This is a genomic window from Bacillus sp. P4_E1, assembly GCF_056401715.1.
In genome coordinates, this window is sequence record NZ_JBFUIV010000027.1 from 1 (window position 1) to 48857 (window position 48857).

Genomic DNA, 48857 nt, shown 5'->3' on the forward strand with positions numbered 1-48857 from the left:
TCAATTTCGAACTATGCAGTTCAAAATATTATCCGGTATTAGCCCCGGTTTCCCGGAGTTATCCCAGTCTTATGGGTAGGTTACCCACGTGTTACTCACCCGTCCGCCGCTAACTTCATAAGAGCAAGCTCTTAATCCATTCGCTCGACTTGCATGTATTAGGCACGCCGCCAGCGTTCATCCTGAGCCAGGATCAAACTCTCCAATAAAGTTAGTTTGTCTAGCATCTAAAAATAAAAATTGACGTTTACGTTGTTTGTTTCGTTCAGTTTTCAAAGAACTACTTAGTCGCTCATTTGCGACTTCCTTATGTTAACATCTTCATTTTTCGATGTCAACTAAGTTTTTCAATTTCTTTTTTGTCGTTTTCTGCGTTTCCGCATCAGCGACGGTTATTAATATATCATGTAGAAAAACGAAATGCAATAGTTTTTCTAATAAAATTTTTAACTTAGTAAAAAAGCATAAAAACAGCAACTTTCTTCTATATAAGTATAGTTTTTTAATCTGGCATCCACTTAACGAGCAATAATCTCGCTTTCCTTTTAATAGAAGGTTTCTCTCCCCTCAAATAAAGAAATAAAAAAAGCTTTGGAGAAATCTCCAAAGCTTAGTCTTGTTTATGGCGCATAGCTGGGAATAATAGTACGTCACGAATGGATGGTGCGTTTGTTAATAACATAACAAGACGATCAATACCGATTCCTAACCCACCCGTAGGAGGCATACCGTACTCAAGAGCTTCGATATAATCATCATCCATCATGTGAGCTTCGTCATTACCTTGCTCGCGCTCTTTTAGTTGAGCTTCAAAACGTTCTTTTTGATCGATTGGATCATTTAACTCAGTGAATGCATTTGCATGTTCACGCGCAACGATAAATAACTCGAAACGATCTGTGAATCGTGGATCTTCGTCATTCTTTTTCGCAAGTGGCGAAATTTCTACCGGATGACCGTAAATAAATGTTGGTTGGATTAATTTATCTTCTACTTTTTGTTCGAAGAACTCATTAATAATATGACCAACTTCCATTGTATTCTTAATTTCCACATTATGTTCTTTTGCAAGTTCACGCGCTTCTTCTACACTCATTGGATTCCAGAAATCTGCTCCAGAGTGTTGCTTAATTGCATCTACCATATGAAGACGTGTCCATTCTGGCTCTAGATTAATTTCATAATCACCATATTGGATTGTTGTTGTACCCAATACTTTTTTCGCGATATGAGCAACCATATTTTCTGTTAGTTTCATAATATCATTATAATCAGCGTACGCTTCATATAATTCAATCATCGTAAACTCAGGGTTATGACGAGTTGATACACCCTCATTACGGAATACACGGCCGATCTCATAAACCTTTTCTAATCCACCCACAATAAGACGTTTTAAATGAAGTTCAATTGCGATACGCATATATAATTCCATATCTAACGCATTATGGTGTGTAGTGAAAGGACGAGCAGACGCTCCACCTGCAATCGCGTGCATCATAGGCGTTTCCACTTCAAGATAACCGTTGTCATCTAAATATCTTCTCATTTCACGAATAATTTTACTACGGGTAACGAACGTTTCACGGCTTTCCATACTTGTAATTAAGTCCAAGTAACGTTGACGATAGCGTTGTTCAACATCTTTTAATCCATGGTATTTATCCGGTAATGGACGAAGGGATTTCGTTAAAAGTGTAAATCCTATTGCTTTTACTGAAAGTTCTCCAACGTTTGTTTTGAACACTTTACCTTCAATACCTACTAAGTCACCTAAATCTGCTGTCGTAAATAACTCGTACTCTTCATCTCCAACAGTATCTTTACGCACATAAATTTGAACTTGCCCCTGTAAATCTTGAATATGCGCAAATCCCGCTTTTCCTTTACCGCGTTTTGTCATAATACGACCAGCGATAGAAACAGTGATTTCTTTCTCTTCTAATTCTTCTTTAGAGAATTCTCCATATAGACTTACTAAGTCAGTTGTTGAATTTGTGCGTTCAAATCGTTTACCGAACGGATCGATTCCTTGCTCACGTAAATTATGTAGCTTTTCACGACGAACAAGCAATTGGTCGTTTAATTCTTCGTGGTTCATGTTATCCATGATATTAATATCACTCCAGCTCTATTAATTTTTACAATATATACAGTATAGCATTTTCTACTCAACTAGAAAAACTGCCAGCAACTAACTGGCAGTTCTTCTTTCTTTCACGTAATTATAGGAAGTGTATAGAAGAATGTCAATCTCCTATGCCCCCTTATTAACCAACATAAATTGTTTGTTGTTTCGCTTCTACTTCTTCTACAAATGCACCTAATACATTCGCAAGGTCCTCACGTGTGTCGCAAGTATTGATACCATTACGCACACTCGCATTACCACGAACACCTTTTAAATACCAAGCTGCATGCTTTCTCATCTCTCTTACGGCAACATTTTCGTTCTTTAAATCGATAAGACGATCTAGATGCAACATACATACATCAATTTTCTCACGCACTGTTGGTTCCGGCATTAACTCACCTGTCTCTAAATACTTTACCGTACGATAAATCATCCACGGATCTCCAAGAGCAGCGCGACCAATCATAACACCATCTACACCAATTTCATCAAGCATACGCTTTGCATCTTGTGGTGTTTCGACATCACCATTTCCGATAACCGGAATATTTACAGCCTGCTTTACTTGTTTAATAATATTCCAATCCGCTTTACCTTCATACATTTGCACTCGTGTACGCCCATGAACCGCTATCGCTTGTCCACCAGCACGCTCAACAGCTCTAGCATTTTCTATTGCGAAAATATGTTCTTCATCCCAACCAATACGCATTTTAACTGTAACTGGCTTTTCAACAGCATCTACAACCGCCGCTACCATCTCATATATTTTATTTGGGTCTAAAAGCCACTTTGCTCCTGCATCACACTTAGTGATTTTCGGTACTGGGCACCCCATATTAATATCAATAATGTCTGCTGTCGTATATTTATCTACGTATTTCGCAGCATCTACAAGAGTTTCTTTCTCTCCACCAAAAATTTGTAAACTTAATGGCTTTTCTCTCTCATCGATATATAACATATCTAATGTTCTTTTGTTATTAAGTAATATTGCCTTATCGCTTACCATTTCAGCACAAACTAAACCTGCACCAAATTCTTTTACCGTCAAACGGAATGCAGAGTTACACACTCCCGCCATCGGTGCTAGTACAACTGGATTTTTCATCTCAATATTTGCAATCTTTAACACCCGACTTACTCCTTCCTTTACGGTCACTTTGGCATCAATTCGTCTATTGAAACGTTTAATGTTTTAGCGACTTCTACTACAAAATCTTGGGAAGGTGATCTATTGCCCCTCTCAACTTCACCTAAAACCGATACAGATACCCCTAATTCTTTCGCAAAACCTTCTTGCGTATAGCCTTTTAGCTTTCGAAAAGCACGAATGCGTCTTCCCCATTTTTCTGCTTCCATACCGTTACTCCCTCTCGCCTTTTCATTTCTTCTACTTGTGAACGTGAAATGTCTTGTTTTATATCTTGATTGATTTCTAACAACGGAACGATAACAAAAGCTCTTTCGAACATCCGCGGATGCGGAACAATAAGATTCTCTGCTTCAATATTTTCTTGATTATATAGTAAAATGTCAAGGTCGATGGTCCTCGGGCCCCATCTAATTTCCCTTTTTCTTCCTAGGTCATTCTCTACCCTTTGTGTTACTTTCAATAATTCTTGCGGTGATAAATTGGTAGAAATTTTTATAACTAAATTTAAAAAGCAATTTTGGTCAGTATAGCCAACCGGATCAGTTTCATATACAGACGAAACATCATCAACTTGGATATGCTGGTTTTTATTTAAAAACTGAATTGCTTCAGTTAAATAAGTATAACGCTCCCCAATATTGGAACCTAATGCAATGTACGCTATATTATTCATGGACGCTCTCTCGTAATTTCTACAGCTACAGCACGATAATGTCCTGGTATCGGCGGATCCGGTTTAATTACCTTAATTGTACACCGTGAAATACTCTCATATTGTTTCAATATATCTGTAGCGATATTTTCAGCGATACTCTCTACAAGCTTATACGTTCTATCTTCAACAACTTTTCTACACAGCTCAAAAAGTTCCCCGTAATTGACAGAATGCTTTAAGTCGTCACTTTCTCCTGCGCGTTTTAAATCCAACTCCACCGTTAAATCTACTTTAAATCTCTGACCTAATTTATTCTCTTCTGGGAATACACCATGATAACCGTAAAACTCCATATCATGGATATAAATTTTATCCAATTACTTTACCCCCTTACCAATCATCGCGTCCATCATCTTAGCCATACGCGCCATTTCTTTCACATCATGAACACGGATAAACTCACAGCCCTTTTCAATACCAAGACAAACGGTAGCTCCCGTTCCTTCAAGACGTTCCTCCACTGGTAAATCTAACACATGGCCAATAAAGGACTTTCTTGAAGTACCTAAGAGAACTGGGTAACCCAGTACATTTAACTGTTCTAAATTGCGCATCGCTTCTAAATTTTGCTCAGGTGTTTTCGCAAAACCGATACCTGGGTCTAAAATAATATTCTCATCTCGCACACCAGCATCTTTAGCAATTTTAATACTTTCATACAAATCAGCAATCATATCGGCCATTAAATTGCGGTAATTCATATTATCTCGGTTATGCATTAAGATAATGGGCACATCATAATAGGCTGCAACTTCAGCAATCCCCGGTTCCGCCTTTGCTCCCCAAATATCATTAATAATATGAGCACCAGCTTCAATCGCTTGTTTCGCAACCTCAGCTTTATACGTATCAATAGAAATAGGTAGCTTTACTTCTTTTGACACTGCCTGAATCATTGGAACAACTCGCTTTATTTCCTCTTCTACTGAAACTTTAGCGAAACCCGGACGGGTAGATTCGCCGCCAATATCAATAATATGGACACCTTCACTTTTCATTTCTTTCGCATGTCGCACCGCAGCATCTACTTCGTTGTAACTCCCACCATCAGAAAATGAATCTGGCGTTACATTTAATATCCCCATAATTAATGTCTTTTCATTTAAGTTCAATGTATATTCGCCGCAGCGCAAATCATAATCCCACTTCAAACTACACATCTCCTCTTCGCAATTCATTTCTGCTCCACAATTTCTCTCTCTGCACTCCATAAAGATCCATAAGTCTTTTTGTAACCACTCCCACTTTACCCGGGAAATCTTTCTCCTCTATACGATAAAGGGGGACAATCTCTTGAATAGAGTTCGTTACGAACACTTCATCCGCTGAAAGCAATTCATCTTTTGTAAAGAAACCTTCCTTTACTTCTATATCTAGCTCTTCAGCAGCCTTTATAATAAACGCACGAGTGATTCCGTTTAAAATCCCTGTTTCTAATGAAGGAGTATATAAAATATCTCCTTTAACAAAAAAGAGATTCGAAACAATACCCTCTGCAACATAACCTGTTTCGGTAAGAAAAATACCTTCCTTATTCACAACATTTCCAATTTCGCGTTTCCCTAAAATATTATTTAAATAATGATGGGACTTCAAGCGAAATGCACCCTCTGGTGTATTTCTCACTTGCTTTAAAATAACTCCTTCTTTTTCCACTACATTCCCTGGAGCTGCTAAAGGTTTTATAAAAACAATAACAGACGGTTCTTCATATACTTCCGTTTGTAATCCTATTTCATCTATACCCGCCGATACATTTAAGCGCACATATGCATGCTTTAACCCATTCTTAACAAGTAGATTCTTTAAAATAAGCATCACTTCATCTTTTGTCATTGTCCATTTGATTTGCAATATATCGAGCGCATCCATTAAGCGTTCATAATGATCATCCAATAAAAAGAGATGACCATTATAAATACGAAATGTCTCAAAAACCCCAAGTCCATATAGGTAACCGTGGTCATAAGGAGAAATTTTCGCTTCACTCGCTTCTACATACGCGCCATTTACGTAAATTAACACGATGTCACACTTGGGCTATATTTGCGAATGAAATTCTGTAGCAATTCTTTCCCGTGAGAAGTCATAATAGATTCCGGATGGAATTGCACCCCTTCAATCGGCAACGTTTTATGACGAAGCGCCATAATTTCACCTTCTTCAGTCCAAGATGTTATCTCTAAACAATTCGGTAACGTCTCTTTTTTAACGATAAGAGAGTGATAACGTGTCGCGGTAAATGGATTTGGGATATCAGAAAAAATCGTCTGCCCATCATGATGCATTAAAGATGTTTTTCCATGCATCAAACGCTCTGCCCTGACAACATCCCCTCCAAATACTTGTGCAATTGATTGATGTCCAAGACAGACCCCAAAAATCGGGAGCTTACCTGCAAAATATTTAATAACATCCATACTGATTCCCGCCTCATTAGGACTACATGGACCTGGCGAAATCATTAAAAAATCCGGTTTCATATTCTCAATATCCGAAATAGTCACTTCATCATTACGCCTAACAACAAGCTCTTGTCCAAGTTCTCCAAGAAACTGCACTAAATTAAATGTAAAAGAATCATAATTATCAATCATTAATATCATTTCTCTCACCTAACCGTTTCTTCGCTACTTTCTTTTGCACGCCATAAAGCGATTGCTTTTTTTAACGACTCTTTATATTCATTTTTTGGATTTGAATCAATTACAATACCCGCTCCAGCTTGCACATGCGCTTGTCCATCTTTAGCAAGTAGTGTTCGGATTACAATATTCAATTCCGTATCTCCAGAATAACCAATCCAACCAATTGACCCTGTATAAATTCCTCGGCGAACAGGTTCTAATTCTTCAATAATTTCCATCGTACGTATTTTCGGGGCACCGGTAATTGTCCCACCAGGAAATACAGCCTTCACCAAATCGAAAGCATCTTTATCTGCTTCCACCTCACCACGCACATTAGAAACAATATGCATAACGTGTGAGTATTTTTCAATCACCATAAATTCATCTACTTCAACAGTGCCATATTTACAAACCCGGCCCAAGTCATTTCGTTCTAAATCCACAAGCATTACATGCTCTGCTCTTTCCTTTTCATTTTCAATTAATTCTTTCGCTAATTCTTCATCCTCTTGCTCACTTGCTCCTCGAGAGCGCGTACCAGCAATCGGTCTTGTACTCACTTCTTTTCCTTGCTTTTTAATTAGCAATTCAGGCGAAGCACTAACAATTTGAAAATCTCCAAACTCCAAGTAACCCATATATGGAGATGGATTAATTTCACGAAGACTTGTATATATTTCTAATGGATGTGTTTGTAATGTTTTTTCTTGTCTTGTCGACAAGTTTACTTGAAACACATCACCCGCTCCAATATATTCTTGAATACGTTCAACGGCCTTCATAAAGCCCTCTTCCGTAAAAGCGACTGCTTCATTTTTCTTTTCAGGACATTCAAACGGCATAGTCACTTCGGGGGCTTCTTTCATCCAAAGACCCTTCCATTCATTTAATCGTTCTTCTGCCTCTTCACACTCATCTACATAATGCGTAATAATCCATAATACTTTCTCCTGTTGATCATACACAAACACGTCATCAAATAACAAAAAGAATATGTCAGGTATATTAATATCATCCTCCGCAAGAGAAGAAAGTTTTTCAATATAACGGATACAATCATAACTAAAGTATCCAATTGCCCCACCTTGAAAAGGTGGGTACTCCGGATTATAATCCGTTTTCCATTTCTCCATATACGCTTGCATTAAATCTAATGGATTCCCTCGCTCTATTGTTTCCTTACCACTTTCACTTATATGTAACGTCTCATTCTTACCCTGAATTACCGCTACTGGATCCAGCCCAACAATGTTATAACGACCACCACGTCCACTTTCTAACAAAATATGTTGCGGCTTATCCTGAGAAAGAAATTTATATTGCTTAAAGAAATCTAACTGATATGGAATAGAAAGCGCTAAAGATTTTCTTCGTTGCATATCAACACCCCGTCTTCTGTTATCCCACCCTCTTAAGCCAATCAACTCAAACTACATAAAATTATTTATATAGAGAATGATTATACTTGAGGGCTAGTGAAAATAAATTAATTATACTACTTCTTATTTTACATGAAGTTTTCTAGTCATTCACTCTTTTCCTTTTTCCAATCGAAAAAGAAAAAGCATCCTTTTTTAAGGATGCTTTTCAAATCACATTCAATTATGACTCAAATTGATAAAGTGGTGTACTTAAATAACGTTCACCGTTACTTGGGATAATAACAAGTACCTTTTTCCCTTTACCTAATTTCTTCGCAACTTCTGTCGCTGCATAAACGACTGCTCCCGAAGAGATACCAACTAAAATACCTTCTTCTTTAGCCACTCTTCTCGCATATTCGAACGCTTGCTCCGTTTTCACTTGAATAATTTCATCATATACCTCTACATCCAATGTCTCCGGAACAAACCCCGCTCCAATTCCTTGGATCTTATGTGGTCCTGGCTTTCCACCAGATAATACTGGTGAATCCGCAGGTTCTACCGCGTAAATTTTGATATCTTTATAAGCCTCTTTCAGCACTTCACCGGCACCTGTAATTGTTCCACCTGTACCAATACCTGCGATAAACGCATCTAATTGATCCCCCATCTGTTCAACAATTTCTGGACCTGTTGTTATACGATGGATTTCTGGATTCGCTTGATTTTGGAACTGTTGTGGTATAAAGTACCCATGTTCTTCTGCTAATTCAGTTGCCTTTCGAATTGCTCCGCCCATTCCTTCAGGTCCTGGAGTCAATACTAATTCAGCACCGTAAGCGCGTAATAAATTACGACGCTCAATACTCATTGTTTCTGGCATTACTAAAATTGCCTTATATCCTTTAGCAGCTGCTACCATCGCTAAGCCAATACCTGTGTTACCACTTGTCGGCTCAATGATTGTATCGCCCTCTTTTAATAATCCTTTATTTTCAGCATCTTCAATCATAGCTAACGCGATACGATCTTTAACACTGCTCCCCGGATTCATAAATTCTAATTTTAAGTATACATCTGCGCTGTCTGATTCTACGATGCGGTTCAACTTAACGATCGGCGTTTTCCCGATTAATTCTGAAACTGATTGTGCCACTCGCATTCCTGTCACTCCTAACACCGAGTATTTTTATTGGTTTTATCTATATTTAGATTTTGTCAGAAAATTCCCTGTTTGTCAATCTATTTGGGCGGCTGATTCTCCACCTAAACTTCTTTATTACAGCTTCTCAATTAGACTTGTAATATCTTCTTTAGCGAATTTATGTCGTTCATTACAGAAGTGACAGTGAACTTCCGTCTCTTCTTCTTCTGCACGAATTTGTTCTAACTCCGCTTTACCTAAACTAATTAGCACACTTTCAATACGCTCACGTGAACATGTACAATTAAATTGAACATCCATTGTTTCTAGCACTTTCACTTTATCTTCTCCAAGCACTTCATACAGTAATTCTTCTGGAGAAAGACCTTGTTCGATTAATTGTGATACCGGCGGGATTTGTTGAAGACGCTCTTCAATAAATGAAATTGTTTCTTCCTGCGCACCTGGCATAATTTGAAGAATGAATCCACCCGCCGCTAATACGCTATCATCTCCATTTACAAGAACACCAACACCTACAGAAGAAGGTGTCTGCTCAGAAACCGCGAAATAATATGTGAAATCTTCCCCTAGTTCTCCTGAAACAATGGGAGATTGACCAATAAACGGTTCACGCATACCGATATCTTTAATTACCGTTACAAACCCTTCTGTACCTACCGCTTGATATACACGTAATTTCCCTTGTTCCGTTCCTTCAAAATCAACATGCGGATTCGTTACATAACCACGTACATCCCCATTTGCATGAGCATCGACTAAAATAGGACCAATCGGGCCGTTACCCTCTACTTTAATCGTTAACTTCTGCTCGCCTTTTAACATAGCACCCATCATTGTACCCGCAGTTAAAGAACGACCAAGTGCCGCTGAAGCTGTTCTCCATGTATCATGACGCTTTTGCGCCTCACTTACTGTATTTGTTGTACGTACACTATAAGCACGAACCTCTCCATTAAACGCTAACGCTTTTACTAAATAATCTTTCATACTTATTTATTCACCCTTCTCATGTTGTAAATTTGCATTACGCTCATATAACATATACAAACCTTTTAACGTTAAAAACGGATCTACAATATCAATTACATTTGATTCTTCTGAAATTAATTTTGCTAATCCACCTGTTGCAATAACTTTCGGTTCTTGCTTAGCTTCTTCCTTCATACGCTTAACAATACCTTCCACTTGTCCAACGTATCCATAAAGAATACCTGATTGCATTGCACTTACTGTATTCTTCCCGATAACACTACCCGGTTTTGTAATTTCAATACGAGGAAGCTTTGCTGCCCTGCTATATAAAGCCTCTGCCGAAATCATAATTCCTGGCGTAATGACGCCACCCATATAATGCTTCTCTTCGTTAATATAACAATATGTAGTAGCCGTACCAAAATCAACAATAATAAGCGGACTTCCATATAAGTGGATTCCTGCTACTGCATTTACAATTCGGTCCGCGCCTACTTCACGTGGATTTTCATATTTAATATTCAAGCCAGTTTTTATCCCAGGCCCCACTACAAGCGGTTTAATTTTAAAATACTTTTCACACATACGCTCTAAAGCGAACATAATTGGCGGTACGACTGAAGACACAATAATACCTTTCACATCTTCAAAAGAAAGACCTTCATGCTCAAGTAACTGCTTTACAAGCATCCCATACTCATCTTCTGTTTTATGACGATCTGTTTCCATGCGCCAATGCTGACGAAGTTCTCCCTCTTCAAACACACCTAGTACCGCATTTGTGTTCCCTACATCCAATACAAAAATCATATTCTCACCACTTATCTTATTTAATCTATATTTGCGCAGTATGTATAAAACTTATAAAAACATCATATCACACATACTTATATAATCATTTTTTCTATACTCATCATTGTACAAAAAGATTACTCTCTATTTCAATTTTTTTTGCCACTTAAATTCATTCCACAAAAAAAAGGAGTGACTATTGTCACTCCTTTTTTCTTACTTATCTTCTGTATCTTCATCGTCTTTCTTCATATTGATGTTTACTTTCACATCATCTGAAGATGTTGGACGCTCAGGTAATCTGCCATAATCATATAAATGATTAATTTGCTCTGCATCTAATGTTTCTACTTCAAGTAACGTTTTCGCGATAATATCAAGCTTATCTCGTTTTTCAGTAAGAATTTGTTTCGCACGAGCATAACAGTCTTTAATAATTATTTGCATTTCCACATCAATTTCATGCGCGATTGCATCACTGTAGTTTTGTTCTGAATGGAAGTCTCTTCCTAAGAATACCTGACCACCTTGTGAGCTACCAAATTGCATCGGTCCAAGCTTATCACTCATCCCGAATTCTGTAACCATACGTCTTGCAATACCAGTCGCACGTTGGAAGTCGTTGTGAGCACCTGTACTTGCTTCACCAAATACAATCTCCTCAGCTACTCGGCCACCAAGTAAACCAGTGATTTTATCAAGTAACTCTGGTTTTGTCATGAAGTAACGATCTTCCTTCGGAAGCATTACCGCATATCCACCAGCTTGACCACGAGGGACAATTGTTACTTTATGAACGATATCTGCTTCATCAAGGACAACACCAATTACAGTATGGCCAGCCTCATGGAATGCAACGATATTACGTTCTTTTTCAGAGATAACGCGACTTTTCTTAGCTGGACCTGCAATAACACGATCCGTCGCTTCATCGATGTCACTCATATCAATTTTCTTCTTATCTTGACGCGCAGCTACTAAAGCAGCTTCGTTTAATAAGTTTTCAAGATCGGCACCAGAGAATCCTGGTGTACGAGTTGCAATTGCTCTTAAGTTGACATTCTCATCAAGCGGTTTATTACGAGCGTGTACCTTAAGTACAGCTTCACGACCATTTACATCTGGACGATCTACTGTAATTTGACGGTCAAAACGACCTGGACGTAATAACGCTGGATCAAGAATATCAGGACGGTTTGTCGCAGCGATGATAATAATACCTTCATTTGCACCGAATCCATCCATTTCAACAAGCAATTGGTTCAACGTTTGTTCACGCTCATCATGACCACCGCCAAGACCCGCGCCACGTTGACGTCCTACTGCATCAATTTCATCAATGAAAATGATACAAGGAGCATTTTTCTTTGCATTTTCAAATAAATCACGTACACGGGATGCACCGACACCGACGAACATCTCTACGAAGTCAGAACCACTAATAGAGAAGAACGGAACGCCTGCTTCACCTGCAACAGCACGTGCTAGTAAAGTTTTACCTGTACCTGGAGGTCCCACTAATAGAACACCCTTCGGAATACGGGCACCAACTTCAGCGAACTTACGAGGGTCTTTCAAGAATTCAACTACCTCAACAAGTTCTTGTTTCTCTTCATCCGCTCCAGCAACATCTCTGAAACGAATTTTTTTCTTTTCATCATTGTATAGCTTCGCCTTACTTTTCCCGAAGTTCATAACACGGCTACCGCCGCCCTGAGCTTGGTTTAATAAGAAGAAGAATAAAATGAAGATAATGACAAACGGAATGATAGAAGTAAAGAACGTTACCCAAGCACTTGTTTCTTCTGCTGGTTGATACTTAACTTCAGCCCCTTGCGCTTTATCATTAATTTTCTTTTGTAATTCCTCAGTATTTGGTGCATAAGTAACAAATTGTTCTCCTTGGCTAGAAGTCTTGAATTGTCCCTTTACCTCAAACACACCATTTTTCGGTTGAAGCTGCACATTACGCACTTCACCTTTTTCAAGTTGAGTAATGAATTTATCGTAGCTAACTGATGTCGTTTTTTGCGTCGAACCATTAAAATAGCTCACGATTCCAATTACTACTAAGAATATCAGTAAATAAAAGATGGTATTACGGAAGATACGATTCATTCCTAACCTCCTCTCACGGCATAAACACTATAGTAAATCGTAACATAAAAAAAATTTCCTATACAATTGTAACGCCTATATTTAATTAATTTGAGTAAACACTTGGTTTTAATACTCCTACATAAGGAAGATTACGGTACTGCTCTTTATAATCTAATCCATATCCTACAACAAATTCATGAGGAACAGTAAATCCAACATAATCTGCTTTCAGATCAACCTTACGGCCTGTTGGCTTATCTAATAAAGTAACAATTTTTACAGATTTCGCTTTACGATATTTAAACAGATCCACTAAATAGCTTAGTGTAAGACCGCTATCAATAATATCTTCAACGATTAAAATATCGCGACCTTCTACCGAAGTATCAAGATCTTTTAAGATTTTTACTTCGCCTGTCGAAACTGTAGAGTGACCGTAGCTAGATACAGCCATAAAATCCATTTCAAGATATGTATCTGTTCTCTTTAATAAATCTGCCATAAATGGCATTGCACCCTTTAGTACACCAATCGCAAGAGGTACTGTATTTTTGTAATCCTCTGCAATTACTGCACCTAGTTCGTGCACCTTTTCTTGTATTTGTTCTTCAGAAATTAATACTTTTTCGATATCTTGATTCATCATTTCATTATCCTCCCGGAAGACTCCTTGCTTTTGTAGTGAATAATCATGTATTTACCCTTCTTTGCTAGCTCTTTCGAAGTAGCAAACGCAGATCGTTTCAACAAGGGTACCCAAATAATATTTCCACTTGCGTCACAAACGATCGGCCATTCTTCTCTTTTTTCTTTTGGTACTTTTGCTTCGATAAAAACAGCTTTTATCTTTTTTGTACCATCCATACCTTGCATTGACATGCGATCTCCATTTTCCCTAGACCGAATACGAAGTGGATACGATATATCATTATACTTAGCAACAAATACTGTTTCATTCATGTTACTCGGTATATCTTCGCTCACCTCTGTTACAAGTTTATCCCCATTCGGCAATATAATTGTCCCAGGTACTGATAAATCTTGCGAAAAAGGAGAAACAATTTCTTGTTTAAATCCAAAACCACATTCTTCGTATGTGCGAACAATTTTCAAACCACCTGGAAAATCTAGTGAACCTGAAGGTTGTGCCCGCTTAAAAAATTCAATCACCTTGTCAATATGTATAGAAGAAAGCGAAGATGGAATCTTATATTCATAAAGATAGTTTAATATTAGTTGAATCCCTCTTCTTTGTAAAGGCATAGACATGGATTCAAAGGCAGGAATTGATAAGCTAATTTGTTTATCGCTTTTTTTTGTAATTACTTTATTCATTTTCTCAAAAGCTAATTCCTGCAAATAAGCCTCATCCTCTTGCATCTGCACGCTAAATTTTTGAAATTTCTCATGCATTTGTGGATTTTCTTCTTTCAAATAAGGAAGGACATATTTACGTAATCGATTCCTTGTATATACTTCTTTTTTATTACTCGGATCTATACGCGGAATAACTTTTAATTTATTACAGTAATCAACAATTTCTTCCTTAGTTACCCCAAGTAACGGCCTAATTAAATATCCATTATGAAAAGATCGCTTCACTGCAATTCCTGCGTATCCTTTCGGAGTACTCCCTCGTACAAGGCGCATTAAAATCGTCTCTACTTGATCATCTCCATGGTGACCAAGAGCTACATATCTCGCATCATATTTCTTCATTATTCTTTCCAAAAATGCATATCTGCATTCTCTAGCTGCAACTTGTGCATTCATTCCATATTGCTGTTGATATTGCGACACATTAATCCTTAGCGTTTCACAAATAACTCCTAGCTCTTTGCAAAGACCCTGTACAAACTGTAAATCCTCATAAGATTCATTACCTCTAAACATATGGTCTACATGTGCTACTACAATTTCTAGCTGTTTTTCTGCCCTTTTTTCTAACAAATAATATAAAAGAGCCAAAGAGTCAGGACCACCAGAAACCCCTACAACAATTGTTGAATGTTTCTTTAATACATCATGCTGCTTTACAAAGTCATCTACTTTTTCAACAAATGCATCTTTCAACTTCGCAATCACCTTTCATTAAACAAGAACAACAACATTAGTTACCTTGTATATAATGGTACAACTTTTACAAACATTGTGCAAAAAAAAGATGTACAAAATCCATATTTTTATCTTACATCCCTCCTGTATATTTAACAAAGTAATCACATTACCTTTTTAATCAAAAAAACCTAGGCATCTACCTAGGTTTTTTGATTATTTTATTGCGCCTGCATTCCTACTATTGGAATCGTAGCCCACTTCGGCATATTTTTCTTTACTTTCGCCACCACAATAGTCATATCATCATTTATATAACCATCACCAGAGCGAATTACTTCTTCCATAATAATATCAGCGATTTCCTGTGGGTCCTCTGTTTGTAGTTCTTTAATTTTACGTTTTATCCATAATTCGTGATTCTCCACATGTTGCGCTCCCTCAAAGATGCCGTCACTCATCATGATAAGAAGATCACCCGTTTTTAATTGCTCACCAACCACATCAACTTCAACATCTTCAATGATTCCCATCGGTAAATTACTTGCCTCAATTTTCAAAATATTATTTCCGCGTTTAACAAAACTCGGCGTCGATCCAATCTTTAAAAACTTCGCACTCGCATCTCTTAAATCTACCATAGCCAAGTCAAGCGTTGTATACATCTCCTCTGTCGTCCTTAAAGAAAGAATCGAATTGATGGACTTAATCGCTATTTCTTCATCAATACCTGATTGAAGTATCTTTTGTAATAATTTTACCGTTTCCCTACTCTCCATATGAGCCCTTTGTCCATTTCCCATACCATCACTAATCGCAAGTGCATATTTACCAACGCTCAAATCCATCATCGCGTAGGAATCACCTGAAATAAACCCACCACCTTTTGCAGCTGTGGCCAATCCTGTATCAAGAGAATACGTCTTCGCTGAACCAAATGATATTAAACTGTGCCCATTTGGATATGAGGATTTCTCTTCATGCTTAACGACGATATTCTCTTTTAAAATATCTGAAAGCATTGGAGCAACCAACTTCTCACATTCCCCATGTTCATTAGATGCAGCCGGAATCAACATTTCAATATCAATACTTCCTCTATCTAAACAATAAATATCAACATGCTCCACTTCGACACCAAAATCACGAAACGCTTGTAAAATTTGCTCCTCCTGCGCTTGATGGTTCTCTCTTTCTCGTTGTATCTCCTTAGCGAAATCCTCCATCACTTTTGATACACCCAGTAATTGCTCCGCTACAATTCTACGATTTTCCTTCATTTGTTTTCTTAATTTCTGCCCCTCATAGAAGTGATCTAATTCACCTGCTACTAAATCCGTTACTTTCTTCCCTCTCACACAATGCTTGTCCCATTCACGAACTAACTTCCGATTATGCTGCAGCGTTCCTTCTTCTGTTTCACTCATTATTTGTTTCATATAATCGTATGTTTTATCAAAATTAACTACCCAACATTGATCCTTCTTAAAGCATGTTTGACATGTTTTTGCAGTAATTGTACTTAAAAATAAATCAGCTTCTGTTTCTTTATCTTCCTCCTCCACATACCCGTATACAGAAAAGCTATTAGACAAAGCAGCAAATACATTAGCAAATTGATTGATTTTGTTTGCTGTAACATCGCGCACTCTTCTTAAATATTGTTGTTGATCCTGTGAATGTTCCTGTGTACCCGGCATAAATTTAGCAATACGATCCATAACAAGCTTCGGTGTTAATAAGAAGAAAACAATCGCTACACCAGATTCAATTAAAGTTGTTACAATACTTGTTTGCTTGTCTACATATAATGTAATTAAGCTTGTACCAATTAATAAACCTAAACTAACTCCTATACGCTTCCCTTCTTTTAACAATCCCCCAAGCAATCCTGAAAAGGCAAGGAGACTAAGTTGAGACAAGCTCGCCACATTTGCTAAACTTAATATTAACCCAGTGACAACTCCTACCGTGGACCCTGTAGCTGCCCCTGCAATAAAGGCAAATACTAATACTAAATATCTAGTGAAAATATGTTGAATAGAAGCATCATAAACAAACCAATCTGTTGTGCCCGTTAAAACAGATGCTAGTAATATAATTAAACAAACAATTTCTTCTGTTTCTAACGCTTGTTGCTTCCCTTTCCTTTCCACTAAAAGCGGAACACTTTGTAAAAATATCATCGTTAATACGAAGCTAAGCCCCGCTTCGATCGTACTGACGAGCAGATCATACATGGTGACGGTTTGCTGTGCAAAATATACAACAACTAAATGTGCGGTTAATGCGGAGATAAATACTTGGAATGGTACAAGTCCAACAGTTTTACGTGTAAACCGACTAAAGAAGATATTATAAATAAAGAAGGTAAAGATAGATGCAAAAGTAAAAAATAAATTATCTATTGAAACTGAAAGTGCTCCCCCCATTAGGGCTAAGAACGCGAGCGGCATTTTATCTCGCTTCATAACATAAACAGCAGCAAAAAACGGCAATGCAAACGGTAAAATGTTTGTTAATATATATGCTCGTCCCAAAAGAAAACCAATAACAGCAATAATGAATCCCCATCTAAAGAAAACCTTTTCAAACTTCATTCGCAACTTACTCGTCCACTTTATTGTTCCAAGCTGACTTTCATTCATCGCCAATGCACTTGTATTCATAGTATTCCTTCCTGCTTTAGGCATATTTTTAACACCACCTGCATAGTTTAATTACTGTTATTATAAAAGATGATTATTGGTTTTTTTGTCAAAACAACAGTTTTGACTTTTATAATCGTTCGACTTTTTATTCGAAATAAATCTACATATATACATAGTATTTGATTTATTTAAAGTGAGTTGAAAGAATGTTCAGAAAATATAGGGTGATTTTGTAGAAGTATTGTACGTCTTAATTTATATTCAACAAAAAAAGACCATGCAAATTTGCATGATCTTTTTAGATGACCCGTACGGGATTCGAACCCGTGTTACCGCCGTGAAAGGGCGGTGTCTTAACCACTTGACCAACGGGCCGTTAAATTAAATATAGCGGCGGAGGGGATCGAACCCCCGACCTCACGGGTATGAACCGTACGCTCTAGCCAGCTGAGCTACACCGCCATGTCGTCGTATTTAACGGACAATTAGTATATTACATCAGATATATTTTAAAGTCAATACATCTCAAAAATTTTTTTAAAAATATATTCTCTCACATAAAAAAGTACCCGAGTAATTACTCTGGGTACCTCTCTATATGTTAAGAATTAAACGGACTTATTATCCGCGACGTGCGCCACGGCCACCACGTTTAGATTCTGTGTTACGCTTTAAAGAAGTTAAACGATCTTCACTATCTTTTAAAAAGCGTGCCATCTTTTGCTCAAATGTTTCTTTTGGAGCTCGTTCGTTACCGCCACCGCGGTTATCTCTGTTGGAAGAACGATTATTACGTTGTGGACGTCCAGAACGTTGTTGATCACCACCACGTTGGTATTCACCGCGTGGACGATCTCCTTCTGTTTTTTCACGTTCTTTCGCTTTCTTAATAGATAGGCCAATTTTGCCATCTTTTTCAACATTGATAACTTTTACTTCTACTTGGTCGCCTACTTTTAAGTGATCGTTAATATCTTTCACATAATTATCAGCAACTTCACTAATATGAACAAGACCTGTTAAGCCTTCTGGCAGCTCCACAAAAGCCCCAAAATTTGTAATACCTGTTACTTTACCCTGTAACTTGCTGCCTACCTCGATTGACATAAAAAAAATGCTCCTCCTTAGTGGTTAAAAAGTCAAATTTTACTTTATTATATATAATCCTAAAATACAGTGTCAATAAGACATACTCTACTTAGAAACAGGAAAAATTATCTCCCCTTTTCCGGAGAAGAAATAATCCCTTCTAGCAATCTTTAAAACGTACTCTTCATCATTCAACTTTTGAACTTCATCTTTTAGATTCTTTTCTTTTTTCGTTAATGAATCCAGTTCTTTTTTCATGTCCTTAACTTTTGCTTCTTTTGCTTTAATGGAACTGTTTTGTTGATAAAACGTCACACTAATACTAGCAATAATTGTAAAAGCAAAGACAAGAAAAACCGCTAAACGGCGATAAAGTCGCTTCCTGTTCTCATCCGTTTGTATTATATGTTCTTTAACAGGATTTGGACTCTGTTTGTCGATTGTTCTTTGTCTCAGTTCCCTCATTTCCGAGGTCCCCCTAACTTCTTTTTTATACGCACCCATAATTGGAAGATATGTCCCTTCAATTTTGCTACATATTGCAGGAACCCTACATGCTTCATTATAAAAAGTTTAACACGATTAGGGAGAAGTTTCCATATGAGCGAAGCAATAAACCGAACAGGCGAGAAAAAAACTTTCCATATGAAAAGTAATATCCAAATCACCATTTTCCATAACACATGTCCAATTGAAAGCAGTATACGAAATAAGAATAATATAAATGCAATAAATAGCTGTGCTATAATAATAACAGGTTTTATCATGAGTAGCTGTATAATTCGAACAAAAAATTGTGTTGTTTGTACAAAAATATAGATGAGAAAATTTAACATCTTCATGTATAGTGCTTTCAATAAGCTTTGATATGCTGCAAAACCACATAGTAACGCCAAAAATACATATATACGTAGTTCGGCTTCATTTACACGCAGTAATACATAAAAAACGAATAATGCTTGGACAATCCAAAATAGTATATCATGTATAAATACAAGCCAACGTTTACGCTCTTGGCGTTTTAAAAACCGTTGGTATGTATCTAAAGAAGCACCAATCCAAGCACCCATTCCAATCATCGAAAGCATTGTATACAACTGAATTGTTAGGCTCATTTAAACAGCTTACTAAAGAAGCCTTTAGTTTTCTCCCCTTGGTTCTCATCAATATACAGCATTTCATGAACTTTCCCTTTAATTGATACAACACCCTTTTCTACATCTAAATTCTTCATTTGCAAATTTTGACCACGAATTGTTAAAAAACCCATTACAGTCTCGAGTAAAAACTCTTCGCTATCAAAACTCTCTACTTGCTTTACACCAGTAATGTCGATTACACGCCTGCCACGCATGATAATATCATGCTCTACAGAAACATTTTGTTGATTAGAAGACATAGGTGAGTAACCATTATTCACGAAAATCCCCCCATAGCTTTATACTAGCTAATAGTAATGTATGAAGGGCTAACCTATTTTAGAACAAGCCTTCTTCCGCTTTCACTTTTTCCTCACGAACGAGACTATACATGTTTGCTGCATCTTCTTTTTTAGTTGTTTCTTTCAATTCATTTACTTTCACAGTTACTATTTTTTGCCCGAAACGAATTGTTAATTCATCCTCTACCTTCACATCTGAACTCGCTTTTGCCACTTGGCCATTAATCGAAATTCTTCCTTGGTCAGACACTTCTTTTGCTAATGTTCTTCTTTTAATTAAACGTGATACTTTCAAAAATTTATCTAGACGCATATCAAATCCCCCTATTAACGCTCTGTTTGTTTTGCCTCTTCCCATAAAATATCTAACTGTTCTAATGATAAATCTTGCATTTCCTTATTCATTTCAGCTACTTTTGCTTCCATGTATAAAAAGCGATCCATAAATTTCTCATTAGTTGAACGTAACGCTTCTTCTGGATCTAATTTATAATGACGAGCTATATTCACAAATGCAAATAGTAAATCACCAAATTCACCTAGCATCTTTTTCTCATCCATGTTTACAACTTCTTGTTGGAATTCTTGCCATTCTTCTAAGGCCTTCTCTATCATCGGCTGCACATCAACCCAATCAAATCCAACCTTTCCAGCTTTCTTCTGAATTTCATAAGCACGCATTAGTTGTGGCAAGCTTTTTGGAATACCCGCTAAAACAGATTCTTTCACGAATCCCTTTTCTTGTTTTTTAATTTCTTCCCAATTTGCAATCACTTCATCAGCATTATTTACATCCGTATCCCCAAACACATGCGGATGACGACGAACCATTTTCTCAGCTAAAGTCCGAATAATATCATCTATAGAGAACCAACCTTCATCCTCTCCAATTTGGGCATGAAGCATAACTTGTAATAATATATCACCTAGTTCTTCTACTAAATGATCATCATCCTCTTCATCAATTGCTTCTAGCACTTCATACGCTTCTTCAATTAAGTATTTCTTTAAAGATTGATGAGTTTGCTTTTTATCCCATGGGCAACCATTCGGTCCACGAAGATCAGCAATAATTGCTCTAAGCACATCAAACTGCTGATATAAGGACGCACGTTCCTTAACCGGCGGTACATACACACTCGTTAAATTATTTAATTCTGTTTCGTGATCTAACATGTATAACGATACCTTTTTCACTTGCTCGAATGAAGTCCCTGCAGCTGTTACGATATACACTTCGTAATCATCTGGCAAAATCTCCATTAACGTTAGCTTCACATCTGAAGCAACGAATGCATCATACACTTGGCAAAAGATTAAATGTTGACGTAATTCTAATTGTCCTCTTTCAAATGATGTAGCATCAATTAATTGGAACCCTTCAATCGGATCAATTTTTAGACTTGCAAACATCGGATCAAGGAAACTTTGTCCACCTTCAATTCGCACTTCAATATTTGCTGCTTCTCCTTTTTCCAAAAGTAGCTGAACTGTTCTTTCTGCTACAAGCGGATGACCTGGAACAGCATAAATAATTTCTGCGCCTTTAGCTTGTTCTAACAATGTATTCGCAATTGTTTCATATACGATTTCAAATGTATCATGTGCCTCATATACATTATCAAAGGCCGTATACTTTATAGCTTCTTTCTCCAATTCTTCTATAACTGGGTGTTCCTTCGTTCTAACAAACATATGGTCTGCTTCTTTTATCTTTCGATATACACCCATTGTTAACTGATCTAACTCACCAGCACCTAATCCTAAAATAGTAATGATTCCACTCACAACCAGTCACCTCTATCCACTCTTCTTCAATGAACCTTCTTTTTTCTCTTGTTTCATAACGGTTCCTAATTCTTCTTTTGTAAATACACGAAATTTTAAAATTAAAAACATATATGCTAATCCACCGATAGCTACACCTAACAGCGCTTCAAGCGTCGCAATTCCTCTATGTCCTGTATCAATTACTAATCCGGACATTCGCAACATACGCATAAAGATTATTAATACAAACCCCATACCGATACCACTAATAGCTACACCTAACATATTCCGCCTATCAATAAGCGGCTCCGATACAGCTCGCATAAGTAACACACTATTTAGCAAGGCAATTACAATAAGCGCAACTAAAGTTGCAATTGCAGCTCCCTTTACACCAAAATACGGCATTAATATATAGTTTAAAACTAACTTCAAACAGCCTCCAAATACAACGAATATTGCTGGTTTTAATGTTTGTCCTACTCCTTGCAAAATGGAAGCAGTTGTAATTGACAATGAACTAAATAAAATAGATAAAGATAAAATCGATAACACATCTGATCCATCACTATTTTCAAACAACATAATATTTGTAGGTTGAATAATACAAGTTAATCCAATAGCAGCTGCAGATCCAATAACAAATGTTATTTTCATTGCTAACTTTACCTTTTCTTGAATAAATGAAAGATCTCCTCTTTCTTTCGCCGCTGTAATAATAGGAATAAGTGACAATGAGAAAGAAGTTGTCACAACAGTACCTAATTGCATAAGTGGGATACTTCTATCATAAACACCTTTTAGTACCTTTGCATTTTCAACTTGCTCTCCCGCACGAATAAGCAAAGTATACAAGGAAATAGAATCCGCCATTTGTATAAAAATAAGGACTAAATTACTAACACAAATCGCTAATCCCTGCCAAAAAAGGATTCGAACAATCCCTTTTTTATTTCTAATTCCCTTCCATCCTTTGAAGAAAATAGCATGGAAATCATGACGCATATAAAGTAAAAGTACGATAATCCCAATAAGCCCGCCTGCAATTGAACCTAGCATGGCACCCGCACCAACTGTATATAAATCAAATCCATGAGCAATAAGGAATATTGATAAAAATACAATAATAGAAACACGAATCGTTTGTTCAATTACTTGCGAAACAGCCGTCGGCATCATATTATTGAAACCTTGAAAATATCCTCTCGCTACAGATAAAAATGGCATTAGTAGGAATGAAAACGAAATAACACGTAATAATTTATCTAAATGTATATCGCCCATAACCGATGCAATTGTTTCGGCCCCAAAGAATAATGTGAAAAACCCTATAAATCCAATTCCTAATAAAAACCAAAAAGATACACAAATAATTTCTTCTGCTTCTTTTTGTTTTCCTCGTTCTAATCTTTCTGCGACCATTTTTGAAATAATAATGGGAAACCCATAAGTAGCTAAAATCAAACAAAATCCATAAAACGGATAAATTTGTTGGTAAATATAAAAACCAACATCACCCGCTATATTTTGATATGGAATACGGTAAAAAGCGCTTAATACCTTCGTAACAAAACTTGCGATTGTTAATATAATAGCCCCACGCCAAAAGGCTTGGTACTTCTTCGCTTCCATACAAGAAAACTCCTTTTTCTATTCTCACCCCTCGTATTATATCACAAAGAAAAACTGGCTCTCCTTCATATTCCTTACATTCACTGACTTCTTTCAACAGCAAAAATATTCAATGAAAAAAGGTAGCAAAGCGCTACCTTCGTTCAATATACTTATATCTCCAAGTAGTTAATTTCTCAAATAGAAATATCATAATTAGGAAAGATTGCTACTTATAGAAATTACACTTTGCTACTGCTCCATTTGTTTCGCTAAAAAGCTTGCAGCTGTATTTACTGATTTATGCTCTACTTCACTTATAATAGCCTCTTTAGAGAAGATAACGACAGCTCCGATTGGATCTCCATTTGCAATAATCGAGCCAATTGTATAAGAGCTCACTTTTTCTGTTACTCCATCAATAATTGAAATTTCGCTTTCATCTGTCATAATTACAGACTTACGCTCTTCCATTGTCTTCTCAATTAAATCGCCAACACTTTTATTTAAGTATTCTTTTTTAGATGCGCCTGCTACTGCGATAATAGAATCACGATCGCATACAAGCACATTATGTCCTAAGCTATCGTATAAAGCTTCCGTATATTCCTTTGCAAAATTACCTAGTTCACTAATTGGAGAATATTTTTTCAAAATCACTTCTCCATCGCGATCAACAAATATTTCTAGTGGATCTCCCTCACGAATACGTAAAGTTCTACGAATTTCCTTCGGAATTACTACCCTGCCTAAATCATCAATTCGACGTACGATTCCAGTTGCTTTCATTCTAATGCTGCCTCACTTTCTACTGATGATCAAAGTGGTGAATTTACCTGTTCATGTAAAAATCACCAACTATTAAACATAGTATTTTACACATTAGTTCTTCTATGCACGTCGAATTGTATTTTTTATCTTATATTAGGCATTTATTACTTCTTTTTTTACATCTGGCAAGCCTTTTAATAAATTTTCAGCAATTGTTAACCATTTCGACGTCTCTAATCCATTCGTTTTCATCACAATTTTCAATTGTGACCCCTCCATACCAAGACCGATCATACGGCCAAAACTACTTCCTAGCATGAATAATTTTCCACCATCTATATTTTGGCTCGCTTGTTCAGAAAACAGGAATGTTACTTCAAATTTATTTTGCTTAATTAACTCAATTTGTTCTTTCATTGCCAACACTTTAATGTTTGCAATTTGTAATAAATAACCAACTTCTTGTGGATAATCACCAAATCTGTCGATCATCTCTTCCTGCAGCTCTTCAATATCCTCAATTGCAGAAATACCTCTAAATTGTTTATACATCATAATTTTTTGTTTACTATCTGAAATGTACGCATCCGGTAAATATGCATCTACTTCTAAATCAATTTCAACATTAACGGTATTTTCAACTCCGTCTGTTCCTCTACGTTGCTCAATTGCATCTTTTAACATTTGAGAATATAGATCAAATCCGACAGAATCAATAAATCCATGTTGTTCTGCCCCTAACAAATTACCCGCACCACGAATTGATAAGTCTCTCATCGCAATTTTGAAACCAGATCCAAGCTCTGTAAACTCTTTAATCGCTTGCAGACGCCTCTCTGCAACTTCCGATAACACTTTATCACGTTTGTATGCAAAGTATGCATACGCGACGCGATTAGAACGCCCAACACGACCACGAAGCTGATACAACTGCGATAATCCCATACGATCTGCATCAAATACAATTAATGTATTTACATTCGGAATATCTACACCCGTCTCAATAATTGTCGTACTTACAAGAACATCATGCTGCCCTTCTAAAAACGATAGCATAACAGACTCTAATTCACCTTCATTCATTTTCCCATGTGCGTATGTTACACGAGCATCTGGAACTAACATCGAAATTTCATCTGCTTTTCTTTCAATATCCTCCACACGGTTATATAGGAAGTAAATTTGACCGCCTCTTGCTAACTCTCGCTCTATCGCTTCTCGCATTAACGCTGGATTATACTCTACTACATATGTTTGTACTGGGAAACGATTCTCTGGTGGTGTCTCAATAACAGATAAATCGCGCACACCAAGCATAGACATATGAAGTGTACGTGGAATCGGAGTTGCCGTTAATGTTAACACGTCAACATTTGCTTTCAATTGTTTAATTTTTTCTTTATGTGTAACGCCGAATCTTTGTTCTTCATCAATAATAAGAAGTCCTAAATCTTTATAAGTAACATCTTTAGATAAAATACGATGCGTTCCGATTACAATATCCACCGTTCCATCTTTTAAACCTTTAATCGTTTCATTTTGTTGTTTTCGTGTACGGAATCTACTTAGTAACCCTATATTAATCGGATAATCTTGAAAACGCTCTCGAATTGTTTCATAGTGTTGTTGTGCAAGGATTGTTGTTGGTACTAAAATCGCAACTTGTTTTTCATCCATAATTGCTTTAAATGCCGCACGAATAGCTACTTCAGTCTTTCCATATCCTACGTCACCACAAAGAAGCCTATCCATCGGACGTCCGCGTTCCATATCTTTCTTAATCTCTTCAATAGAACGTAATTGATCCTCTGTCTCTTGATATGGGAATAAAGATTCAAACTCTTGTTGCTCTGCCGTATCTGGTGTATATGCATAACCTTTCGAAGCTTCACGCTCGGCATATAATTTAATTAGGTCATCTGCAATGTCTTGTACAGATTTTTCAACTTTCGTTTTGACCTTCTTCCAATCATTTCCGCCTAATTTATAAACTTTTGGTTCCTTACCTTCAGACCCTACGTATTTTTGCACTTGATCAATTTGTTCAATTGGAACGTATAACTTATCATTACCTTGATATTTAATATTTAAATAATCTTTATGAACACCATTAATCTCTAATGTCTCAATACCTAAAAATTTACCTATACCATGATTTACATGAACTACATGGTCTCCAACTTTTAATTCCGAATAACTTTTAATACGTTCAGCGTTAGATAACTTTTGCTTACGTTGTGATTTTTTAACCTTCTTATGAAAAAGCTCCTTTTCAGTAATGACAACAAACTTTTGCATTGGCATTTCAAAGCCTGCATGTAAATCACCTACAGCAATTTGTAACCTTCCAGGCAATAAGATATCTGTCGCCTCTACAATGTCTGCATCAATATCATAATCACTTAAAATATGTTGTAGTTTTTTTACACGTTCATCATCTGTTCCAAGCACAACGGTCGTAAAATTACCTTCATTCCATCTATCAATTTCAGTTTTTAACAAATGCATCTGTCCGTGGAAATCTTGCATCGTTTTACATGTCACATTCACAATATTTTGAGGATGTGTGTGTGCTATATGGCGTAAGAATAACGTTAAATATACAAAACTTCTTTTTTTATTATGAAGAAACTCCTCAAACGAGTGGGAGAAAGATAAATCCTGAATAATTGTTCCTTCGCCAAGAAGTGAGATATACCATTCCGCTTCTTCTGTTTCAAGATGTGATGCTGTTTCTTGAATACGGGAAATCTCATCTAAAATTACAACACCATTTTCTGGTAAATAATCTATCAGACTAGCAGGTTCTTTATAGAAAATAGATAAATATTTAAACATTTGTTCTATACTTTGCCCGTTTTTCAACATTTCAAGTTCATGACTAACCGTCTCAAGCACAGTAGTCTTTAATTTATCATCGGAAAGCTTTTGCATCGTCTTAGTCAAACCTTCTTCAAGATGCTTAATTCCCGATTTCAATTCTTCCTGTGAAAATAAAAACTCTGTTGCCGGACCAAACCGAACACTTTCCCTTTTATCTTGAGAGCGCTGTTCTTCCACATCAAACAATCGAATAGAATCAACCTGTGTATCAAAGAATTCAATACGAAATGGTAATTCTTCAGTTAATGGGTAAATATCTAATATTCCCCCGCGCAAACTAAAATCTCCTGGAGCTTCTACCATTGACTTACGCTCATAACCAATATGATGTAAGGTATGCAAGAGTGCATCTAAATCAATCTCTTGCCCTAGATTGATTTCAATTTGCCTTTGCTTCCATAATTCTTTTATTGGTAAAAACCTACGCAGCCCTGCAACTGGCGCTACAATAATCCCATTCTCTCCTGCAGCTAAGCGATTTAACACTTCAATACGCTGTGCCTTCAATTCTGGACTTGCAACACCAACCTCCGATGCTATCAATTCATTTACCGGATATAGCCAAACATCTTTTTCACCAAGTAACGCCACTAAATCTTCATGTACTTTTTGTGCTTGGTATAAATTGTGCGTCACGATAAGTTGTGATTGCTTTGTCTTTTTATATAAAGCTGCCATTAATAATGAACGAGAGGATGTTGCCATACCCGATACAAGTTGTTCTTTCAACCCATCTTCTAGCCCATTAATAACCGATTGTATTTCTTCATTTTTATAAAATTGCTCTAATAAACCTATCATTTTCAAAACTCCTCTCAACATAAAGAGCAAGTTACTATATTTTATGCAAATATTTTGGAAAAAGAAAACAGAAAAATGCTTTGGACATGCCAAAGCGACAACATTTTATTGCAGAAATTTTTCATATTCATAATACTCAGGATAAGATTCGAGCGTTTCTTGACACGATTCACAAATCGTTTTTATATATATATTTCCATTCTCATGAAAATGAATCATATCCACTACTTCTTGCTCTGTTAGTTGAAACAAAACGTCGCTATATACTTTTTCTGCGATAATGGAGCCCACATTACTTCCACAATGTCTACAGTAATAATAACCTTCCATACTAGCCTCCTAAATATCCAATTGCTACTAGTATGGGATAAAACAAAATAAAATATTCCAGATTGTGCGCTTAACTATTAAAAGTATTCATGATTTGGAGAAAAGGTTTATTTAACCATTCCTCACATGCATCTGCTGCATTTTCAATGGATTGATTAACACCAGATATTTCTTCAGATGTAAAACGTCCTAATACGTAATCCACTACTTTCATCCCATTTTTCGGACGATCAATTCCCATGCGGATACGTTGAAATTCTTGTGTTCCTAAATGTGAAATTGTTGATTTCACACCATTATGTCCACCCGCACTACCTTTCATGCGAAGGCGTAATTTACCTACAGGAATATCTAAATCATCGTACATAACAATGAAGTCCTCGACATCAATTTTATAATAATCCATGAGTGGACGGATACTTTCCCCAGATAAATTCATATATGTAAGTGGCTTTAGTAAGATTACTTTTTCCCCATTAACAAAACCTGCGCCAAATACCCCTTTAAACTTTTGTTCATTCAAAGAAATACTCCAACGTTTTGCAAGTTCATCGATTGCCATAAATCCAATATTATGCCTTGTTAATTCATATTCTCTACCTGGGTTCCCAAGTCCTACTATTAATTTCATTCTTGTACCACTACTTTCTTTTTTCGATACGAAAAGACGTAACCAAGCTTGGTTACGTCTCATTCTATCCAATTAATTGAATAATACACTTACAGATTCTTCTTCGTATACACGAATGATTGCTTCTCCGATTAATGGAGCAACTGAAAGTTCATGTACTTTATCAATTTTCTTCTCTTCTGGTAATACGATAGAGTTCGTTACAACTAACTCTTTAATATTCGAATTTTGAATACGCTCAATTGCTGGACCAGATAATACTGGGTGTGTACAGCAAGCATATACTTCAGAAGCACCGTTCTCAACAAGAGCGTTTGCCGCTAATGTAATTGTACCAGCTGTATCAATGATGTCATCAATTAAAATTGCTGTTTTGCCTTCGATGTTACCGATAATGTTCATTACCTCAGATACATTCGGACGAGGACGACGCTTATCAATAATAGCGATTGGCGCTTTTAGGCGATCTGCCATTTTTCTAGCACGAGTTACACCACCGTGATCGGGAGATACGATTACGATATCTTTAAGGCCTTTTGCTTCAAAGTAGTCTGAAAGAATCGGTACACCCATTAAGTGGTCGATCGGGATATCAAAGAATCCTTGAATTTGCGGAGCATGTAAATCTAGAGTGATTACACGAGTTGCACCTGCTGTTTCAAGCAAGTTTGCTACAAGTTTCGATGTAATTGGTTCACGAGAACGCGCTTTACGGTCTTGACGCGCATAACCATAGTAAGGAATAACAATATTAATTGTTTTTGCAGATGCACGTTTTAATGCATCAATCATAATAAGTAATTCCATGATATGTTCGTTTACTGGGAAGCTTGTAGATTGAATAATGAATACATCGCAACCACGGATACTTTCTTCAATGTTAATTTGAACTTCTCCATCACTAAAACGATCAACAGAACATTTTCCTAGTCCTACTCCAATATGCTTTGCGATTTGCTCAGCAAGTTCCTTATTAGAGTTTAAAGAGAATACTTTCAAATTAGAATTTAGATATTGAGTCGACATCTAGATTAACCCTCCACATTATGATTTTTTCTTATTCAGCAATTGATCAACATAGTCTTCTTTGTTAACTTGACGTGCACGTGCTACTGATAATGCTTTTGATGGAACATTCTCTGTTATTGTAGAGCCTGCTGCCACATAAGCACCATCTTCAACTGTTACAGGCGCAACAAGGTTTGAATTACATCCAATAAATACCCCGTTACCAATTACAGTTTTAAATTTATTCTTGCCGTCGTAGTTCACCGTAATTGAACCACAACCAAGATTCACGTCTTCTCCAACTTGTGCATCCCCGATATAACTTAAGTGTGAAGCTTTACTTCTATTACCAAAAACAGTTTTTTTGATTTCTACGAAGTTTCCAACGCGCACTTCATCTCCAATAACTGAATCTGGGCGAATATGTGCAAATGGACCAACTGATACTTCTGTACCAAGTTTGCTGTCATGTACAGTAGATTGACGAATTACCGTACGATCTCCAATTTCACTATCGCGAATTACTGTATGCGGTCCAATTTCACAATCAGAACCAATTACAGTGTTCCCCTCAATAACCGTTCCTGGGTGAAGAACTGTATCACTACCAATAACTGCATCCGCAGAAATGTATGTGTTACTTGGATCAATAATTGTAACACCATTTACCATGTTCTTTCTGTTGATACGATTTTTCATAATAATTTCCGCTTGCGATAGAGCGACTCTGTCGTTAACACCTAACGTTTCATCGAAGTGCTCTGTTTGATAAGCTGATACAATATGACCTTCATTTTTTAAAATTTCAATAACGTCCGGAAGGTAATATTCGCCCTGTACATTATCATTTGAAACTTTAGAAAGTGAAGCAAATAAAGCTTTATTATCAAAACAATACGTACCTGTATTGATTTCTTTAATAGCTAATTCTTTTTCATTTGCATCCTTATGCTCAACAATCTTTTCAACATGACCATTCTCATTACGAACGATACGGCCATATCCAGCAGGCTCTTCTATGTACGCTGTTAGTACCGTCGCCATTGCTCCCGCTTCTTCGTGTTGCTGAAGCAATGCTTCCATCGTTTCAGCAGTTATTAGAGGTGTATCACCACAAATAACTAAAGTTGTTCCCTCTTCATTTGCAAGTACACTTGCAGCTTGATCAACAGCATGAGCTGTACCAAGTTGTTCTGCTTGTAATGCAAACTCACTTACGTTTCCTAGCTGTTCTTGTACCTTTTCAGCACCATGTCCAACGACTGTTACAAGTTTCTGCAATCCTAATTGAGATACTTCATTGACTACATGTTGTACCATTGGTTTTCCACATACAGGATGCAGCACTTTGTATAGCTTGGACTTCATACGTGTGCCTTTACCTGCAGCTAGAATCACTGCAAATCTGTTTGACATATAGACCCTCCATCGCAACCTATTTATCCATTAACGATATTATCCTAAATCATCATATATTTCAAGAAACACATTATAACTATTAAATTTTACCATAATTCTTATAAGATGTTTTACTCTTTAGTATCTTTTTTAAGGAATAAGCTATACTATTTTAAATGATTTTGAAAAAATTAGAAGTTTTTCATCTTTATTTTTTCAAAATATGAATTTTTATAATTAGAAACGTGTATTATTCAAAAAAAAAACAAACTCCTGTAAATGCTTACAGGAGTTTGCTACAAAATTATAAGACTTTCTTTCAAAAGCCCTTTTCATTCGAATTTTACGAAGCGCCTGCTTCTTCAAACTCAACCTCTTCTAACTCGCCTAAACGATGATACTCTGTTAAAACCGCATCTTGAATTTTAGAGCGTGTATTAGAATTAATTGGATGTGCAATGTCACGGAATTCTCCATCTGGAGTACGTTTACTTGGCATTGCTACAAATAATCCATTATTACCATCAATTACACGAATATCATGAACAACAAATTCATGGTCTAGAGTAATAGAGGCAATTGCTCTCATGCGGCCTTCTGTGTTTACGCGGCGTAATCTTACGTCAGTCACTTCCATCTTGTGTTCACCACCCTTTTCTAAATAAGCGATATATTTGTATAAATTCCACAAAATTTCTATTTTTCCTTTAATTTTTTAAAAATTTTTAAGATAAAAATTTTTATTGTAGTTGAATATAAGGATTAGCAGAGGTTATCGCTTACAAAGAGTTACTTAACTAGGGCAATTACTTCGATTTCAACAGAAACATCTTTCGGTAATTTTGCTACTTGTACACAAGAACGCGCTGGTTTATGAGTAGAGAAATAAGAACCGTATACTTCATTAACAGCATTAAAATCATCCATATCCTTCAAGAATACTGTTGTTTTTACCACTGTATCAAATGAAGCACCTGCTTCTGCTAATACCGCTTGTAAATTTTCAAATACTTGCTCTGTTTGTACTGTTACATCTCCTGTTACAAGTTCTCCACTTGCCGTTAACGGAATTTGTCCTGAACTATAGAACATATTATTTACAATAATCCCTTGTGAATATGGTCCGATTGCCTGTGGTGCTTTGCTTGTTTGAACAACTTTCATACTTTTCACCCTTTTATTATTTATTTTTACTCTTTAAAAATAGTGTACCAAAGGCAGTTTGTCCATCTATTTTGTAATTTATAAATAGGAATAAAAAAAGGTAAAGCTATCTGCTTTACCTTTTTACTCAGCCTCTACAAGCCCTTTATCAAATGGTGCAAGTGCATAATTCCCCTTTTCCACTTGAATCGCTTTTTCTTTCACATCAACTTCTGACAGACGAATTAATGATACAAAGTTATTAATAAGTCTTTCTTCAATATCCGTAGACTCTACTAATACGCCAATCCCAACAACATTAGCTTTAAACTCTTCTAGCATGCTCATCATACCTTGAATGGTTCCGCCAGCTTTCATAAAGTCATCAATAATTAAAACATTGGACCCTTCTGGAAGGCTACGCTTTGCTAAAGTCATCGTTTGGATTCGCTTAGAGGAACCTGATACATAGTTAATACTAACAGTGGGTCCTTCTGTTACCTTATTATCTTTTCTCGCAATTACTACCGGTACATCTAAGTAGTTCGCTACTGCATAAGCAAGCGGAATTCCTTTTGTCGCTACCGTCATAACCGCATCAATTGGTTGCCTAGCAAAAACAGAAGCAAATAAACGACCTGCGCCATTAATCTGGCGAGGATTACTTAAAAGATCCGTCATATATAAGTAACCGCCAGGCAAAATACGGTCTGGGTTTTCAAATAAGCTACAAAGCTCGTTAATAATCAGATTTGCCTCTTCTTCACTTATATAAGGAATATATTTCACTCCTCCTGCTGCTCCTGGTACCGTTTGCAATGTGCCGACACCTTGTTGTTCAAACGTTTGCTTAATAATAACTAAATCTTCACTAATGGAAGATTTAGCCGATTGATACCTTTCAGCAAAAAAAGTGAGAGAAACTAGCTGACGAGGATTTTGTAACAAGTAATACGTCAGATCGACCAATCTTGTACTTCGTCTAATTTTCATACTCTCACCCCAAATCACGAATATTCTAAACAAATCATAACGTATTATACGTCTTTATTCAAGCGTTTCTCGCTCTCCTAATAAACGCACTGCATATACTTGCTCGCAAAATCCTTTTAACCCGTTATATATGCGGTGCATTCGCGAATCATGGTGTACAAGACCAAATACAGTTGGGCCACTTCCACTCATTAATACGGCATCTGCCCCAAAGCGTTTCATCTGTGATTTAATACGTGCAACCTCGGGATGCATCGCAAACGTCACATCTTCTAAAACGTTACCAACAGTATCACAAATTCCTTTATAATCGCCATGGTTAATGACTTCAACCATTTTATCTACATTTGGATGAGTAACACGATTTAATTTTAAATTTCCGTACACGTCAGCAGTAGATACACCAATGTGGGGCTTTGCTAAAACAACCCAACAAGAAGGCGGAGTCTTTATATGTTCAATTTCTTCTCCTCTTCCAGTGGCAATAGCAGTTCCACCATATACACAGAACGATACATCTGATCCAATTTCTGCGCCAAGCTTTGCTAATTCATCGATTGTTAGCCCTAAATTCCATAACTTATTAAGGCCACGTAATGTCGCTGCTGCATCACTACTTCCACCTGCTAATCCAGCGGCTACTGGAATCGTTTTTTCAATAGTAATAGACACACCTTTTTTTACATTAAACTTCACTTTTAATAATTTCGCTGCTTGATAAGCTAAATTGCGTTGGTCGTCTGGGACATACCGATTATGGGACAAAATTTCAATACGGTCTTCTGCTAATTCCGTTAGCTCTAAACGATCTGCCAAGTCGATTGTTGTCATAATCATTTTCACTTCATGATATCCATCTTGTCTTTTTCCCAGTACATCTAACGACAGATTAATCTTTGCTGGTGCTTTCACTAGTAGCTTCAATCTATTCACCCACTCTATGTACTCAATCTTTTATCGTTTATTTTACCATAAATTTATAGTAAGACGATGACACTTCCCTAATTATATCGAAAAGCATTCAGAATGAAACTACTTATGTCAAATGATGGCACCTTTTAGCGTGCAAAAAGCCGAGGAATCTCTCCTCGGCTACCGTAGCATAGAAAGTATCTTACAACTACTGGTTTCGTTTCATTAATTGCTGTTCTGCAATTTCTATAGCACGTTTCACCATATTACCAGCATCTTTCGCACGAATTCCGCCCCATCCTTCTTTCTGAACAACATCATAAAATCCAAGCTCTTTTGCAAGCTCTTCTTTAAATTGATTTGACATGACTCCTCTTCGTCTACTCAATGCAGAGTCCCTCCTTATTTTGCTACGGTATAATTAGTATGCAAAATAATATAGCTTTTCATTTATGGGAATATATGTAACGAAAAATACATTAATTATAAAATACTTCATTTTGAGATTCATCGTAAAATGTTAGCTCTACTGTCTCTGTTAAAACATCTGCATAACTATAAGATACACGTTGCAATGCATCTTCTTGCTGGTCTAATTGTACAACAAACACAGAACGATACGTTTCTGCAAGTACACCTGATTGCTCCACAGTTTTTCTTCTCCCACTATTTGCCTTTAACATAAGTCGCTGTCCAAGATGGTGATCTAATTCGCTTTTAATTTCATCTAAACGTTTTGACATATACTTTGCTACACCTCGCTGTAATTTAGATTGAACACTTAAAACACGATATATCTATCCCAATTATTAACCGCAATTCACAGACAATATCATTATAAAAGCATCATGCGTTCAAATAGATAGAAGAAATACTATATTCTAAAAGTATCATTGTATAGTCTGCACGTTCTTGCCGCTTTTTATCCAGACTCATTTAAATCATTTCCACATAAAAAAGCAAGATACGTATGTACCTTGCTCATTCGTCATAATGTTGAAAGGGCAATCCCGTTCGTAAAATCCCTCTTGTTTCAATTCCGCCTAGTCCCTTTTCGCCAGTAATTGTATTACGCACAACGTCCCATACATTTACTCTTTCCATAAATGAAGTGAAACTAATTTTGCCAACTACATATACAGGATCTAGAGCATGAATATTAATTCTAGACGGTGAACTAGCAAAATTAGCACCTGCCCGAATCAACGCCTCAAAGTGTGATTGACAAGCCCCAGCAAAAATAACGAGTTGATCTAACGATGGATACTTTTTCCGCACTTCTCGAACGGCCTGTACAAAATGTCTAGAATGTCTATATGCTGCTAAATCTCCCATAACTCCTTTTGACTTTGTATATGCATCATGTCCTGTAATAACTAAAATGTCTGGGCGAAAATGATCTATTAAGTCTACTACCTTTTCATGCATCTCCGTTTCCTTACAATGAATACCTTGAACAGGAACGCCTATTTTATTATATAAATCTAAGCACTTGCGCAAATATAAAGGATCTCCATCTATATGCAATACACGTCCTGGCATTTGAAAATAATTCACTTCACTTGTATATCCACCAGTTGAATTATGTTCATGTCTTTGTTTCATCAACACGTAATCTTGCTGAAACAACCGGTAAGTACGCTCCATCGTTTCTTTTTCACGCTTCACTCTATTTTTATGTTCTCGTTGATCTATACTAACTAAATCTGCAAGTGGTGCATCCGCCACAAGTCTAATTTCCTCTCCAAATAGTATTGCCATATCGCCTTTTATTTCTATAATACGAAAAAGAATATCCCTATTATGAGAATATCGTTCAACTAATTCTCCAACATGTAAATCCATTCTCCTACCTCCAAACTCCAAACTCGTTAGGCCATCTTACCTGTTTTTAAAGTATGAATTTAGGAAAGGAAAGGTGACAAAAGGGACAGCTCAAGTTGAACTGTCCCTTTCATATTCTTATGACAATTTATGAAGAATTAATGCATTACTTAATGTTGCAAACTCTTCGATAGATAGCGTTTCGCCTCTTCGCTTCGGATCAATTCCTACTTCTGTCAAAATTCGATCCAACAGCTCTTTATCTTTCGGGAAACCATTTAAATTATTTGATAAATTATTCATTAAAGTTTTACGACGCTGTGCGAAACTTGCTCGTACTACTTCAAAGAAGAAAGTTTCATCTGTCACTTCTACAACTGGTTTAGGACGCTTTAGAAGACGGATAATCGCAGAATCAACATTTGGTTGTGGCACAAACACTGTACGCGGTACAGTCATAACTGTTTCTACCTCTGTATAATACTGAATGGCAATTGATAAAGAACCATACTCTTTCGTTCCTGGTTTAGCAGCTAAACGATCCCCAACTTCTTTTTGCATCATAACAACAAATCCACGAACCGGTAATTTTTCTTCAAGCAATTTAAATAAAATTGGCGTTGTAATATAGTATGGTAAGTTAGCTACTACCATTACATCTTGCCCTTCTTCAAATTGCTCACTAAACACTTCATGTACATCTGCTTTTAGTACATCTTTATTTATAACTGTAACGTTGCTATATGGAGCTAACGTCTCGTCTAAAATTGGTAATAATCTCTGATCAATTTCAAAAGCCACTACTTTTTTAGCACGCTTTGCCAATTGCTCTGTTAACGCACCGATACCTGGTCCAATTTCAATTGCGCCACTTTCTGAACCGATTTCTGCGTGATCAACGATACGATTTAATACATTCGTATCAATTAAAAAATTTTGTCCTAAACTTTTTTTGAATGAAAATCCATACTTTTCAACAATGTCTTTCGTACGATTTGGTGTTGCGATATCCTTCATTTTTTTTCCTCCTGTATTACTTGCTTATAAGCTTCTGCAAATGATTCCTTTGAAACCTGAAACATTTGTAAACGTTTATGTAACTGTTTTGCGTTTGTATAACCAATCTTTAATAGCTTACCCACTCTTTCTCTGCGACTCTTTGCCATTTCTCCGCCCACTAAGCCCGCATCGACTAGATCACTCCAACTAATTTCACTTGTGTAAGCTTCCATTTCTTCATGTATATTCTCTAAAGCACGGCGAATCGACTCATTAGAAGCATGTTCGATTCCAACACCTTTTTTCCTTTTAGCAAGTGCTTCTTCCTTCGTTAAAAAAGCATGCTTACATCCAGGAACCTTGTCAGAAATAATTTTTCGAATACGCTCTCCAGGATAATCCGGATCTGTGAAAATAATAACGCCTCGTTTTTGCTGCGCTAATTTAACTTGCTCAATAACGTGATCACCGATTGCTGAACCGTTCGTTTCGATTGTATCTGCATCAACAGCACGTTTAATCGCAACTGTATCATCTTTACCTTCTACAACGATAATCTCTTTAATTTTCATGCTTGCCTCCACACTCTTTTCATCTCTACTTAGTAAAACAAAAAAATGACGACTTTTCCATTATTATTTTCCCAATCGTACATTTTAAAAAGTAGAAGAGAAAAATCTTTGTACACTATCCTTATTGTAACACTTCTATCTCCATCTTAATTTATCCGCAATATTTCTACACTTATGTTATGAGTAAATAGTGGGTTCTTATCACTTCTACTGTCTCTCTTCTCAAAAAACAAAAAAAGAATGGGACTCCCCATTCTTTTTTATTCAACACCAAATAAGGATTTGGCATTCTTTGTTGTTACTTGTGCTACTTCGTCATAAGAAATTCCTTTTAAATTCGCAATTTCTTCTGCTACCAGTTTTACATAACTAGGTTCATTTCGTTTCCCTCGAAATGGGTGTGGTGTTAAATACGGGCAATCTGTCTCTATCAATAATTTTTCTAACGGAATCTCCATAGCAACTTCTTTCGGTTTCTTGGCATTTTTAAATGTTACTGGCCCACCTAATGAAATTAAAAAGTTCATATCGACACATCGCTGCGCTACTTCTACACTACCGCTAAAGCAATGCATAATGCCCCCTACTTCAGCTGCATTCTCTTCCTCTAGGATATCAACAATATCTTGAGTTGCATCGCGGTTATGTATAATAATCGGTAATTTCACCTTTTTCGCTAATGCAATTTGTTTACGGAATACTTCCTTCTGTATTTCTTTTGGAGACTTATCCCAGTGATAATCTAATCCCATTTCCCCAATTGCAACTACTTTAGGATGAGCCGCTAATTCTTCTAACCAAGCTAAATGTTCTTCTTTCATATCGATTGCATCAACAGGATGCCATCCAACTGCAGCGTAAATAAAATCATAAGCCTCTGCTAATTCAATTGCTTTCTTTATCGTTACTTCATCAAATCCAACAACAACTGTATATGTAACTCCCGCTTCTTTCATTCTCGTGATAACTTCTTGTAAATCTTCTTCAAATTGCTCTGCATTTAAATGTGAATGTGTATCAAACAACATAATAAATAACTCCTTTTATATTGAAATCAATTCTCTCATAGAAAAACTACACTCTTTCTAACTTAACGATAACAATACTTCAATTTTAATGCAAAAAACGGAATGTAAAAAGAAAAAAGACGCTTCACCAATGTTACACGTGAAACATCTCTTTTCTTGTCTCAATTACTTGATTTTTGTACCATTTGGTAAATTCTGGTCAATTGATGCTAATGACAATACGCCATTCTCTTCACCTGCTAAAATCATACCTTGTGATAATTCACCACGTAATTTTACAGGTTTTAAATTCGTTACACAAATAACCTTTTTACCTTTTAGTTCTTCTGGGGAATAGAATTTAGCAATCCCAGAAACCACTTGGCGCTTCTCTGTACCTAAATCAAGCTGAATTTTTAACAACTTATCTGCTTTTTTCACAGGTTCAGCGGATATTACTTCAGCTACTCGTAATTCTACTTTAAAGAAATCATCAATTGTAATTTCTTCTGCCTTTGGTTCTTCTGCTTTTTTCTCTTCTACTTTAGGAGCAGAACCTTGCATTTGTTCTTTAATATACCCCACTTCTACTTCCATTTCCAAACGAGGGAAGATTGGGTTTCCCTTTTCTACTTTTGTTCCAGCTGGAATACATCCAATTGTAGATAGGCTTTCCCAAGATTTATGCGCCTCTTCAGTAAGTCCAAGTTGAGCAAACATCTTACTTGGTGCTACTGTTAGGAATGGCATAAGCATAATACCTGTTTGACGAAGTACCTCAGCTAAGTGGGCCATTACAGACGCAAGTTTTTCGCGATCATTCTCATCCTTCGCTAATACCCACGGCTGCGTTTCATCAATATATTTGTTCGTACGGCTAACTAATTGCCAAATGGAACTTAGCGCTACAGAGAATTCCATATTCTCCATTGCCTCTTCTACTTTTTTCAATGTATCTTTGGCAAATGTCACTAAAGTTTCATCGAACTCAGTTACATTTTCTTTAAATGCAGGGATTTCCCCGTTAAAGTATTTATCAATCATAGCTACTGTACGATTTAATAAGTTACCTAAATCATTCGCTAAATCAAAGTTGATTCGTTCAACAAATCCTTCTGGTGTGAATACTCCATCAGATCCAAATGGAACTTCGCGAAGTAAGTAGTAACGCAATGCATCTAATCCGTAACGATCAATTAGTGTAACTGGATCTACTACGTTTCCTTTTGACTTACTCATTTTCCCATCCTTCATTAAAATCCAGCCATGAGCAAAGACTTTCTTCGGAAGTGGTAAATCTAAAGCCATTAAAATAATTGGCCAATAAATTGTGTGGAAACGAACGATTTCTTTCCCAACTAAATGGACATCTGCTGGCCAGAATTTTTTATACTTCTCTTCATTTTCTGTTCCGTATCCTAATGCAGTAATGTAATTAGACAACGCATCTACCCATACGTAAATAACGTGTTTTGGGTTACCTGGAACACGAACTCCCCAGTCAAATGAAGTACGAGAAACAGCTAAATCTTCTAATCCTGGTTTAATGAAGTTATTAATCATTTCATTTTTACGGGACTCCGGCTGAATGAAATGTGGGTTATCTTCATAGAACTTTAATAGTCGGTCTACATATTTACCCATTCTAAAGAAATAAGACTCTTCGCGAACAAGTTCTACAGCGTGACCACTATCTGGGCTTTTTCCACCAACTACTTTGTCACCTTCCATAATTGGATCTACTAATTGATGCGCTGTATAGAATGTTTCATCTTGTACAGAATACCAACCTTCATATTCATCAAGATAAATATCGCCTTGATCTACTAGCTGCTTGAAGATTTTCTCAACAACATCTTTATGACGATCTTCAGTTGTACGAATAAAATCATCATAAGAGATATCCATCTTCTCCCAAAGTTCTTTAATCCCTGATACAATGTTATCCACATATGCCTGTGGTGTAACATTTAGTTCTTCTGCTTTCTTTTGGATCTTCTGTCCATGCTCATCAGTTCCTGTTAAATAATGAACATTGTATCCTTGCATACGCTTATATCGTGCCATCGCATCTCCTGCTACTGTCGTATAAGCATGTCCAATGTGTAACTTTCCACTTGGATAATAAATTGGGGTAGTAATATAAAAGGACTTATTTTCCTCTTTCATCGTTTTGGACCTCCCGAATAACCTCATATGTATTTATAAACAGTATATCAAAAACTCATATATAAAGTGAAACTTTAATCCGTGGAGAGGGTTCATCCCCCATGGATTATTAGCCCACACCAATCGGGCTTTTACGAGCAGCCTGACTCCCACTTAACTTCTTTGCTCCGGCTAAATTTTAAAGTGGGAGTCTTACTGCTCGCAAATAGCGGGATAAAAACGAGTTAATGCTCGATATCTTTATCATCTATTACTCATATTCAAAAAAATATACAATATATTTCCCGAAAAGTATAAACATTACAAAAAATAATACAAAACAATTGTAGAAATGACTTACATTCTATCATATATAAGAAGTATAAAAATCTATAAATCTTTTTTAAAAATATAGAATTTAATAATTGACGGAAATGTAAATGATTGGTATCATATGTCCATAGGGTATTTTGTCGAAAAATGACGAATCAAAAAAATAGACTCGAAACTTATAAACTATTTATTTAGGAGGAAAAGAATTATGAAATCTACTGGTATCGTTCGTAAAGTTGATGAATTAGGTCGTGTAGTAATTCCAATCGAATTACGCCGTACTTTAGGTATTGCAGAAAAGGATGCTCTTGAAATCTACGTTGATGATGAAAAAATCATCTTAAAGAAATATAAACCAAACATGACTTGCCAAGTAACTGGTGAAGTATCTGATGGTAACCTATCTTTAGCTGAAGGTAAAATTATCTTAAGTAAAGAAGGCGCTGAACAAGTCTTAAACGAACTTCAAGATTATATCGAAACAGCAAAATAAGCTTCTCAATTATGAGAAGCTTATTTTTTATCCACATGATAGATTTGATATACGTCTCGTTTCGACAAATCTCGATCTTTAGCGACTGTTTTTATCGCTTCTTTTGAATTCATACCTTTTTCATTTATATAATGTTCAATATGATTATATACTGAAATAGCTTCCCACCATTGTTCTTCTGGAGTAGGTTCTTCTGTTGAACCTGCTACTAAAATACAAAACTCACCACGAACTTCATTTTGCTTCGTCCACTCAATCGCTTCTTCAATTGTTCCACGAATAAACTCTTCAAATTTTTTCGTTAGCTCACGACATAATACGATTTCCCTATTTCCTAATACTTCTTGCATAGAGATTAAAGTATCATCTAAACGATGTGGCGCCTCATAAAACATCATTGTAGTTGGAATATAGCGTAGTTTTTCTAATTCAAGCTTACGTCCCTTTTTATTTCTTTGCAGGAAACCATAGAAATAAAAATGTTTTGTCTCAAGTCCTGATGCAATCAATGCTGTAAGGGCTGCATTTGCCCCAGGAAGCGGGATAACATGATATTGTTCTGCTACAGCCTCTACAACGATATCATAACCAGGATCTGAAATACATGGCATACCAGCATCGCTCACAATGGCTACAGTCTTACCTTCTTCTAACTTATCTAAAATTTTCCGTCCACTTACTCCTTTATTATGCTCATGATAACTCATAACTGGTGTTTCAATTTCAAAGTAATTACAAAGTTTCTTCGTTTGCCTTGTATCTTCCGCTGCAATAATGTCTGCCTCTTTTAAAATTCGGATTGCACGAAATGTCATATCCTCTAAATTTCCGATTGGAGTCGGTACTAAATATAAAACTCCCTTTTCATTTTGCTGAAAGCTTTTTTGCTGCCACATAGCGTTCTCCTTTTTGCATATATTCTTCTTTTTTTTTCCTCGTTAACTGCTTAAAGTGATACTCAGCTTGCATAGCCGTTCGTTTATCCTCGTGATCCTCTACATATTTTAAAACAACTGGAAGTCTAGCGCGTGTATATCTAGCACCTTTTCCACTATTATGGGTCTGAATCCGTTTTTCTATATGATTCGTGTATCCAGCATAATAACTTCCATCAGAACACTCCACCACATAAAAACAATGCTTATTCTTCTCCATATAAAATTGAACGAAGCTCCTTTGTATATTCATTATTTTCTTCATATACAAAAAGAGGTGGTAAGATTTTTAAATCTGCATTTCCATCCTTAATTCCTTCAATTAACAATGTATTCGCTTCTTTACCAGCCTTAGGATAAACAAATCGCACACGTTTCGGTTCAATTTTGTATTTACGCATTAATGTGACGATGTCGAGCAAACGACCTGGACGATGTACAAATGCTACTTTCCCACCCTGTTTCACTAGCTGACTACTTGCGTATACAACATCTTCTAGTGTGCACATAATTTCATGACGAGCTATCGCTAAATGTTCATTCATATTCTTCTCAGAAGTTTGTGGTGTTTGAAAATAAGGAGGATTACATGTTACAACATCATATTGATGACGTCCAAGTTTCTCCGGCATATCTTTCAAATCTCCATGGATTAAATGAATTCTTTCTGCTAAATTATTGTATTGAATGCTTCTTATTCCCATATCATATAAGCGCTCTTGAATTTCTACACCTGTAATTTTCCCTTTTGTCCTTGTACTTAATAAAAGAGGGATAACTGCGTTACCTGTACACAAATCAAGTAAATTACCTTTTTGAATTGGCACCCAAGCAAAATCTGCAAGTAAAACAGCATCCAAAGAAAAATTAAATACTGATGGACTTTGTACAATCTTCATATCTTGCGCTAATAAGTAATCTAAACGCTCATCTTCATATAAATTCATATATTGCTCCCTTTCTTACACTTAACCTACCCTATTTCATCTTCTATTAATGTAAAAATAAATTTCATTCTACTCTCATGTATAAAAAATTACCTTTCCAATTATATTGGAAAGGTAATCTCACTTTTTATTTAAAAATGACAGACAGAATAAACAATCTCCCTCTTTACGTACACTTCCATAATGTAGATTGCAAATATGAAAACCTTCTTGATATAGTCTCGCTAGATTATCGTAGCCTTCACCAATATCTGTCTTCGCTTTCATTTCTTTGCGTTTTTGAGTTTTTTGTTTTTCCTTGTTCTGCACTTCTTCAAAACGATGTCGCAAATTTTCATTTTCCATTTTTATATGTTGGTTTTCTTCCAATAATTCTGCAAGATGTTGTTTTAATTCTCCCAACTGTTTGTATAAATGTCCAATTTGCTCTTCCATACTAGAAACCGATGCAAAAATATCCTTTTTCTCCACAAGCACCCACCTCATTAATCTGTGGTTTGACTCGAAACGACCCCTTTATTCATTAATTCATCTAACGTATATTCTACTATCCGTTCCTTGTCTACTAGTTCCACTTGAATTAATCTTTCTAAAATATTTAATCCGATAACACGGCCAGTACCGTGCGGTGTTTGTATACGTTGATCTAAATCAGGAAGTTGTTCCTTTGCTGCCTCATATTCATCATTCTCATATTTTAAGCAACACATTAAGCGACCACATAAACCAGAGATTTTTGCAGGATTTAATGATAAATTTTGATCCTTTGCCATTTTAATGGATACAGGTTCAAAATCTCCTAAAAAAGTAGAACAACAAAGCATACGACCACATGGACCAATACCACCAAGCATTTTTGCTTCGTCACGAACGCCGATCTGTCTCAGCTCAATTCTTGTCCTAAAAATTGCCGCTAAGTCTTTCACTAGTTCCCGGAAATCAATCCGACCATCCGCAGTAAAGTAAAAAATAATCTTATTACGATCGAACGTATACTCTACATCTACAAGCTTCATATCAAGATTATGTTCTCCTACCTTTTGTTGACAAACTTGATATGCTTCTTTCGCAGCATGCCTATTCTCTTCAACAATGGTACGATCATTTTCATTTGCAATACGAATAACTTTTTTTAGCGGTAATACAACGTCATTTTCATCAACTTGCTTTTTGGTAATAACTACTTTTCCGTACTCAATACCTCTTACCGTTTCTACAATTACAAACTCATTTTCTGAGATATCGAACTGATTCGGATCAAAGTAATATACCTTTCCGGCCTTCTTAAAGCGAACACCTACTACATCATACAAAACGGTCATCCCTCCTGCAACCGCAACACTAACTGTTCGAACACAAGCTGCGCATTTACATTAGCGTTGATTCTATTTTTTGCCTCTAATATATTAAAGAGAGCTGATACAATGCGCTTCTGAGCATAAGAAAAGGATTCAAACATCTCTTTCTGCTCATGAAAAACAAGACGATCTTCTTCTCCAAGTTGAACATATAATAAATCCTTATAAATAAGGAGTAACATATCTAAGCCTTGCTGTAATTGTTCTTTCTCTCCAAAGTGCTTCCCCCATTTTTCTTGTACAAAAAAAATAGAGGCCTTATCTTTTTCGAGCGCTTCACATAATTTTATCACTAAAGCTCTCGCTTGTGCAAACCATTCATCATTACACATTAATAAAGCTTCTTCAAAACTATTTGTAAGCTGCGCAGCAAGTGTAGATAAAGAAACTGTAATACCTTCTTCCTCTAACCTCTTAATTAAAGATTCTGTAGGCAACGGCCTAAACGTAACAACCTGACAACGAGATAAGATTGTATTTAAAATCTGATGACTTTGTTCAGTAAGTAAAATAGCTGTTGTATCACTACTTGGTTCTTCTAAAAACTTTAAGAGCGTATTCGCTGCATTTGCTGTCATACGATCTGCATGCTCAATAATATATACTTTTTTATTTGCTTCTAATCCTGTTTTTGAAAACTCTTCTTGTAAATCATGAATTTGCTGTTTTTTAATAGATAATCCATCTGGTTTTACAATATGTAAGTTTGGGTAGTTACCTGAATCAATTCGGCGACAATTCGTACATACATGACAAGGCTCTACACCATTTCTTTGTGAACAGAGAAAACTTTTTGCCATTTGAATTGCTGTGGCGAACTTCCCAGTCCCTTTCCCTCCCTCTAACAAGTAAGCGTGGGATATACGCTCTTTTGCAATGCTATTCATCAACATTTTGACACCGATGGGCTGTATAGCAGAAAGCTGCTCCCACGTATTTATCATACTGCATACCTCACTTATTTCATTCTTTCCTTCTATTATAACAATTTATCTTCTATAATCTGAACAACTTCTTCTATAAGTTTTTTCATTGGTTGATCAGCATTTACTAATACAATGCGATTAGAGAAACGCTCTACAACTTGTAAATACCCTTCACGCACACGTTTATGGAAAGAGATATCTTCCATATCTAGTCGATTTACTTCACGTCCTGCATCTTTTCCAATTCGTGCTAAACCTACCTCTGGCTCAATATCTAAATAGATTGTTAAACTAGGCATACAATCTTCCGTTGCGAAACGATTAATTTCAAATACTTTATCCATACCTAAGCCTCTTGCATATCCTTGATATGCTAAAGAGCTATCTATAAAACGATCACATAGTACAAGATAGTTTTCCTCAAGTGCTGGCATAACTTTTTCCACTAAATGTTGTCTACGTGCAGCAGCATATAAGAGCGCCTCTGTACGTGCTTCCATCATCGTATACTCTTGTTTATGTAAAATTGTTCTAATATCTTCAGAAATTACAATACCACCCGGTTCTCTGGTCGCCATTACCTTTTGTTCCTTTTGCTCAAAATATGGTAATAAACTTTTAATTAATGTTGTTTTACCCGAACCTTCTGGCCCTTCAATTGTTACAAATAATCCCTTCATCCTAAAACCTACTTTCTATATCATACACGTTCATATATTGCGTACTACCTTGAAAACGAGCCCCTGTTTTCTCTAAATGAGTAATTTGCTTTGTATGTTCTTGAGTAATTCTCTCTCCATACATGATCAATGGAATTCCAGGTGGATACGGAATCACCATTTCTGCAGCTATCATACCAACGGCTTCTTCTATAGATACTAACTTCGTTTCGTATCTCTCTAATTGTTTATACGTATACGGTAAAGGGGAAATCTCCCCTTTATAAGTATAACGAATTGATACTGTCTTGTCTTTTACCTTATATTGCTGCATAGCTAATCGAATGATCTCTATAGCTTTCATATACCCCTCATTTACTTGTAACGGTAATATAAATAGGACGTTATATGGATCTGCCATTTCCGTATATATACCGACTTTTTCAAATACAGACTGTAATTCATACCCCGATAACTGACAGCGAGTTTGCACCGTAACTTTTAATTCATCTTGCAATGGATATTGCAAAATGGCTATTTGTGGGATAGATCGCAATCCTTCTTTAAATCGGCGTAAAAACTCAACGATTTCATCATGACCCTCTTCCTTTATAACTGCTATTGCAAAACGTGCTATATCAAGAGAAGCCATAATTGGATACGATGGGCTACTAGATTGTAGCATACTTAAATAGGAGGAAACTTTCTCTTCGCTCACCAAACGGCTATTTATATGTAAATAAGATCCCATTGTCATCGCAGGTAATGTTTTATGTGCGGAATGAACCACAATATCCGCACCATAAACTAATGCTGACTTCGGGAAGGGGTCCCCTATACAAAAATGCGCCCCATGGGCTTCATCTACTAGAACAGGAATTTTATGTGCATGTGCGTAAGCGATACTTGCCTCTAAATCAATTCCCATACCATAGTAATTAGGATGTGTTAAAATAAGTGCTTTTGCATTTGGATACTTTGTAATTGCCTCCTTAATAATTTCATCATGAACACCTACTGGTACGTTATGTACTTCATCAATCCATGGATTTAAAAAGACCGGATTAGCCCCTGCTAATTTCAAACCATTAATGATCGATTTATGACAATTTCTTTGTACGAGGACAATATCATGTTCGCCGCAGCAAGACAAAATCATTGCTAAATTTCCAACTGTTGAACCATTAATTAAAAAATAACTTTTGTGCACGCCATATACTTCAGCTAATAATTGCTGTGCTTCATCTATACATTCAAACGGGCTATGTAAATCATCTAATCCTGTTAACTCTGTTACATCAATTGATAATATGTCCTTAAACCCCCCTGAAGCTTTCTGAGGGAAGTTTAAACCATTCTTATGACCTGGAACATGAAAAGATAGTAGTCGCCTTTCTTTAAATTCCATTAGCGCCTCATATAAAGGCATACGATTTTGATTCATATATATCTCTTCCTTATTATTCATTCTGTATCTATTATACAGATATTAGGGCAAAAAAAATAATAGGCATAATGCCTATTTAAAAATATGATACTTCTAATTTTCGCAGTTGTTTTAAATAATGTATATACTTCGGGTCAGTTGTCTCAGTATTCACCAGATTCCTTTCGCACTCGTAACATATTAAATTATTATATACATATATTCCTTCCCCTCTTTTTGTCTCACAAACGATGCAAATTTCACTTGGTAATTTCATAATCTTTCCTCCCTTTTTAAATAAACATATTATATACCTCTATTCCTTAACAAATTTCCGGAAAATATACATCAATTTTTTATATAATATGATTTATTCTTGGGCAACGTGTTTGTATTACTTATGTATTCCCTTTACTTCTTTCATGTACTGTTTAAAAACAAAAAAACACAAGTCAAAAGACTTGTGTTTTTATCTTGCTTGGCGACGTCCTACTCTCACAGGGACAAGGTCCCAACTACCATCGGCGCTAGAGAGCTTAACTTCCGTGTTCGGTATGGGAACGGGTGTGACCTCTCTGCCATCATCACCAAACTATGAAGGTATATTCCTTCAAAACTAGATAACATTTGCTTCATATTATATGGTTAAGTCCTCGATCTATTAGTATTCGTCAGCTCCACATGTCACCATGCTTCCACCTCGAACCTATCA

At 36.3% G+C, this 48857-nt stretch carries 50 protein-coding genes, 2 tRNA genes and 2 rRNA genes; 1 reads left to right on the top strand and 53 read right to left on the bottom strand.

Translation table 11 applies throughout. The features are described from left to right. The 43 genes from AC1DS7_RS25945 to metG all read right to left on the bottom strand — a co-directional run. A 16S ribosomal RNA gene (locus AC1DS7_RS25945) occupies positions 1 to 209 on the bottom strand; the annotation flags it as partial. 401 nt (positions 210 to 610) lie between these two features. Continuing rightward, positions 611 to 2110, bottom strand: coding sequence for a lysine--tRNA ligase (gene lysS / locus AC1DS7_RS25950; RefSeq protein ID WP_002009709.1), 1500 nt, complete (start codon positions 2108 to 2110; stop codon positions 611 to 613). 160 nt (positions 2111 to 2270) lie between these two features. Further along, positions 2271 to 3269, bottom strand: coding sequence for a tRNA dihydrouridine synthase DusB (gene dusB / locus AC1DS7_RS25955; protein ID WP_002009708.1), 999 nt, complete (start codon positions 3267 to 3269; stop codon positions 2271 to 2273). Positions 3270 to 3292: 23 nt separating this feature from the next. After that, positions 3293 to 3496, bottom strand: a complete 204-nt coding sequence (locus tag AC1DS7_RS25960; protein ID WP_002009706.1) for a helix-turn-helix domain-containing protein — start codon at positions 3494 to 3496, stop codon at positions 3293 to 3295. After that, positions 3448 to 3963 (bottom strand): 2-amino-4-hydroxy-6-hydroxymethyldihydropteridine diphosphokinase, encoded by a 516-nt coding sequence (gene folK, locus AC1DS7_RS25965; RefSeq protein WP_002138868.1) that lies wholly within the window; start codon positions 3961 to 3963, stop codon positions 3448 to 3450. Before folK ends, AC1DS7_RS25960 begins: the two co-directional genes overlap by 49 nt. Further along, the gene (folB, locus tag AC1DS7_RS25970) at positions 3960 to 4322 is read right to left on the bottom strand and encodes a dihydroneopterin aldolase (protein ID WP_012260171.1); all 363 of its coding nucleotides are present in this window, start codon (positions 4320 to 4322) and stop codon (positions 3960 to 3962) included. The genes folK and folB overlap by 4 nt, the downstream gene beginning before the upstream one ends. Beyond that, positions 4323 to 5183, bottom strand: coding sequence for a dihydropteroate synthase (gene folP / locus AC1DS7_RS25975; RefSeq protein ID WP_012260170.1), 861 nt, complete (start codon positions 5181 to 5183; stop codon positions 4323 to 4325). After that, the gene (pabC, locus tag AC1DS7_RS25980) at positions 5158 to 6030 is read right to left on the bottom strand and encodes an aminodeoxychorismate lyase (protein WP_002091560.1); all 873 of its coding nucleotides are present in this window, start codon (positions 6028 to 6030) and stop codon (positions 5158 to 5160) included. Before pabC ends, folP begins: the two co-directional genes overlap by 26 nt. Then, positions 6024 to 6611 carry an aminodeoxychorismate/anthranilate synthase component II gene (gene pabA / locus AC1DS7_RS25985; RefSeq protein WP_002029312.1) on the bottom strand — a complete coding sequence of 196 codons (588 nt, stop codon included), beginning with the start codon at positions 6609 to 6611 and terminating at the stop codon, positions 6024 to 6026. Before pabA ends, pabC begins: the two co-directional genes overlap by 7 nt. A gap of 5 nt (positions 6612 to 6616) precedes the next feature. Continuing rightward, positions 6617 to 8014: an anthranilate synthase component I gene (trpE, locus tag AC1DS7_RS25990; RefSeq protein ID WP_012260169.1), complete on the bottom strand. Its 1398-nt coding sequence runs from the start codon at positions 8012 to 8014 to the stop codon at positions 6617 to 6619. 223 nt (positions 8015 to 8237) lie between these two features. Next, on the bottom strand, positions 8238 to 9161 hold the full coding sequence (gene cysK / locus AC1DS7_RS25995) for a cysteine synthase A (RefSeq protein ID WP_002130221.1): 924 nt from the start codon (positions 9159 to 9161) through the stop codon (positions 8238 to 8240). A 117-nt stretch (positions 9162 to 9278) separates the two neighbouring features. Beyond that, positions 9279 to 10154, bottom strand: coding sequence for a redox-regulated molecular chaperone HslO (gene hslO, locus AC1DS7_RS26000; protein WP_002009693.1), 876 nt, complete (start codon positions 10152 to 10154; stop codon positions 9279 to 9281). 6 nt (positions 10155 to 10160) lie between these two features. Continuing rightward, positions 10161 to 10949: a type III pantothenate kinase gene (locus tag AC1DS7_RS26005; protein ID WP_002009692.1), complete on the bottom strand. Its 789-nt coding sequence runs from the start codon at positions 10947 to 10949 to the stop codon at positions 10161 to 10163. Between the two features lie 198 nt (positions 10950 to 11147). Next, entirely contained in the window at positions 11148 to 13049 is a 1902-nt protein-coding gene (gene ftsH, locus AC1DS7_RS26010) for an ATP-dependent zinc metalloprotease FtsH (RefSeq protein WP_002091565.1), read from the bottom strand. 85 nt (positions 13050 to 13134) lie between these two features. Beyond that, entirely contained in the window at positions 13135 to 13677 is a 543-nt protein-coding gene (gene hpt / locus AC1DS7_RS26015) for a hypoxanthine phosphoribosyltransferase (RefSeq protein WP_002124550.1), read from the bottom strand. Beyond that, positions 13674 to 15104 carry a tRNA lysidine(34) synthetase TilS gene (gene tilS / locus AC1DS7_RS26020; protein WP_002107305.1) on the bottom strand — a complete coding sequence of 477 codons (1431 nt, stop codon included), beginning with the start codon at positions 15102 to 15104 and terminating at the stop codon, positions 13674 to 13676. Before tilS ends, hpt begins: the two co-directional genes overlap by 4 nt. A gap of 203 nt (positions 15105 to 15307) precedes the next feature. Beyond that, positions 15308 to 17779: a stage II sporulation protein E gene (gene spoIIE, locus AC1DS7_RS26025; RefSeq protein ID WP_002091571.1), complete on the bottom strand. Its 2472-nt coding sequence runs from the start codon at positions 17777 to 17779 to the stop codon at positions 15308 to 15310. A gap of 261 nt (positions 17780 to 18040) precedes the next feature. Further along, a tRNA-Glu gene (locus AC1DS7_RS26030) sits at positions 18041 to 18112 on the bottom strand. Positions 18113 to 18125: 13 nt separating this feature from the next. Next, positions 18126 to 18199 (bottom strand) — tRNA-Met (locus AC1DS7_RS26035). A 159-nt stretch (positions 18200 to 18358) separates the two neighbouring features. After that, a complete protein-coding gene (locus AC1DS7_RS26040; protein ID WP_002009683.1) occupies positions 18359 to 18844 on the bottom strand; it encodes a S1 domain-containing RNA-binding protein in 486 nt (161 codons plus the stop codon). 87 nt (positions 18845 to 18931) lie between these two features. Next, a complete protein-coding gene (divIC, locus tag AC1DS7_RS26045) occupies positions 18932 to 19291 on the bottom strand; it encodes a cell division protein DivIC (RefSeq protein ID WP_002091572.1) in 360 nt (119 codons plus the stop codon). Then, on the bottom strand, positions 19288 to 19941 hold the full coding sequence (gene yabQ, locus AC1DS7_RS26050; RefSeq protein WP_002091573.1) for a spore cortex biosynthesis protein YabQ: 654 nt from the start codon (positions 19939 to 19941) through the stop codon (positions 19288 to 19290). Before yabQ ends, divIC begins: the two co-directional genes overlap by 4 nt. Further along, on the bottom strand, positions 19938 to 20246 hold the full coding sequence (yabP, locus tag AC1DS7_RS26055) for a sporulation protein YabP (RefSeq protein ID WP_001059101.1): 309 nt from the start codon (positions 20244 to 20246) through the stop codon (positions 19938 to 19940). The genes yabQ and yabP overlap by 4 nt, the downstream gene beginning before the upstream one ends. Before the next feature lie 58 nt (positions 20247 to 20304). Beyond that, the gene (locus AC1DS7_RS26060; protein ID WP_002009677.1) at positions 20305 to 20580 is read right to left on the bottom strand and encodes an RNA-binding S4 domain-containing protein; all 276 of its coding nucleotides are present in this window, start codon (positions 20578 to 20580) and stop codon (positions 20305 to 20307) included. A 14-nt stretch (positions 20581 to 20594) separates the two neighbouring features. After that, positions 20595 to 22055 (bottom strand): bifunctional methyltransferase/pyrophosphohydrolase YabN, encoded by a 1461-nt coding sequence (gene yabN, locus AC1DS7_RS26065; RefSeq protein WP_002009675.1) that lies wholly within the window; start codon positions 22053 to 22055, stop codon positions 20595 to 20597. 12 nt (positions 22056 to 22067) lie between these two features. Further along, complete coding sequence (locus tag AC1DS7_RS26070; RefSeq protein ID WP_476999289.1) at positions 22068 to 23669, bottom strand: putative polysaccharide biosynthesis protein; 1602 nt, start codon at positions 23667 to 23669, stop codon at positions 22068 to 22070. 231 nt (positions 23670 to 23900) lie between these two features. Beyond that, positions 23901 to 24437, bottom strand: a complete 537-nt coding sequence (gene spoVT, locus AC1DS7_RS26075) for a stage V sporulation protein T (protein ID WP_002009670.1) — start codon at positions 24435 to 24437, stop codon at positions 23901 to 23903. Between the two features lie 135 nt (positions 24438 to 24572). Further along, the gene (gene mfd, locus AC1DS7_RS26080) at positions 24573 to 28103 is read right to left on the bottom strand and encodes a transcription-repair coupling factor (protein WP_002009668.1); all 3531 of its coding nucleotides are present in this window, start codon (positions 28101 to 28103) and stop codon (positions 24573 to 24575) included. Positions 28104 to 28208: 105 nt separating this feature from the next. Then, positions 28209 to 28433 (bottom strand): anti-sigma-F factor Fin, encoded by a 225-nt coding sequence (locus AC1DS7_RS26085; protein WP_215588662.1) that lies wholly within the window; start codon positions 28431 to 28433, stop codon positions 28209 to 28211. 70 nt (positions 28434 to 28503) lie between these two features. After that, positions 28504 to 29064, bottom strand: a complete 561-nt coding sequence (pth, locus tag AC1DS7_RS26090; RefSeq protein ID WP_002144538.1) for an aminoacyl-tRNA hydrolase — start codon at positions 29062 to 29064, stop codon at positions 28504 to 28506. Positions 29065 to 29136: 72 nt separating this feature from the next. Continuing rightward, on the bottom strand, positions 29137 to 30090 hold the full coding sequence (locus tag AC1DS7_RS26095) for a ribose-phosphate diphosphokinase (RefSeq protein WP_002091580.1): 954 nt from the start codon (positions 30088 to 30090) through the stop codon (positions 29137 to 29139). Between the two features lie 18 nt (positions 30091 to 30108). Continuing rightward, positions 30109 to 31488 (bottom strand): bifunctional UDP-N-acetylglucosamine diphosphorylase/glucosamine-1-phosphate N-acetyltransferase GlmU, encoded by a 1380-nt coding sequence (glmU, locus tag AC1DS7_RS26100; protein ID WP_002166365.1) that lies wholly within the window; start codon positions 31486 to 31488, stop codon positions 30109 to 30111. A 325-nt stretch (positions 31489 to 31813) separates the two neighbouring features. Next, positions 31814 to 32107 (bottom strand): septation regulator SpoVG, encoded by a 294-nt coding sequence (gene spoVG / locus AC1DS7_RS26105; RefSeq protein ID WP_000454042.1) that lies wholly within the window; start codon positions 32105 to 32107, stop codon positions 31814 to 31816. Positions 32108 to 32259: 152 nt separating this feature from the next. Then, positions 32260 to 32634, bottom strand: a complete 375-nt coding sequence (locus AC1DS7_RS26110; protein WP_000869819.1) for a RidA family protein — start codon at positions 32632 to 32634, stop codon at positions 32260 to 32262. 123 nt (positions 32635 to 32757) lie between these two features. Continuing rightward, positions 32758 to 33606, bottom strand: coding sequence for a pur operon repressor (gene purR, locus AC1DS7_RS26115; RefSeq protein WP_002091587.1), 849 nt, complete (start codon positions 33604 to 33606; stop codon positions 32758 to 32760). 54 nt (positions 33607 to 33660) lie between these two features. Then, positions 33661 to 34530, bottom strand: a complete 870-nt coding sequence (gene ispE, locus AC1DS7_RS26120; RefSeq protein ID WP_012260164.1) for a 4-(cytidine 5'-diphospho)-2-C-methyl-D-erythritol kinase — start codon at positions 34528 to 34530, stop codon at positions 33661 to 33663. A 196-nt stretch (positions 34531 to 34726) separates the two neighbouring features. Beyond that, positions 34727 to 34906 (bottom strand): acid-soluble spore protein SspF, encoded by a 180-nt coding sequence (gene sspF / locus AC1DS7_RS26125; protein WP_002094215.1) that lies wholly within the window; start codon positions 34904 to 34906, stop codon positions 34727 to 34729. Between the two features lie 91 nt (positions 34907 to 34997). Beyond that, positions 34998 to 35261: a biofilm formation stimulator Veg gene (veg, locus tag AC1DS7_RS26130; protein WP_002009653.1), complete on the bottom strand. Its 264-nt coding sequence runs from the start codon at positions 35259 to 35261 to the stop codon at positions 34998 to 35000. A 238-nt stretch (positions 35262 to 35499) separates the two neighbouring features. Further along, a complete protein-coding gene (yabG, locus tag AC1DS7_RS26135; RefSeq protein ID WP_002009651.1) occupies positions 35500 to 36363 on the bottom strand; it encodes a sporulation peptidase YabG in 864 nt (287 codons plus the stop codon). A 117-nt stretch (positions 36364 to 36480) separates the two neighbouring features. Next, on the bottom strand, positions 36481 to 37359 hold the full coding sequence (gene rsmA, locus AC1DS7_RS26140; protein ID WP_002091590.1) for a 16S rRNA (adenine(1518)-N(6)/adenine(1519)-N(6))-dimethyltransferase RsmA: 879 nt from the start codon (positions 37357 to 37359) through the stop codon (positions 36481 to 36483). Then, the gene (gene rnmV / locus AC1DS7_RS26145; RefSeq protein WP_002029323.1) at positions 37356 to 37913 is read right to left on the bottom strand and encodes a ribonuclease M5; all 558 of its coding nucleotides are present in this window, start codon (positions 37911 to 37913) and stop codon (positions 37356 to 37358) included. Before rnmV ends, rsmA begins: the two co-directional genes overlap by 4 nt. A 260-nt stretch (positions 37914 to 38173) precedes the next feature. Further along, complete coding sequence (locus tag AC1DS7_RS26150; protein ID WP_002143974.1) at positions 38174 to 38941, bottom strand: TatD family hydrolase; 768 nt, start codon at positions 38939 to 38941, stop codon at positions 38174 to 38176. Positions 38942 to 39106: 165 nt separating this feature from the next. Further along, positions 39107 to 41089 (bottom strand): methionine--tRNA ligase, encoded by a 1983-nt coding sequence (gene metG, locus AC1DS7_RS26155; protein ID WP_002143973.1) that lies wholly within the window; start codon positions 41087 to 41089, stop codon positions 39107 to 39109. 520 nt (positions 41090 to 41609) lie between these two features. Here metG and AC1DS7_RS26160 point away from each other — a divergent pair. Next, positions 41610 to 41894 (top strand): AbrB/MazE/SpoVT family DNA-binding domain-containing protein, encoded by a 285-nt coding sequence (locus AC1DS7_RS26160; protein WP_000843037.1) that lies wholly within the window; start codon positions 41610 to 41612, stop codon positions 41892 to 41894. 20 nt (positions 41895 to 41914) lie between these two features. On the opposite strand, the gene rsmI is transcribed toward AC1DS7_RS26160, so the two are convergent. From rsmI to rrf, 10 genes are all read right to left on the bottom strand, one after another. Further along, positions 41915 to 42790, bottom strand: coding sequence for a 16S rRNA (cytidine(1402)-2'-O)-methyltransferase (gene rsmI / locus AC1DS7_RS26165; protein ID WP_002143972.1), 876 nt, complete (start codon positions 42788 to 42790; stop codon positions 41915 to 41917). After that, complete coding sequence (locus AC1DS7_RS26170) at positions 42759 to 43049, bottom strand: GIY-YIG nuclease family protein (RefSeq protein ID WP_002130207.1); 291 nt, start codon at positions 43047 to 43049, stop codon at positions 42759 to 42761. The genes rsmI and AC1DS7_RS26170 overlap by 32 nt, the downstream gene beginning before the upstream one ends. After that, a complete protein-coding gene (locus AC1DS7_RS26175) occupies positions 43036 to 43776 on the bottom strand; it encodes a tRNA1(Val) (adenine(37)-N6)-methyltransferase (protein ID WP_002143971.1) in 741 nt (246 codons plus the stop codon). Before AC1DS7_RS26175 ends, AC1DS7_RS26170 begins: the two co-directional genes overlap by 14 nt. A gap of 120 nt (positions 43777 to 43896) precedes the next feature. Next, on the bottom strand, positions 43897 to 44247 hold the full coding sequence (gene yabA / locus AC1DS7_RS26180; protein WP_002009639.1) for a DNA replication initiation control protein YabA: 351 nt from the start codon (positions 44245 to 44247) through the stop codon (positions 43897 to 43899). Between the two features lie 14 nt (positions 44248 to 44261). Then, positions 44262 to 45089: a PSP1 domain-containing protein gene (locus AC1DS7_RS26185; RefSeq protein ID WP_002009637.1), complete on the bottom strand. Its 828-nt coding sequence runs from the start codon at positions 45087 to 45089 to the stop codon at positions 44262 to 44264. A 5-nt stretch (positions 45090 to 45094) separates the two neighbouring features. Next, positions 45095 to 46078: a DNA polymerase III subunit delta' gene (gene holB, locus AC1DS7_RS26190; protein ID WP_002009636.1), complete on the bottom strand. Its 984-nt coding sequence runs from the start codon at positions 46076 to 46078 to the stop codon at positions 45095 to 45097. A gap of 35 nt (positions 46079 to 46113) precedes the next feature. After that, positions 46114 to 46740, bottom strand: a complete 627-nt coding sequence (tmk, locus tag AC1DS7_RS26195) for a dTMP kinase (RefSeq protein ID WP_476999290.1) — start codon at positions 46738 to 46740, stop codon at positions 46114 to 46116. Between the two features lies 1 nt (position 46741). Further along, complete coding sequence (locus AC1DS7_RS26200) at positions 46742 to 48163, bottom strand: aminotransferase class I/II-fold pyridoxal phosphate-dependent enzyme (protein ID WP_002143970.1); 1422 nt, start codon at positions 48161 to 48163, stop codon at positions 46742 to 46744. A gap of 79 nt (positions 48164 to 48242) precedes the next feature. Further along, a complete protein-coding gene (locus AC1DS7_RS26205) occupies positions 48243 to 48422 on the bottom strand; it encodes a sigma factor G inhibitor Gin (RefSeq protein WP_002130199.1) in 180 nt (59 codons plus the stop codon). A gap of 199 nt (positions 48423 to 48621) precedes the next feature. Further along, a 5S ribosomal RNA gene (rrf, locus tag AC1DS7_RS26210) occupies positions 48622 to 48737 on the bottom strand. Between the last annotated feature and the right edge of the window lie 120 nt (positions 48738 to 48857).

Coding starts and splice junctions, on each gene's coding strand:
- folP (WP_012260170.1), bottom strand. CDS start 5,183: ATGAATTGCGAAGAGGAGATGTGTAGTTTGAAGTGGGATTATGATTTG.
- yabQ (WP_002091573.1), bottom strand. CDS start 19,941: ATGAGCCTAACAATTCAGTTGTATACAATGCTTTCGATGATTGGAATG.
- hpt (WP_002124550.1), bottom strand. CDS start 13,677: ATGATGAATCAAGATATCGAAAAAGTATTAATTTCTGAAGAACAAATA.
- rsmA (WP_002091590.1), bottom strand. CDS start 37,359: ATGAAGGATATCGCAACACCAAATCGTACGAAAGACATTGTTGAAAAG.
- trpE (WP_012260169.1), bottom strand. CDS start 8,014: ATGCAACGAAGAAAATCTTTAGCGCTTTCTATTCCATATCAGTTAGAT.
- tmk (WP_476999290.1), bottom strand. CDS start 46,740: ATGAAGGGATTATTTGTAACAATTGAAGGGCCAGAAGGTTCGGGTAAA.
- AC1DS7_RS26150 (WP_002143974.1), bottom strand. CDS start 38,941: ATGTTGTTTGATACACATTCACATTTAAATGCAGAGCAATTTGAAGAA.
- rnmV (WP_002029323.1), bottom strand. CDS start 37,913: ATGAAAATTAAAGAGATTATCGTTGTAGAAGGTAAAGATGATACAGTT.
- AC1DS7_RS26200 (WP_002143970.1), bottom strand. CDS start 48,163: ATGAATCAAAATCGTATGCCTTTATATGAGGCGCTAATGGAATTTAAA.
- AC1DS7_RS26175 (WP_002143971.1), bottom strand. CDS start 43,776: ATGAATTTATATGAAGATGAGCGTTTAGATTACTTATTAGCGCAAGAT.
- AC1DS7_RS26205 (WP_002130199.1), bottom strand. CDS start 48,422: ATGAAATTACCAAGTGAAATTTGCATCGTTTGTGAGACAAAAAGAGGG.
- ftsH (WP_002091565.1), bottom strand. CDS start 13,049: ATGAATCGTATCTTCCGTAATACCATCTTTTATTTACTGATATTCTTA.
- AC1DS7_RS26070 (WP_476999289.1), bottom strand. CDS start 23,669: ATGGAAGCGAAGAAGTACCAAGCCTTTTGGCGTGGGGCTATTATATTA.
- AC1DS7_RS26170 (WP_002130207.1), bottom strand. CDS start 43,049: ATGGAGAAGAATAAGCATTGTTTTTATGTGGTGGAGTGTTCTGATGGA.
- AC1DS7_RS26110 (WP_000869819.1), bottom strand. CDS start 32,634: ATGAAAGTTGTTCAAACAAGCAAAGCACCACAGGCAATCGGACCATAT.
- AC1DS7_RS26095 (WP_002091580.1), bottom strand. CDS start 30,090: ATGTCGACTCAATATCTAAATTCTAATTTGAAAGTATTCTCTTTAAAC.
- divIC (WP_002091572.1), bottom strand. CDS start 19,291: ATGAGGGAACTGAGACAAAGAACAATCGACAAACAGAGTCCAAATCCT.
- cysK (WP_002130221.1), bottom strand. CDS start 9,161: ATGCGAGTGGCACAATCAGTTTCAGAATTAATCGGGAAAACGCCGATC.
- yabG (WP_002009651.1), bottom strand. CDS start 36,363: ATGGATTTACATGTTGGAGAATTAGTTGAACGATATTCTCATAATAGG.
- spoVT (WP_002009670.1), bottom strand. CDS start 24,437: ATGAAAGCAACTGGAATCGTACGTCGAATTGATGATTTAGGCAGGGTA.
- holB (WP_002009636.1), bottom strand. CDS start 46,078: ATGATAAATACGTGGGAGCAGCTTTCTGCTATACAGCCCATCGGTGTC.
- hslO (WP_002009693.1), bottom strand. CDS start 10,154: ATGAAAGATTATTTAGTAAAAGCGTTAGCGTTTAATGGAGAGGTTCGT.
- AC1DS7_RS25960 (WP_002009706.1), bottom strand. CDS start 3,496: ATGGAAGCAGAAAAATGGGGAAGACGCATTCGTGCTTTTCGAAAGCTA.
- veg (WP_002009653.1), bottom strand. CDS start 35,261: ATGTCAAAACGTTTAGATGAAATTAAAAGCGAATTAGATCACCATCTT.
- glmU (WP_002166365.1), bottom strand. CDS start 31,488: ATGTCAAACAGATTTGCAGTGATTCTAGCTGCAGGTAAAGGCACACGT.
- pth (WP_002144538.1), bottom strand. CDS start 29,064: ATGAAATTAATAGTAGGACTTGGGAACCCAGGTAGAGAATATGAATTA.
- AC1DS7_RS26040 (WP_002009683.1), bottom strand. CDS start 18,844: ATGTCAATCGAGGTAGGCAGCAAGTTACAGGGTAAAGTAACAGGTATT.
- AC1DS7_RS26160 (WP_000843037.1), top strand. CDS start 41,610: ATGAAATCTACTGGTATCGTTCGTAAAGTTGATGAATTAGGTCGTGTA.
- lysS (WP_002009709.1), bottom strand. CDS start 2,110: ATGGATAACATGAACCACGAAGAATTAAACGACCAATTGCTTGTTCGT.
- AC1DS7_RS26060 (WP_002009677.1), bottom strand. CDS start 20,580: ATGCGTCTAGATAAATTTTTGAAAGTATCACGTTTAATTAAAAGAAGA.
- AC1DS7_RS26085 (WP_215588662.1), bottom strand. CDS start 28,433: ATGGAAGGTTATTATTACTGTAGACATTGTGGAAGTAATGTGGGCTCC.
- mfd (WP_002009668.1), bottom strand. CDS start 28,103: ATGATAGGTTTATTAGAGCAATTTTATAAAAATGAAGAAATACAATCG.
- metG (WP_002143973.1), bottom strand. CDS start 41,089: ATGAAAGAGGAAAATAAGTCCTTTTATATTACTACCCCAATTTATTAT.
- AC1DS7_RS26005 (WP_002009692.1), bottom strand. CDS start 10,949: ATGATTTTTGTATTGGATGTAGGGAACACAAATGCGGTACTAGGTGTG.
- pabA (WP_002029312.1), bottom strand. CDS start 6,611: ATGATATTAATGATTGATAATTATGATTCTTTTACATTTAATTTAGTG.
- rsmI (WP_002143972.1), bottom strand. CDS start 42,790: ATGTGGCAGCAAAAAAGCTTTCAGCAAAATGAAAAGGGAGTTTTATAT.
- purR (WP_002091587.1), bottom strand. CDS start 33,606: ATGAAAATTAGACGAAGTACAAGATTGGTCGATCTGACGTATTACTTG.
- spoVG (WP_000454042.1), bottom strand. CDS start 32,107: ATGGAAGTGACTGACGTAAGATTACGCCGCGTAAACACAGAAGGCCGC.
- spoIIE (WP_002091571.1), bottom strand. CDS start 17,779: ATGCCTAAAGCAGGAAGGAATACTATGAATACAAGTGCATTGGCGATG.
- folK (WP_002138868.1), bottom strand. CDS start 3,963: ATGAATAATATAGCGTACATTGCATTAGGTTCCAATATTGGGGAGCGT.